General features: G+C 37.9%; 40 protein-coding genes and 2 tRNA genes (1 of these 42 running past the window's edge). 22 read left to right on the top strand and 20 right to left on the bottom strand.

Translation table 11 applies throughout. The annotated features are described in order from the left end of the window. Both QM538_04430 and QM538_04435 read left to right on the top strand, forming a co-directional pair. Positions 1-747, top strand: the 3' portion of a protein-coding gene (locus QM538_04430) for a branched-chain amino acid transaminase (GenBank protein MDI9347732.1). The gene continues 174 nt to the left of window position 1, outside the view; only the last 747 of its 921 coding nucleotides appear in the window; the start codon falls outside the window, past its left edge; it ends in the stop codon at positions 745-747. After that, on the top strand, positions 740-934 hold the full coding sequence (locus tag QM538_04435) for a zinc-finger domain-containing protein (GenBank protein ID MDI9347733.1): 195 nt from the start codon (positions 740-742) through the stop codon (positions 932-934). Before QM538_04430 ends, QM538_04435 begins: the two co-directional genes overlap by 8 nt. A gap of 1 nt (position 935) precedes the next feature. Here the strand turns inward: QM538_04435 and QM538_04440 are convergent, their stop codons facing one another. Continuing rightward, positions 936-1,595: a sulfotransferase family 2 domain-containing protein gene (locus QM538_04440; GenBank protein MDI9347734.1), complete on the bottom strand. Its 660-nt coding sequence runs from the start codon at positions 1,593-1,595 to the stop codon at positions 936-938. Between the two features lies 1 nt (position 1,596). After that, positions 1,597-2,697 carry a glycosyltransferase gene (locus tag QM538_04445; protein ID MDI9347735.1) on the bottom strand — a complete coding sequence of 367 codons (1,101 nt, stop codon included), beginning with the start codon at positions 2,695-2,697 and terminating at the stop codon, positions 1,597-1,599. 13 nt (positions 2,698-2,710) lie between these two features. Between QM538_04445 and QM538_04450 the strand changes: the two genes are divergently transcribed. From QM538_04450 to QM538_04470, 5 genes are read left to right on the top strand one after another with little or no spacing between them, the layout of a single operon-like run. Next, positions 2,711-3,709 (top strand): glycosyltransferase family 9 protein, encoded by a 999-nt coding sequence (locus QM538_04450; protein ID MDI9347736.1) that lies wholly within the window; start codon positions 2,711-2,713, stop codon positions 3,707-3,709. Next, complete coding sequence (locus QM538_04455) at positions 3,706-4,827, top strand: glycosyltransferase family 4 protein (GenBank protein MDI9347737.1); 1,122 nt, start codon at positions 3,706-3,708, stop codon at positions 4,825-4,827. The genes QM538_04450 and QM538_04455 overlap by 4 nt, the downstream gene beginning before the upstream one ends. Before the next feature lies 1 nt (position 4,828). Beyond that, positions 4,829-6,136 carry a glycosyltransferase N-terminal domain-containing protein gene (locus QM538_04460; protein MDI9347738.1) on the top strand — a complete coding sequence of 436 codons (1,308 nt, stop codon included), beginning with the start codon at positions 4,829-4,831 and terminating at the stop codon, positions 6,134-6,136. Next, entirely contained in the window at positions 6,100-7,545 is a 1,446-nt protein-coding gene (locus QM538_04465) for a bifunctional heptose 7-phosphate kinase/heptose 1-phosphate adenyltransferase (protein ID MDI9347739.1), read from the top strand. The genes QM538_04460 and QM538_04465 overlap by 37 nt, the downstream gene beginning before the upstream one ends. Positions 7,546-7,548: 3 nt before the next feature. Beyond that, entirely contained in the window at positions 7,549-9,852 is a 2,304-nt protein-coding gene (locus QM538_04470; protein ID MDI9347740.1) for a hypothetical protein, read from the top strand. Here QM538_04470 and QM538_04475 read toward each other — a convergent pair. Genes QM538_04475 through QM538_04485 form a run of 3 tightly spaced genes read right to left on the bottom strand, consistent with a single transcriptional unit; the run spans position 9,849 to position 12,619 of the window. Next, on the bottom strand, positions 9,849-10,910 hold the full coding sequence (locus QM538_04475; GenBank protein ID MDI9347741.1) for a DUF2817 domain-containing protein: 1,062 nt from the start codon (positions 10,908-10,910) through the stop codon (positions 9,849-9,851). The genes QM538_04470 and QM538_04475 overlap by 4 nt on opposite strands. 3 nt (positions 10,911-10,913) lie before the next feature. Further along, the gene (locus tag QM538_04480; GenBank protein ID MDI9347742.1) at positions 10,914-11,771 is read right to left on the bottom strand and encodes a lysophospholipid acyltransferase family protein; all 858 of its coding nucleotides are present in this window, start codon (positions 11,769-11,771) and stop codon (positions 10,914-10,916) included. Continuing rightward, positions 11,768-12,619: a hypothetical protein gene (locus tag QM538_04485; protein ID MDI9347743.1), complete on the bottom strand. Its 852-nt coding sequence runs from the start codon at positions 12,617-12,619 to the stop codon at positions 11,768-11,770. The genes QM538_04480 and QM538_04485 overlap by 4 nt, the downstream gene beginning before the upstream one ends. Before the next feature lie 23 nt (positions 12,620-12,642). Between QM538_04485 and QM538_04490 the strand changes: the two genes are divergently transcribed. Beyond that, positions 12,643-13,986 carry a UDP-glucose/GDP-mannose dehydrogenase family protein gene (locus QM538_04490; GenBank protein MDI9347744.1) on the top strand — a complete coding sequence of 448 codons (1,344 nt, stop codon included), beginning with the start codon at positions 12,643-12,645 and terminating at the stop codon, positions 13,984-13,986. Here the strand turns inward: QM538_04490 and QM538_04495 are convergent. From QM538_04495 to QM538_04505, 3 genes are read right to left on the bottom strand one after another with little or no spacing between them, the layout of a single operon-like run. Continuing rightward, entirely contained in the window at positions 13,983-15,323 is a 1,341-nt protein-coding gene (locus QM538_04495) for a TolC family protein (protein MDI9347745.1), read from the bottom strand. The genes QM538_04490 and QM538_04495 overlap by 4 nt on opposite strands. A gap of 15 nt (positions 15,324-15,338) precedes the next feature. After that, positions 15,339-15,671 (bottom strand): rhodanese-like domain-containing protein, encoded by a 333-nt coding sequence (locus QM538_04500; protein MDI9347746.1) that lies wholly within the window; start codon positions 15,669-15,671, stop codon positions 15,339-15,341. Beyond that, a complete protein-coding gene (locus QM538_04505; protein MDI9347747.1) occupies positions 15,671-16,336 on the bottom strand; it encodes a methyltransferase domain-containing protein in 666 nt (221 codons plus the stop codon). Before QM538_04505 ends, QM538_04500 begins: the two co-directional genes overlap by 1 nt. Positions 16,337-16,390: 54 nt before the next feature. Between QM538_04505 and thiC the strand changes: the two genes are divergently transcribed. Together thiC and QM538_04515 are read left to right on the top strand one after the other, a co-directional pair. Beyond that, positions 16,391-18,094 (top strand): phosphomethylpyrimidine synthase ThiC, encoded by a 1,704-nt coding sequence (thiC, locus tag QM538_04510; GenBank protein ID MDI9347748.1) that lies wholly within the window; start codon positions 16,391-16,393, stop codon positions 18,092-18,094. Beyond that, positions 18,094-20,085 carry a transglycosylase SLT domain-containing protein gene (locus tag QM538_04515; GenBank protein ID MDI9347749.1) on the top strand — a complete coding sequence of 664 codons (1,992 nt, stop codon included), beginning with the start codon at positions 18,094-18,096 and terminating at the stop codon, positions 20,083-20,085. The genes thiC and QM538_04515 overlap by 1 nt, the downstream gene beginning before the upstream one ends. Before the next feature lie 20 nt (positions 20,086-20,105). Here the strand turns inward: QM538_04515 and QM538_04520 are convergent, their stop codons facing one another. The 4 genes from QM538_04520 to rpe are packed head-to-tail and all read right to left on the bottom strand — an operon-like array spanning position 20,106 to position 23,215. Beyond that, entirely contained in the window at positions 20,106-20,408 is a 303-nt protein-coding gene (locus QM538_04520; protein MDI9347750.1) for a c-type cytochrome, read from the bottom strand. Positions 20,409-20,422: 14 nt separating this feature from the next. Continuing rightward, complete coding sequence (locus QM538_04525) at positions 20,423-21,004, bottom strand: aminodeoxychorismate/anthranilate synthase component II (protein MDI9347751.1); 582 nt, start codon at positions 21,002-21,004, stop codon at positions 20,423-20,425. Between the two features lie 7 nt (positions 21,005-21,011). Beyond that, the gene (locus QM538_04530; GenBank protein ID MDI9347752.1) at positions 21,012-22,502 is read right to left on the bottom strand and encodes an anthranilate synthase component I family protein; all 1,491 of its coding nucleotides are present in this window, start codon (positions 22,500-22,502) and stop codon (positions 21,012-21,014) included. 5 nt (positions 22,503-22,507) lie between these two features. Continuing rightward, positions 22,508-23,215 carry a ribulose-phosphate 3-epimerase gene (gene rpe, locus QM538_04535; protein ID MDI9347753.1) on the bottom strand — a complete coding sequence of 236 codons (708 nt, stop codon included), beginning with the start codon at positions 23,213-23,215 and terminating at the stop codon, positions 22,508-22,510. A gap of 22 nt (positions 23,216-23,237) precedes the next feature. Here rpe and trpD point away from each other — a divergent pair, with 22 nt between their 5' ends. Genes trpD through QM538_04550 form a run of 3 tightly spaced genes read left to right on the top strand, consistent with a single transcriptional unit; the run spans position 23,238 to position 26,098 of the window. Further along, entirely contained in the window at positions 23,238-24,251 is a 1,014-nt protein-coding gene (gene trpD / locus QM538_04540; GenBank protein ID MDI9347754.1) for an anthranilate phosphoribosyltransferase, read from the top strand. Further along, positions 24,248-25,051, top strand: coding sequence for an indole-3-glycerol phosphate synthase TrpC (locus QM538_04545; protein MDI9347755.1), 804 nt, complete (start codon positions 24,248-24,250; stop codon positions 25,049-25,051). Before trpD ends, QM538_04545 begins: the two co-directional genes overlap by 4 nt. 9 nt (positions 25,052-25,060) lie before the next feature. After that, complete coding sequence (locus QM538_04550) at positions 25,061-26,098, top strand: acryloyl-CoA reductase (protein MDI9347756.1); 1,038 nt, start codon at positions 25,061-25,063, stop codon at positions 26,096-26,098. Here QM538_04550 and QM538_04555 read toward each other — a convergent pair. Further along, complete coding sequence (locus QM538_04555) at positions 26,083-27,351, bottom strand: tetratricopeptide repeat protein (GenBank protein ID MDI9347757.1); 1,269 nt, start codon at positions 27,349-27,351, stop codon at positions 26,083-26,085. The two genes, QM538_04550 and QM538_04555, sit on opposite strands and share 16 nt — an antisense overlap. 20 nt (positions 27,352-27,371) lie before the next feature. Further along, positions 27,372-29,660: a 5-methyltetrahydropteroyltriglutamate--homocysteine S-methyltransferase gene (gene metE, locus QM538_04560; protein MDI9347758.1), complete on the bottom strand. Its 2,289-nt coding sequence runs from the start codon at positions 29,658-29,660 to the stop codon at positions 27,372-27,374. A 49-nt stretch (positions 29,661-29,709) separates the two neighbouring features. Here metE and QM538_04565 point away from each other — a divergent pair, with 49 nt between their 5' ends. Both QM538_04565 and QM538_04570 read left to right on the top strand, forming a co-directional pair. Further along, the gene (locus QM538_04565) at positions 29,710-30,129 is read left to right on the top strand and encodes an OsmC family protein (protein ID MDI9347759.1); all 420 of its coding nucleotides are present in this window, start codon (positions 29,710-29,712) and stop codon (positions 30,127-30,129) included. Then, positions 30,129-30,530 carry a VOC family protein gene (locus QM538_04570; GenBank protein MDI9347760.1) on the top strand — a complete coding sequence of 134 codons (402 nt, stop codon included), beginning with the start codon at positions 30,129-30,131 and terminating at the stop codon, positions 30,528-30,530. Before QM538_04565 ends, QM538_04570 begins: the two co-directional genes overlap by 1 nt. On the opposite strand, the gene QM538_04575 is transcribed toward QM538_04570, so the two are convergent. Then, the gene (locus QM538_04575) at positions 30,525-31,148 is read right to left on the bottom strand and encodes a demethoxyubiquinone hydroxylase family protein (GenBank protein MDI9347761.1); all 624 of its coding nucleotides are present in this window, start codon (positions 31,146-31,148) and stop codon (positions 30,525-30,527) included. The two genes, QM538_04570 and QM538_04575, sit on opposite strands and share 6 nt — an antisense overlap. Before the next feature lie 67 nt (positions 31,149-31,215). Between QM538_04575 and rplM the strand changes: the two genes are divergently transcribed. The 4 genes from rplM to QM538_04595 all read left to right on the top strand — a co-directional run bounded on the left by rplM (position 31,216) and on the right by QM538_04595 (position 34,040). After that, on the top strand, positions 31,216-31,659 hold the full coding sequence (gene rplM, locus QM538_04580; GenBank protein MDI9347762.1) for a 50S ribosomal protein L13: 444 nt from the start codon (positions 31,216-31,218) through the stop codon (positions 31,657-31,659). Between the two features lie 18 nt (positions 31,660-31,677). Beyond that, on the top strand, positions 31,678-32,064 hold the full coding sequence (gene rpsI, locus QM538_04585; GenBank protein ID MDI9347763.1) for a 30S ribosomal protein S9: 387 nt from the start codon (positions 31,678-31,680) through the stop codon (positions 32,062-32,064). 7 nt (positions 32,065-32,071) lie between these two features. Further along, a tRNA-Met gene (locus tag QM538_04590) sits at positions 32,072-32,148 on the top strand. Beyond that, positions 32,148-34,040: a KUP/HAK/KT family potassium transporter gene (locus QM538_04595; protein MDI9347764.1), complete on the top strand. Its 1,893-nt coding sequence runs from the start codon at positions 32,148-32,150 to the stop codon at positions 34,038-34,040. Before QM538_04590 ends, QM538_04595 begins: the two co-directional genes overlap by 1 nt. Positions 34,041-34,048: 8 nt before the next feature. Here the strand turns inward: QM538_04595 and QM538_04600 are convergent. Next, a tRNA-Val gene (locus QM538_04600) sits at positions 34,049-34,123 on the bottom strand. A gap of 29 nt (positions 34,124-34,152) precedes the next feature. Between QM538_04600 and QM538_04605 the strand changes: the two genes are divergently transcribed. Then, positions 34,153-35,025 (top strand): cation diffusion facilitator family transporter, encoded by an 873-nt coding sequence (locus QM538_04605; protein ID MDI9347765.1) that lies wholly within the window; start codon positions 34,153-34,155, stop codon positions 35,023-35,025. Positions 35,026-35,041: 16 nt separating this feature from the next. Here the strand turns inward: QM538_04605 and QM538_04610 are convergent, their stop codons facing one another. Genes QM538_04610 through QM538_04625 form a run of 4 tightly spaced genes read right to left on the bottom strand, consistent with a single transcriptional unit; the run spans position 35,042 to position 38,198 of the window. Then, positions 35,042-35,353 carry a hypothetical protein gene (locus QM538_04610; GenBank protein MDI9347766.1) on the bottom strand — a complete coding sequence of 104 codons (312 nt, stop codon included), beginning with the start codon at positions 35,351-35,353 and terminating at the stop codon, positions 35,042-35,044. Between the two features lie 29 nt (positions 35,354-35,382). Next, positions 35,383-35,862, bottom strand: a complete 480-nt coding sequence (locus tag QM538_04615; protein MDI9347767.1) for a methyltransferase — start codon at positions 35,860-35,862, stop codon at positions 35,383-35,385. An 8-nt stretch (positions 35,863-35,870) separates the two neighbouring features. After that, positions 35,871-37,271, bottom strand: coding sequence for a serine/threonine-protein kinase (locus QM538_04620; protein MDI9347768.1), 1,401 nt, complete (start codon positions 37,269-37,271; stop codon positions 35,871-35,873). Positions 37,272-37,292: 21 nt separating this feature from the next. Beyond that, the gene (locus QM538_04625; protein MDI9347769.1) at positions 37,293-38,198 is read right to left on the bottom strand and encodes a DUF3365 domain-containing protein; all 906 of its coding nucleotides are present in this window, start codon (positions 38,196-38,198) and stop codon (positions 37,293-37,295) included. 41 nt (positions 38,199-38,239) lie between these two features. Here QM538_04625 and QM538_04630 point away from each other — a divergent pair, with 41 nt between their 5' ends. Together QM538_04630 and glmS are read left to right on the top strand one after the other, a co-directional pair. Further along, a complete protein-coding gene (locus QM538_04630; GenBank protein MDI9347770.1) occupies positions 38,240-39,250 on the top strand; it encodes an NAD-dependent epimerase/dehydratase family protein in 1,011 nt (336 codons plus the stop codon). A gap of 3 nt (positions 39,251-39,253) precedes the next feature. Continuing rightward, complete coding sequence (gene glmS, locus QM538_04635) at positions 39,254-41,098, top strand: glutamine--fructose-6-phosphate transaminase (isomerizing) (protein MDI9347771.1); 1,845 nt, start codon at positions 39,254-39,256, stop codon at positions 41,096-41,098. The last annotated feature ends 198 nt before the right edge of the window (positions 41,099-41,296 follow it).

The following is a 41,296-nucleotide window of genomic DNA, read 5'->3' on the forward strand; positions in this document are numbered from 1 at the left end:
ACTAATAGACTTTTTGCTTCTATGAAAATTATGGGGATGAGCTGCGATTATTCTAAAGAGCTGATCAATAATGCGCAAAACATAGTGGTTAAGCAAAATAACCTTTCCAGTGCGTACATTAGACCTATATGTTTTTATGGCGCTGAAGGTATGGGGCTTAAAGCCAAAGATTTAAAGACCCATTGTGCTATTGCTGCTTGGGAATGGTCAAGTTATCTTGGCGAAGATAATATGAAACATGGGATTAGATTAAAAACCTCAAGTTACCGTAGATTGAGTGCGAATAGCAGTCTAAGCAAAGCCAAGGTCAGTGGTAATTATGTTAACTCAATTTTAGCTTCTAATGAAGTGGTTGCTGATGGGTATGATGAGGCGCTCTTATTAGATGAAAAAGGCTCGGTTGCTGAAGGGCCAGGGGAAAATATCTTTATGGTTCGTGATGGTACGCTGTATACTCCGACTTTAGAATTTGCATTAGAAGGTATCACTAGAGACACAATAATTGTGATCGCCAAACAACACAGGATACCAATTGTCGAGAGGTCTATTTCTCGAGATGAACTATATTGTGCTGACGAGATTTTTTTAACTGGTACTGCCGCAGAAGTGGTGCCGGTACGATCACTCGATCACCGTGTTATTAAAAATGGAGAGGTTGGGCCCATCACTATCCTCATGCAGGAAACCTATCGTAAAATTGTAACAGGAGTAATCACTGAAAAACCAGAATGGTTATCGTATGTCTGAAAATAAACAAGCCCCAAATTCCAGAAGCTATGTTTCGGTTTCAATACATGATTTACCTTTACATTGCCCCATGGATCACGAATCAAATTGGAATTCTCACCCAAGGGTCTATTTGCCAATTGAAGATGAGCCAAACGGAAAGTTAATTTGTCCGTACTGTGGCACTCTATTTGAATTACAAAAATAAGTTACTGATCAAACGTATACCCAAACCTTCTAATATCTTCTGAAAAATAAGAAGCGACTAAGTCATGAGTGTGGGTGTCGTAATATGTTCTCCAATCTTTGTGGCGGGTAGTAGCTTTTCGCTTTTCAGGTAGTTTTTTAGTTACTATTCCAAGCTTTGAGCAAACATAATGATAATCTTCTTCAAGATGTTCAAATCGTCCTATAAAGTCTAACAATACAGTGCCATTTAAATCTTTTACATAGTTAGATTGCAAATCAATCGAAGTGTCAAGATGGTATTGATATGGTCTTGCTTTGTCAAATTTAAATCGAATAAAATCAGAAAATGTTGAACAGTGGGAGACTAAATGCGGTTGTTCGCGTCTAAGATGATGCCATGAGCTGACTTGGAGATCCCAAGGATTTCTAACAAAGGCAAATTTAAATAGTGAGCTATAAAGTTCATTTGGCAACATTTCTTTTGCGGCGATAGCATGAGCATGTCTAGGGATTTTTGTTCCAAGTCTATGTGCAAACAGCGAGCTAATTTTATGGCACAACCAACGAGGGTAATATTCAACATCTTTCCAGAGTAATGACTTTAATGCTGCCCTCATACTTGTTCCTCCAGTTTTTGCGATATGAACATATAAAAATCGGTATTTTTTTGAGTATAACATGTTAATTACCCTCAAGGAGTGCAAGGTATCGCTTTGCGCTTTGTAATTGTGTGTATTCTTTTACCGCATCTTGCAGTATGTTTTTTGCTTGAGGTTTTTTTAAAACACCTATAATTGCCTCAGCCATGGCAGACGGATTTCCTACTGGGACGAGTGGTGCCACCAACCCACCCTGCAACACTTCTCGTGGCCCAGAAGGGCAGTCGGTACTTACTACTTGAGTGCCAAGTGCCAATGCTTCAGTAAGTGCATTAGGGGAGCCCTCCCATTTTGAACTTAAAACAAATAATGATGCCTGTGCCAGATATGGATAGGGATTTTGAATAAAACCTACACAAGACAGCCAGTCTGGTGATACATCCCAATGCATGGTGCGAAACAATTCTGTTGTGGAACCGCCACCAATTATTATTAATCGTATAGGAAAATGATTTCGCACAAGTGTACATGCTTGCAGTAATGTACCAAAATCTTTTTCCGGACTCATTCTGCCCATAGCAATAAGTATAGGCCCTGATGGGTCTTTAAAAAAATCATGGTTAGTATTTATTTTAGCAAGTTGAAATAATTCTGGAGTAATAACTGGATTAGGAACTGTGTGAATTTTTTTAAGTGGGATGTTATAGCGTTGGTGAATGTCTAAAGCAACCCCCTGTGATACTGCGATAATCCCTGTAGCATCATGGTACGTTGAGGGTAGAGCAAAAGTTCTTACCAGAGTTGAGATTTTATTTTTATATTGTAAAGACGCCCCAAGCGTTGTCCCCACTCGGATCCAATAGTTTAATTTTTTTTGCGTAACTTTAGTTGCTATCCATAATGCTCGAGCGGCCCTGTCTTTTGCAACTAAGATATGTGGGGGGGTTTTAGTGGTAAGAAATTTGGCTATTGCCGGAATGGCTACATAGGCGTGGGTGGTGGGAAGTTTAATAATTTCAACTCTAGAATCAATTGCTGAGAGATGCGGAGAACTATTTTTTATACATAATAATCTAACACTGCGATGCAGTGCGACAAGTCCATTGCAAAGTTGGACGAGCATTTTTTCTACTCCACCTTGACCAGAAAAGGAGGCGAGGATTGTTATTACTTGTTGATTCATTTAAGATAGTAACATGAAAATTTTAATAATTAGATTATCAGCGATAGGAGATCTAGTTTTTACTTCAACTATTTTACCTTACCTTACCGTGCACTATCCCAATGTTCATATTACTTGGCTAGTAAAAAAACAATTCGCAACAATGGTTTCTGGGTTTGAGGGAGTTAATAAGGTCATATCTTTTGATTCAAATAATCTGTTTTCATCAATTACATTAATCCGCAATGAACAATATGATCTCGCATTAGACTTACAGGGGCTATTAAAAACTAGTTTATTATTACTTATTACGCGAGCATATCGTAAAATTGGTTTAGGAAGTAGTGAGGGAGGGCAGTGGCTAATTCGAGAAGTGATTACCAAAAAATCCCAATGCTATAACAAAGACTCAGATCTGTTTGGGCATGAATATCGAAATCTTGGTTGGTATTTAACTGGACAAGAAAAAAGACAAGATCAAGTTAATTATACTTTTTCAAAAGAAATAATAAATAAACGTAAAGAGTTTATCGAAAAGTTACCCCATCGCGAATACATTGTTATATGTCCATTTACTACAAGAATGCAAAAAACCTGGCCTTGGGAAAACTGGAAACGGCTGGTTTTATTGCTTGCTTCTCGCACAGAATATACGATTGTGGTCTTGGGTTCTGAGTTTGATAAGTTCCCAATACCTCATGAATTGAAAGATAGCTCAAAATTGATTGTTGCGTGTGGTTTTGGCTCAATTGAATGGTCGTTTGCTGTTATTCAAGGCGCAAAAGCAGTAGTATCGGTTGATACAGGATTGGGTCACTTCGCTTCACTGATGAATAAACCGACCGTCTTGCTCTTTGGTTCAACAAGACCTTACCTTAAAACAAGTAATGACAGCTCACGAATACTTTTTAAAAATTTACCATGTTCGCCTTGCCACCGAAGGCCAATCTGTGATGGTGTTTATCATTGCATGCGCATGAACTCCCCACAAGAAGTTGTAGAGAATTTGATTTCATTAAAGATAATCAAATGAAAAATAAAAAAATAAAAATCGCTCATATTGAAACTGGCAAGCACTTATATGGTGGTGCCTTGCAAGTATTGTACTTACTCAGTGAGTTAAAAAATAATACTGATTCAGTGTTACTTGCGCCACGCACGAGTGCAATTGCTGATGTGGCAATAAAATTAGGGCTAAACTTCTTTCCACTTTCACATTCAGGTGATTTTTCATGGAAAATGTTTCAAGAAATAAAATCAATACTTACCTCAGTTAGACCTGATCTCGTCCATGTGCATTCCAGACGAGGTGCTGATTTTTTTGGAGGATTAGCTGCGTGGCATTTAAATATTCCTGCTCTGTTAACAAGGAGAGTTGATAATATTCCTAGTATAATTTGGACGGTTTATCAGCATCATTTTTATGATGCAGTTATCTGTATATCACCTGCGATAGCTAAAGTGCTTTCATTAGAGGGTATTGACCAGGATCGATTAACACTAATCTTTGATGGCGTCAATATTAAAAATTGGATTCCATGCCAAGATCAAAGTACACGTGCCCAGCTAAGGTCTGCATTGGGAGTTGCGCCAAATCAAAAGCTTTTTTTAGTAGTAGCACAATTAATTAAGAGAAAAGGGCATCTGGTCTTGCTCGAGGCCTTAAAAAAACTTCCAGAATCGTTTTCATATAAAGTGCTTTGCTACGGAAAAGGACCAATGCAGGATGAGATTCAAAATACTATCAATTCCTATGGGTTGTCTGAAAAATGTATCTTAATGGGTTTCACCAATACCCTCAATCAGATTTTGCCAATTGCAGATGCGATAATTCATCCTGCTTTTCGTGAGGGGTTAGGAGTTAGTCTATTACAAGCTGCTTCTTGCGGGATCCCAATAATCGCATCAAGTGCTGGAGGTATCAAGGATGTGTTCACCCATCAAAAAAATGCATATCTAGTTGAGCCTAACCAACCTGAAGCGCTGAGTCTCGGTATTAATTTATTTTTTAACAACAGTGACCTCTTTGATCAGTACGCTATTCAGGCTCGCGAATTAATCAGCAAATTATATTCTCATGAACAAATGGCTTTAGAAAATTTTAAACTCTATAGAACAATATTAGAAAAAAGAGCCCGGATAATTATTTAATATGACATGCGCGTTAAAAAAATATTTTATTTTAACGCTGTATGAGGGTGTTCAATTGTTGAGTATCCCGATGCTAGTCTTTAGTTGGCTCTATCGCTCATTTGGAAGAACATACCCCTACTCACATAAAATGCTAGAACGATTCGGTTCTGGCATTTCGTTTTCAGAAAATAAAAAGTTGATTTGGATACATAGCGTTTCTGTGGGAGAATCAAAAATTGCCCATGGGGTACATGAATCCATCCAAAAATATTTTCCCGCCTATGCCATACATTTGTCCTGCACAACCCCCACGGCACGAGCGCTCCATGATCAGTTTTCTAGCAATACCCTTAATACTTCTGTCAGTTATTTACCAATTGATGAGTATTGCATTTCGTATCAAACTTTTAAGAGAGCAAATCCTAAATTATATCTTAGTGTCGAATCTGAGCTCTGGATAAATCATTTTTCTAATTTACGAAATTTAGACATTCCTGTTATTTTAATCAACGCAAGAATGAGTGCTACAAGCTTTAAACGATGGAAAAAATTCTCAAGCCTTTTTAGCATGATCGCTAATCAAATTACATTAATATGCTGTAGAGGTGAACAGGATTATTTGTATTTTTCCATGCTCGGTATGCATGAGTCTAAATTAAAAATTACAGGAAATCTTAAGTATGACACCTATGAAGCCTCAAAAGTTCAAATTTCCAAAGAAATTGCGAAGATACAACAAACAAGAATGCCTTGGCTCGGTGCCAGCACCCATGATGGTGAGGAGTTAATTCTCGCACAAACCCACGTAGAGCTTTTAAAAAAATACCCGAATGCCTTGTTACTTCTTGCCCCACGACACCCTCATAGAAGTGAAGCAATAAAACAATGCCTTGAACGATTGGGACTTTCAGTCTGTGTTCGAAGTCGTGGTGAAAATTTAGATAGCTCACATGCAGTATACCTTTGCGATACTTTGGGAGAGTTAGGGATGTGGTATCGAATCTCAAGATTTGCGTTTATAGGTGGAAGTATGCCTCCTCATGGTGGGGGTGGACATAATCCAATTGAAGCAGTGATTGAGCGTTGCCCTGTCATAACGGGAAATCAGATATGGAATTTTCAAGAAGAGTACGACTTACTTGCGAAAGCCCGAGGATGTCATATCGTGAATTCTCCTAGTCAATTGACATTTGCTGTGCTATCCTACAGTGCTTCGGAAAGTAACTTGGAAAATATTAACCACCATGCTTTCAATATAGTAATGCAACAACGGGGAAGTATTGATAAAATGTGTCATGCGATTGCACCATGGCTTCCTCTAAAGTAATAAACCCATCTGTTGATAAAATTTCCCAGACAAAGATTTTAGTCATTGGGGATGTTATGTTAGATGTGACTCATGTGGGGCATGTGCAGCGAATTTCTCCTGAAGCACCTGTTCCGGTATTAGAACTTCATCAGGTTAAAAAATATCTTGGTGGAGCGGGAAATGTTGCAAAAAATTTGGCTTCACTTGGTGCCTCCGTTACTCTGATTGGAAGTGTTGGACGCGATCAACCGGGTAAAAATATAATTTCATTGTGCGCGCAAAGTTCAATACAATTCATTCCAATCTTTCACCATGGACCAACAACTGTTAAAGAACGATTTACCACAACTCAACAATTACTTCGTGTAGATAGAGAGGAGAAAATTTCAGTTCAAGAACACCAGTTGGTTTCTGCGATACAATCTACTATTGCAAAAGTTGACGCTGTTATTATTTCTGATTACGGAAAAGGCGTTTGTGATAATCTTAAGGCTGTTATTGCCTTGGCCAGAAAAAAAAGCATCCCCATTTTTGCTGATCCTAAAGGCAATTCATTTAAGAAATACTATGGAGCTAGTTATTTAACTCCTAATCTTAAAGAATTTGAAACTGTTTATGGTCCAAGTAGCAACGAACAAGGCTTGCTTACAAAAGCAAAAAAAACAGTGCTTCAATTATCAATACAAGGCGTAGTAATTACGCGAAGTGAAAAAGGTGTTACCGTATGTACAAAAAATAACAATTTTTCTATCCCAGCAAACGCAAAAGAAGTGTTTGATGTTTCTGGCGCAGGGGATACTTTTATTGCGTTTTTTGCACTCTGCCTTACCATAGGCTATCCACTTTCTGACTCCATCGCTATAGCAAACTCGGCTGCAGGTATGGTGGTAGGTAAGCGGGGGGTAGTTTCTCTCAGCATGGCAGAGGCACTTCCTTTGTTTTTTACCGGTCAATCAAACAAAACCATTACCCTTGAACAGGCCCGAATGCTTGCAAAATGCTTTAAGCAGCTAGGTAAAAAAATTGGATTTACCAATGGTTGTTTTGATTTATTACATAGTGGGCATGTCTTCTCATTGCAATATGCTAAAAAACATTCAGATGTGTTATTTGTTGGTATTAATGACGATGGTTCTATTCGCATGAATAAAGGCCCCACAAGACCGATTTTGACATTGCAAGATAGAATCCCAGTCATTGCTTCGCTTTCAGTTGTTGATTTTGTTATTCCATTTTCTGATCGAACCCCACTGAAGATAATAAATGCAATTAAACCAGATATATTGTTTAAGGGATCGGATTACACCGAAGCAAATGTGGTTGGTGCATCACAAGTTCGTCGTTGGGGCGGCCAAGTTTCTATAGTTCCTTTGCAAAAAGGTAAATCTACTAGTGAGATAGTGAAAAAAATTATTTCAATTCATTAATACATGAATAATGCTTTTCCAGTCGTTCCTTTTCGTGATAAAAACTACCTGATATCTTTTGCACTACTCTGTCTAAGTGCTTTTATTATCTCAGCTTCTGCGTTGTATCTATATAAGGTATATCTTCTTAACACTACCCTGGCACAGGAGCTACTCCAGAGTGAGATCAAAATTACAACCAGCTACCCGAATACCCAAACCATTCAAATTAAAAATAAGGCTACTTCCCTTGGTCTTTTTGCCTGCGATCAGGTAACGCTTCCTGGTAATATATTTTTAGGTACAACCTCTAGTGTGGCAGAGATCCAAGCAATTGATGATTGCGCTTTGCTGGCTGGCTGGTTTTTAATACTTGACCAACATGGTAAGCGTAGAGTAACGGCATCTCAGAAATTACAACTTAATCGACATGAAATTTTTGTTGGGCGTGATAGTAATGTATCGTTAGGAAGCAGTGTAACGATCGCTAATGCCAGTTTCACGGTTGCTGGAATTATTCTCGAGCGAAGTGATAGTGCGGTTAACACCTTGTCTATTGTGCCTCAAGTGGTTATGAGATTAGATGACGCAACTGAATTAAATATGTTACGTGCGCAAAACCGAGCTAGTTACGCTACGTTATACAGTGGAAGTGTACTTTCCATGCAGTCGTTTCGATCCTATCTCAGTGAAGCCCTGCAAAAAGGTGGTTTTAGGGTGCTGGATTCCACTAAACCCGACACGCTTCCTTTGCGCGCAACTAAAGCGGTATATCAGGTCGTAGCAATTTACGCCATATTTTTTGCCATTTTGTCAATACTATTATTTGTTCAATCCAGTCAGTCTCTTATTCAACATGAAAATAATTTGCGCACACTACTATTTCACCATGGTGTCTCAGCTCGTAAGTACTGGAAGTATGTCGTAACCTTGTTGCTATTGCAATGGTGTGCAATTTTTATTTGTGTTGTCCCTTGTATTGCTATTCTTTATCTGATCATTCCTTACTATCTGCCGTCGGTGGCACAAGCGTTGTTGATTATTGGGGTAGTGCTTAGCGTTCAAATGTTAATTAGTGTATTGATTAGAGTACATTTCACAAACGCGATAGATCGTATTATATTTCTTGGTGCGGTGATTTTACTTGGTTTTCCAAGTTACAGTGTTTTTATTTTTTCAAAGACTGTCTTCACATCTTCATCAATAATAAAAATGGTTGGAATAGGTGGGCTATCAATTCTTGCAATATTCGCAGTATTTTCGTTTAGTTTATTTTTAATTCGCAAAATTACTAGGTTACCCGCTTGGGGATATATTGCGATTACCATGAATAAACACTCACTACAACCGTTTGTAACTTTTCTAGGAATTTCTATCGTACTTGTTCTTGTTTCTTACACGCAATTACTTTCAAAAGCAGTTACCAATAAGTCCAATCAATTATCACAGAGCAGTATTCCAAATATGTTTGCGCTAGGTCTTTCGCAGCCAGTGATTCAATCATTAACCGAAAACAGTGAGAGGTTGGGAATTAAATCGCTAATCGCTAAACCTTTATATCGGGCAAATAGAACGAACATAAATAATCAAGAAGAAGATGATAATCGTGAGATAAATATAACTACCGATGCCACGGTTGCCAGTATTTCGCTTGAGAAAAACTATGCTAAAAGACAAGCAATAACATTGGGAGATGAGTTTACGTTTTCTTTATATGGTATAGAGATTTCTGGAGTGGTGAGTGAATTAAGAGAAGTGAGATGGGAATCATTTGAGCCAAATTTTTTTATTTCTGTTAACCCATCTTTAGTTGTTGATTTTCCACATAGCTATATCGCATCTTGGTATTTACCTCAATCTACTTTTCAAAACACTATTTCACTGCTAAAACAATACCCATTCGTAACGGTATTTGATTTGCGATCAATCATTGCCCAAGCTGTTTTTCGTTTAGAATTTATCAAACATATGATCTGGTTGTTAACTGGTGCGGTCTATGTGTTGGTATTGCTATCATTGCTTTCGCAAGTATTCCAAACTCAATTTATAAGATTACAAGTCGTACAAAATTGCTATGATCATGGGGTGTCAATTGCGTATCAAAAAAAACAGTACCTCTATGAGCAAATATTTTATTTTGTGATTCTATGCCTCCCATCACTAACAGGAAGTCTCTATTTATTTAGAAACACTGAAGATCTCTTGGAGCTCTATCCGCGAATGAATTTAATCTCAAGTATCAGTACTGGTATTTCAAGTTCTCTGTTGATACTTTTGTTAATAATTGTGATTAGTTTTATTGCCCTGTATCCAAAAATAAAGCGTTAAAGAGTTTTAACAATCTTACAAAATAATTCAAATCGTTCTTTGCTCAATGTCAAAGCTTGCTTTTTCCAAATTGAAGTATTAGGGTAAAAAGCGTTTTTTAGTTTATTTTTAGCATGGAGAAATTGTTTTTTTGAGCAAGACCCAAACCAAGCCGCATGTTCAATGCGTAAAGCTTCTAACATCTCTTCAACTGAAACCGTACCACATTCTAATGCTAGGGTAATGCATGACATTGATCGTTTTAAGGCACAGTATGAATCAACCGCGCTATTAGTTTCATTGGTGACTCGTTGTCCAGTAGCAAGATTTTTATCATCTAAATTAGCAATTGGGCCAAAAAGTTTAATCATGAGTTTTTGTTTTTTACTTCCCGGCTCATAGGTAGACAATATATCAGGGTATCCAGATGGGCCAAGTCCAGTATGTAAATCACAATACAGTAAAGATGTTACACCTTCTAATGTGCTAGTAAGTATATTTTCAAAACATAATCTCGACCAACTATGCCCATATCCAGCAAATTGCAATCCTTCGGGATGGGTAGTTTGACCTCCAAATAAAGCTACTTTGAGCTGGTCAATGGAGTAGCGTTTTTCTAATTTATTTTTTACTTTAGCTGCACGATCTAACTCTGCTCGGGTAAGATTTTTGAGACACATCCATGGGTGTACTTTTGCATAAGGCTTATTAAATGTCAGTGGAGGTGTATCCCAAAAATTTCTATTAATATCTATGTTATTTTCATTGTACCTTCGTATATGCGAAAAACCCCAAGGATTGATGGCATGAACATGAATGAATCTTATTGTTTGATTTTTGAAATGTGGATCTTGCATGAGCATAGATTGCACCGCGCTGCCATAAAATCCTTCCACTCCGTGCGTGGCACTTACCGTCATGATTGCACAAGGTCCTTTTCCCAATATTGCAACATCAGTTGCAAGCGTTTCGTTTTCTGCGCCACGCAAAGGATGAGGATAGGTTGTGATTTCTGCGTTATGTTTTTTGGCAAGTGATAAAAATTTATTCCTCGCTTGTAAATAGGTATGAGAAAACATAAACTATTTTACAATCCGATATGACCAAAGATACTGATCGGGGTAAGCATTAACTTGCATCTCTAAAAATGTATTTAATCTATTTGCTTCGTCAAGTAGATTATGTGAGATAGTATCTCCAGTCCCATACCAATGAAAAGAAACTTCGTGTTTTCGCATACATTGATTGTTTCTACCGCATAGCATAATTAGTACCGTGGATTTGGTAAAAGTAGCTAATCGCGAGACGATGGTTAAAGTAGGTATCGAAATATTAAAAAAAGAAGCGGAAACTATTCCATGTTTGGTGTGTTTACCTTGATCTGGTGCTATCCAGCAGATTTGATTTTGTTTTAATAGTGAAATTATCGTTTTAAGTTGGTGAGACTGAATTGCACCTAGTGCATATCCTTTTCTATAGGAATATTGAGCGTCTGCGATAGTTCGGTTGTTGTTAATTTGATATGTGCAGTAGCTTGGATACAGTGAGTTCAGTATATAAAAACCAATCTCTAAATTTGCGGTATGAAACGCAACTACGATTGTACCTTTACCTCTTTCCACACTTTTCTTAAGCAACTCAGTTCCGGTCAGCGAAGCGTTGTTTGCGGTTTCCTTTCTTTTTTTCCAAGCATCCATACATTCTGGTATGGTGTACAGCGAATGTAGTACATTATTACAAAGTAATTCTCTTTGTTGTATTGATGACTTATTTGAGAAAAATATAGATATATTCTTTTGAATCTGCGAAATAAATTTGATTGGTCTAATGGTATGTAGGCTAATCAATAAAGTTCTAATAATTCTAAGTATGGGTAATAAAAAAAAGTCTGGTAATGTTCTTACTAGACTTGCAAAGATTATTAGAAAAGATATATTCATGGATTGTAGTAGCGTGCGCTGTTTTTAAATCTGCGATGGATCCATAAATATTGATTTGGGGCGTAGGCGATATTTTTTTCAACATACTGAATTGATTGATGGATCTGATCATCAATGGTTGCAGACGAAAAGTCTATGGTAATTGGAGGCTGAACCATAATATGTATACGATCGCTTAAACCTAACCTGACACCTAGTACAGGTAGCATGACAGCCCCAGTAAGCTTTTGTAATCGTAAGTGGGTATCCCATTGAGCAATTGGAATGTTCATAAAAGGGTAATTATTGGCAGATTTTCTTTCTCGAATACCATGATCAGGGTTAAAAATTAAAATTTTATTTTTGCGAAGTAGTGAAACGCATCTGTGCATATTTTGAACTGCAATTATTTCTTTATAGTATTTTTTTCTAAAATACACGATAATTGAATTCATCAACTTGCTATGCGCAGGTTTATAGGTGACATAAAGAGGGTAGGGTACGAAGTGTGATAACCCTGCTCCAATATGCTCTATGTGCGCCATATGTGGGATGAGAATGAGTATTGGTTTATTCATTGCAACCGTACTGTGTAAGTGATCTAATCCAGTAATGGTAAAATTATTCTTAAAATGATTTTCTGAAGCGCTCCATATTGTAAAAATAGATAGGGTGCTAAATATATTGGAACGCAAAGTCTGCCGGATGAGTCTCTTTTTCTGTTTAATGGTAATCTCAGGAAAAGCCAATGAGATATTTATGAGAAGGATTTGGTATCGGCTAATAAAAACGATGGGAAAGATAAATATAAAAATGTTGGTAATCCACTTTCTTACCATGCATGAAATTATATCAATTATATTGTTCATATGTGTTGTATTATATTCTAGTTATGAAATTGGCAATATTTGGTAGTGGATATGTTGGATTGGTCTCCGCAGTGTGTTTTAGCGAAGTAGGTCATAGTGTCTTTTTGATAGATATTGACAGTAAAAAGATCGCTTCAATTACTAAGGGCACGGTACCTTTTTATGAGCCACGATTAGATGAATTGCTATTAAAAAATATTAAAAAACAAAGTTTGCAAGCCACTACAGATCCTTCATGTATCACGCAGTGTGATATTATTTTCATTGCAGTAGGCACGCCAAAAAAATCAATTGATGGATCTACCGATCTCAGTGAGGTGCTGTCCGTGTATAATTCAATCGCACCACACATACATTCTGAAACTATTATCGTGCATAAATCTACGGTGCCAGTAGGCACTGCGCATGCTATGAAGAAGCACCTTTTGAAGTTACTTGCAGAGCAGAAGCGAAGCATTAATTTTACAATAGTCTCAAACCCTGAGTTTTTAAAAGAAGGTAATGCGGTGAGTGATTTTATGAGTCCTGACAGGATTATAATTGGAACGGATGATGAGCAGTCTGCAAAACGATTATCGGAAGTATATGAGCATTTTAATCATAGAACTCCTCGGGTACTCTATATGGATGTGGTATCGGCAGAATGTACTAAATACGCATCAAATGCATTTTTAGCTACCAAAATAAGTTTTATGAACGAACTAGCCAGTCTTGCTGAGCAATGTGGAGCAAATATTGACTCTATTAGAAAAGGTCTCGGTTCTGATTCAAGAATAGGTCCGCATGCTCTGTATGCTGGTTGTGGTTATGGTGGCTCATGTTTTCCTAAGGATATAGATTCTTTGATTCAATATGCCGAACAGCTACATATCTCCTTAAGTATTCTTAAAGCAGTAAAAGCTGTAAACACAAAACAACAGCAAATACTTCTAAAGAAAATAAAGAAAATATTTGGAGAGTCGTTGCAGAACCGGCATTTTTTAATATGGGGGCTTGCCTTCAAGCCAGAAACTGATGATGTTCGAGAAGCTTCAGCGGTTTATTTTATTCAAGGGGTAATTCAACATGGGGCAACTGTTACCGTGTATGATCCTGTGGCAACTGAAACTGCTAGAGAAAAACTTATTGAATTAGATGTCCCTATCAATTCAATACATTTTTCTAACCACGCCTATCCATCAGGTCCTTTTGATGCATTGGTCATTGCTACTGAGTGGAAAGAGTTTTTAGTACCCAAGTGGGATCTGCTCCGAACCATGATTCCTAGTCGGACATTACTTGACGGTAGAAATATGTATAAACCAGAACTTGTTAATCAAGAATTATTTAAATACTACAGTATTGGTAGGCCTCAGCCTCAGCCCTAGTTAAAATAAATTGAATAGTTGCGCAAGGTTTGATAATTGAGCTTACCCGCAATTGCGTGCAATGATAAAAGATTATAAATATATGTATATCGAACAAGCGCCAGATCTCTTTTAGCATTTTCGCTGTTTGCAATAGCTTGGACTAAGTCGCTCGTAGACTGAATACCGACTGAAAAACCAGCTCGTATCGCCTCTTCGGCAACTTTAAATGATTTGTAGGATTGTTCCAGTGCCTTTACTTGTCTGATAGTGCTTATGAGGCCTTGGTAAATGTTTTTAGTTTGAAGTTCAATCTGTATGGTGGTTGATCGCGCTTGCTCTGAAGCAATCTCTCTTTGGAGAACTGATTCTTGTATTTGACCTAACAGTGGGGCATTGTAGAGCGGTATGGTGAGTGTTAAATCTACAGAATAGTTAGTATTTTTTTTATTTGGATTAACAAAACTTGCAAATGGTGAGGTGTATTCATTGAATTTTGTAGTGTTTACTCCATAACGAACACTCAAATCTAACGCTGGGACATATTCGGCCTCAGTTCTACGCACAGCATATGCGGTAGAAACTTGGTAATTTATAGCACTCAAGAGATTGGGATTTTGGGCAAGCGCCAAATCAATCCACTCTTGTTGAGATATTGGCGGAGGGATTTCTAACGGAATGCTGGGTGAGATGGATTTTAGCTTGGCGAATTTTTTCCCTGTAACACTCTCTAACGAGTCATACTGTTGTTGTAATTGTTGCCCTGCAGTAAGTAAGCCAACTTCGGCGTTATCGTATGCTGCTTTGATTTGCTGTAATACGGTGTTAGAAACAGCACCTACTTCAAATTGTTTCTCAGCAAGTGCGAGTTGGGTTTGTAATGATTGTTTTTGAGAAAGAGCAGATTCGTAGACATCTTGAGAGTAAGCGGTATCAAAGTATAGTTTGGAAATCCTTAATAGAAATTCTTGATACTGCGTAGTTTTTTTATGTTCAATAGTTTTTCGAAGGTACTCTGATTCTTCGCTGAATGCAACGATAGCTTGGTTATAGATTGGTTGTTTGATGGTAAGTTCATAACTATTTTGAATATTTGATTCTTTAGTGTTTTGTGAAAATCCACCAATAGAATTTGAAAGATTGGTGGATTGTTTTCTGGTTCCAGTGATGTTAATTGATGGATGGCTAAAACTCCACGAAGTGTCTATTTTTGCACTTTCTAAATTTGTTTGAAGGTTGCTAATTTTAAAGCTTGGATCGTTTAAGGTTGCGGAATCTATGATTTCAATAAAATTTTCTGCGTGGATGTTGCATAGTAGTAGTGAGCTCATTAAAAAGACTGATAATGTTTGTTTCATATTGTAAGACCTGTTTTAATACTGCCCAATCGACGGATCAATTTTATTAGACCATTCATGAATTCCACCATCTAAACTAGAAACTTGCTGGAAACCGAGATCAAGGAGTACTGCGACTGCTTGTTTACTTCTCATGCCATGGTGGCAATAGACGATAATTGGAATATCTTTGAGCATTGACGCTGATTTAGATTCTAATTCAGCCAGCGGTATATGAGTATCATTGGGAATACAACACTCTTCGCGCTCCCAAGCATGCCTCACATCAAGTAGCACTATCTGTTTGTTAGTTTGTAGTAATTTTTGTAATTCAGTAACTGAAATAGTGTATGTGTTTTGTTTAGTCATTAATTTGCCTTTCTCATTTTTAAAAAATCAACTCTGGTATTACATAAAAAAGTTTCAATCACATTAATTCCTGCTTCGGTCACAGTTAATTTTTTCAACGACTGAATTGGTTGTTCGGGATCGCCTTCAATGAGCACAATAGTTCCACCTAGCCTGATTAAGGGCAAGAAGTGTTTTATCGATTTTTTATTTATGGCACCACAAATCACCGCGCCATCAAAAATAGTGTTGGGAATTGTTTCATAGATATCACTTGCATCTGCGTGTAGTAATGTTACATTGGTAATAGCTAATTTTTCTAATGCCAAACTTGCGCGTTCCTTCATTATATGGTGTAAATCAATTGCCACTACCTTCGCGCAAAGTTTAGATAAACATGCTGTGAGGTAACCACTACCAAAACCAATCACTAAAACAGAATCATTTAATTGACAACCTAATGCTTGAAGCATTCTACCTACTAATGAAGGGGGGAGGCTTTTTTCGTTGAGCGGTAGCGGTAAAAATGCATCCGCATAAACTACTGACGATAACTGGTTATCGAAAAAAAGTTCTCGAGGAATATCTCCAATTGCAGCAAGGATTTTCTTATCAAGTACGCTTACAGCTCGAATCTGTTGTTGCACCATAATTTGCCTAGCTTCTAAATTACCGCTAATGCCCATGATAATATTATATAGTAATTTAATTACCAGCATTTCACAGTGTAAAATACAATAATGAAATCTCAAAACGATACACTACATACATCTACAATTGCTATCCAAAAATACCCTCAGTCAAAAAAAAGTTATTTGGAAGGTTCGCTCTTTCCCATTACCGTTGGCACTCGTACTGTTTCACAAACAGAAAATAATCCTGAAATTCCACTCTACGATACCTCAGGGCCTTATACAGATTTAAATTACTCCGTTTCGCTTGAGCGAGGCCTCCCACCGCTTAGAAAGCCTTGGATTGATAGGAGGCGTTCACAATACCCTAATCATCCCATTACGCAGATTGCCTATGCAAAAAAAGGGATAATTACAGAAGAGATGGAGTATGTTTCTATTAGAGAAACCATGAAGCTAGAGTCTCTTAAGGAAAAAAAAGAATACCAAGCTTTGCTTAGGAGTCACCCAGGCTTTCAGTATCATTCCAAATTGAAACAGATAACTCCTGAAATGGTAAGAGATGAAATTGCCATAGGCCGAGCAATTATTCCTGCTAATTATAAACACCCTGAAATTGAACCGATGATTATTGGCACCAACTTTAAGGTAAAGATAAATTGTAATATTGGTAATTCAGCACTTGGTTCAACGATCAATGAAGAAGTAGAAAAAATGCTCTGGTCGATTTATTGGGGCGCCGATACACTAATGGATTTATCTACAGGAAAAGATATTCACTTAACCAGAGAATGGATTCTGCGTAACTCACCTGTGCCAGTTGGTACGGTGCCTATCTATCAAGCGTTAGAGAAAGTGGGCGGTCATCCTAAAGATCTTTCTTGGGATATATTTAAAGAAGTCCTTATTGAACAAGCTGAGCAAGGCGTTGACTATTTCACACTGCATGCTGGCGTACTACTTAGGTATATCCCATTGACTGTAGAAAGAATGACTGGAATAGTTTCGCGAGGAGGCTCAATAATGGCACAATGGTGTTTATCACATCACGAAGAAAATTTTATTTATACCCACTTTAATGAAATATGTGAAATAATGCGTGCCTATGATGTTACTTTTAGTTTGGGAGATGGATTACGCCCCGGTTCAATTGCTGACGCTAATGACGAAGCGCAATTTGCTGAATTGCGTACACTTGGCGAGCTCACAAAAATTGCTTGGGAGAATGATTGTCAGGTTATGGTTGAAGGACCCGGTCATGTACCATTGCAAAAAATAGAAGAGAATGTAACAAAACAAGTTCTCCAATGTCATGGAGCACCTTTTTATACACTAGGTCCACTAGTGACTGACATAGCACCAGCCTACGATCATATAACTTCTGCGATAGGTGCTGCTAATATTGGTTGGTATGGTACTGCTATGCTTTGTTACGTAACACCAAAAGAGCACTTAGGATTACCAAATAAACAGGATGTTCGAGATGGAATTATCGCTTATAAAATCGCAGCCCATGCTTCTGATCTAGCAAAAGGCTTTCCTTTTGCTCAATTAAGAGATAACGCACTTTCAAAAGCTCGTTTTGAGTTTAGATGGGAAGATCAATACAATCTTTCGCTTGACCCATTGCGTGCCAAAGAATTTCATGATCAAACATTGCCAAAAAAGGCACATGCAACAGCTCATTTTTGTTCAATGTGCGGACCTAAGTTTTGCTCAATGAAACTTAGCCAAGACGTTCAAGCTGAATTTAAGAAAAAAGCCGATGAATTTAAAAAATTAAAAACCAACTCTGTTTATATTGTGTCCTAGTGCGTCGTTGTGTCACCATAGCTCTTGTAGTAGTCTCAAATGTATTGTTCATGGGCAACCTCTATGCGGTTCAATCGCTACCAGTTACAAATTCAATACAACCTGCGGTAAATTTTTGGACTAGAGTATTTTCAGAAATCACCACACAGCAAGGATTTCTGCATGATAAAAATAACCATTCAATTGTTTATTCAACTCTTTCGTTGCCACCAGGAAGTTCCCGTGAGAAAAAAAAATATATCACGGCAAAGATAAAAGAATTATCTGAGAAAATTGAACGTCTTGCTCAGAATGGAAAACCTAAAGACGAATTAGATAAAAAAATACTTGAAATGGTAGGAAGTGATTCTCAATCATTAGAGCAAGCCACTAATGCCATAAGATTTCAATTAGGACAAGCCGATCGTTTTCGCACTGGCTTGCGAAGATCTGGCGCATGGATTAATGAAATTGAAAAAATATTTATTCAGAAAAATTTACCCCAAGAACTAATTGCATTGCCTTTTCTGGAATCGGGGTATAACCCTGTTGCCAAATCACATGTACATGCGTTGGGACTTTGGCAATTTATGAGGAGTACCGCTACTCGGTACCTTGTCGTAAATCGGTATATCGATGAACGCCTAGATCCAATTCTTGCCAGTGAGGCGGCGGCAAATTTACTCTCATATAATTATTCAATTCTTAAATCTTGGCCATTGGCCATAACCGCATACAATCATGGTCTACAAGGAATAGTACGAGCAGTTAAAGCTACTGGTAGTGAAGATTTGGATGAAATAATAGGTAGCTATCAGGGAAAACGCTTTGGTTTTGCGTCAAAAAATTTCTATGCTGAGTTATTAGCAGTGGCATATTTATACCGCAATCACACAAAGTATTTTCCTCAAGTTGAATTAGAACAACCTGTAAAAAGAAATAAACTTAGTGTTTCATATTATATCTCCGCGTCCGATGTGATACGAGCATGGGGAATTAGTACTCAAGCATTTGCAATACTTAATCCCGCATTAAGTAAAACATTGATTTCTGGCTCAAAACGAATACCACCTTCAACGACACTATTTGTTCCTGACCATTATCCTGTTTCTACTTATTTAGCGAAACTTGATAGTATTCCAGCAGATAAAAAATATTCTGCACAGGTAATTAGTAGCGAGCATGTAGTAGAGTCCGGTGATACTATTATTGGCATTGCAACGCTTTACCATGTTTCAGTGGAAGAGGTGTTGTTAGCGAACAATCTAGAGTATCGTTCGAGAATTAGAATTGGTCAAAGAATCGCATTACCAACTAATGCTAATATTAAACTTGCTTTAACCGCAAGTAAGGCTATCAAAACACCCACTAAAGAGCCATCGGTAGTTATACCTTCGGTGAAAAATAAAGTAGAGCCTCAAGATACAGTAGGAAGTAAACTTGCACTTATAGATCAGTATGCCCAACGCACGCAAATTCCATATGCCAGAATTTCAAGATTGAGATCGATAGTTGTTCCGATACTCTACCCCCAAGATGAGGAGTTAGCTGAGTTATTGCAGAATAATAGTGGGAGTCTTATTGGTGATTTTAATGATTATCGTGTAAAAAATGGTACGGTTTTTATTGCAGTTGGAGAGACATTAGGTCATTATGCGGAATGGTTGGTTGAGGATATTCAGGAATTAAGAAAAATAAACAATCTTACTAAGAAATCTGTGCTTAGAGTAGGAAAGAAAATTAATTTACGCTTTAACCAAGTTTCTCTTGAAGAATTTGAGCAAAAAAGAATTGAGTTTCATAGAGTTATCCAGCAAAGCTATTTTGATAAGTACTTAGTTCGTTCGGTCATTCAATATACTGTTAAACGAAACGAAACAATATTAGGCATTGCTAACCGGCATAATGATTTGCCACTCTGGTTATTAAAACAATACAACCCCAATTTACCTAGTGCGATTAATAGTGGAATGATTATCTCTATTCCGATTATTGAAGCTAAAAAAATCTAAAAGGCAATGCCTATGAGGATTTATTTTAGTGTTTCAATATAACTAAATAGGTCAGCTATCTCATTGTCTAAAACTGATTTAGACATAGAATTCATAAATGGGTTAACAATTTTCCCAGAACGATAGTCTTTAAATTTTTCTAAAAGTTGTTTTTTAGGTTTGCCAGCAAGTGCAGGATACACAGCAGGGTTGAGTGATTTTCCTGTAGGACCATGGCATGACCCACAACCTCTAGTGGTATAGATAGCTTTCCCTTTAGTTATATCCGCAACTGCATTGGTAAAAGCGAAACAAAATAAAAGAGTAAAAATAGTTTTTAACATTTAATTATTATACCTTATTTAGATGTTACGGTTAAGAAATTATTTAAAATTTGTTTTCCATGTTCACTTAAAAATGATTCTGGATGAAATTGCACACCAAAGAGAGGGTACTCCTTATGTGCAATTGCCATGCAAACTTTATTGTCACCATCAAAAGTCCAAGCAGTTTGCTTGATGCATTCTGGAATTGTGTTTTGTGCAATTACTAGTGAATGGTATCGGGTTACGATGAACGAAGAGGGGGTGTCAAGAAAAAGAGATGAGCTGTCATGGGCAATCGTGGATGTTTTTCCATGCATAATGGTTGGGGCATGGCAAATAGTAGAGCCAAAAAAATAGCCAAGACATTGATGTCCAAGGCAAACTCCAAGTATTGGAATGGTGGTATGGTATAGTTTGATTGCCTCTAGGCTAATTCCAGCATCAAGTGGTCCACCTGGACCTGGCGATATAATTATCCTGGTTGGATTGATGGTGTCAATGTGAGAGGCGGGATGTTCATCATGTTTCCAAACCAAAACTTCCTCTCCAAGTTCTTCAAAATATTGCACCAAAATATAAGTGAAGGAGTCATAATTATCAATCATTAAAATCATAGTATGTTCATTTTGTTTTTATTTGTTGCGCCCCATAAATTGCTCGTAGCGTTGCGTTGGCTTTTTTTTCACACTCCAAAAATTCGTTTTGTGGTACTGAATCATACACGATACCAGCACCAGTTTGAAGAAAAAGTTGGTTACCTTTTTTTACTATGCTTCTAATCGTGATTGCCATATCTAGAACCCCGTTGTAGCTTAAGTATCCGGTTGCACCACCATAGGCACCTCGACGAGTAGGTTCAATGTCTTCTATAATTTGCATGGCCTTAATTTTTGGCGCACCAGATAACGTGCCTGCTGGGAAAATTGCCTTAAAAAGATCAAGAGGACCAATGGAAGGTTTTAATTTCCCGGTTATTGTGGAAGTCATATGCATAACCGATGCGAATCGTTCAACACTCATTACATCGTCTAGTCGTAAGCTACCCAAAAGACATACTTTCCCTAAATCGTTTCTGCCCAAGTCTATAAGCATGGTGTGCTCAGCTCGCTCTTTGGCATCAGAGATTAGTTCTTGTCCTTGTGATTCATCTTCTTGAGGTGTTGCGCCTCTTGCGCGAGTTCCGGCAACAGGTTTGATTGTTGCTTGTTTGTCTTGATCTAAACTAACGAGCAACTCGGGAGATGAACCAATCAAATCAAATTCAGAAAATCGGATGATATATAAGTAAGGAGAGGGGTTTTGTAACCGTAACATTCTATAGAGTAAAAATGAGCTGGCCTTAGTTTTTACATTAATCAAGCGAGACAATACGATTTGCATCGCAACCCCATTTGTTATTTCGGTAATTAAAGATTTAACTTGTCGCTTGAACTGACTACTTGGAAAATAATCTTTGCTCGAAATAGCTTTAGAAAATATTGATGGGTTTATTCGAATAGCCTGCTTGGTTTTTTTTTGATTTATAATTTTTAATAAGGTGTCAATCTCTTTCCTTGCTTGAGCAAAACCAATAGAAGTGATTGGGACAATAATGCAAATGGTACTAGTATGTCTCCAAGTATCAAAAACTATAAAATGATTGCATACAATAAACTGCAATTCTGGTATTGCAGTCGGATCTTTCTTCTTTATTTTCTTAAGATGTTTTTCAAAGCTAAAAACCACATCATACCCAAAGTAACCTACCAATCCACCACAAAATCTTTGTTCTTGTAAAGAATGTGGTATCGCCAATCGCGCTTTTTTTTCCTGCCAAAAGTTCTGTATCCACAAAATAGGATTATTGGTATCGTAAGTATTTTTTTTTAATCCTACGGTATGGGTTACACAACCACCCTCAAAACTAATTCTCTCATTTGCTTTAAAACCTATAATAGAATATCTTCCACCTGCGCTTGCAATATCAGCAGACTCTAATAAAAAGGTGAATGGAGAAGGGTGAAGTAATCCATATAGCTCAAGTGGGGTGTACTGATCCATAAGTATTTGCTCATGGTAAACAATGTGGGTCATTTGTTTAGTGCGGTAAGAAAGAAATTCAGCTAGTTTCATTGTTTTTAATTACTAAGTAACTCACGCAAGGTATTGGTTACAGCACTGTACGGATTTTTATCCTGTAGATTTTTTTGAGTAAAAATACCATTTCCCATAACAAATATGTCAACTCCCGCTTGGTGAGCTTGGGCAATGGTGTTTTGTGTGATTCCTCCGTCCATTTCTATAAGGATGTTTTTTTGGCTACGTTTAATTATTGCGCGCAACGCTTTAGATTTTTCCAAAACCGAAGAAATAAATTTCTGACCGCTGCGACCTGGAAACACAGACATGAGAAGGATAAAATCGCAGTACGGTAGGTATTGCTCAAAGACAGATATTGGCTGATCGGGGTTTATTGCAAGCCCAGCAAGACAACCTGAAGTTTTGATTATTGAAAGTTGATTAACTGGATTGATAGAGCAATGGGGATGAAAACTTATCATGGTAGCGCCGGCGTCAATAAAATCAGACAGCAGCCTGTCTACATCTGCAACCATTAGATGCACATCAATTGGGGCAGTTACCCCAGCTTCTCTTAATTTTTGTAAAACCACTGGGCCAAAAGTGAGATTAGGAACAAATTGGTTGTCCATAACATCAAAATGGATTATATCACTGCCTGCCTCAAGCACTTGGCTTACTTCTGAGGCTATCGCGCTTAGATCACATGATAAAATTGAAGGAGCTAGAGCTGGAGTACGAAATGGTAAAGTATGAGATAATGACACAGTACTTTTAGATTATACCACAATGACCTCATTCCCTCACTTGGATAAATTAATTTATAAATTATCGCTTTCAGAAACCCAGTATCATGAAATTATGGAAGGTTTGCTCAGCGAAAAATATTCCGATTTGCAAAAAGCAAGCGCTATTACAGCGTTATCAATGACTCCTATCGATCAATATTTACTTACCGCTCTCAGCGAAGTAGTTCTCGCTAAAACTTCTCTATTACCATGCCCCGACGCTTGTATTGACACATGTGGAACTGGTGGAGATGGCAAGGGTTACTTTAATATTTCAACGGTTAGTTCGTTTATCACAGTCGCTGCCGGAATCAAAGTTTTAAAACATGGGAATCGATCTGCGTCTGGTGTCAGTGGCTCTGCAGATTTTTTAGAAATAGCTGGGGTAAAACTCGAGCATAGCTATCATTCATTACAAAAGCTCCTTTCGGAGACTGGCTTTGCTTTTGTTTTTGCCCCTCACGTGCATCCTTGCCTACACGCGATTGCTCAGATCAGAAAAAAAATGCAAGTGAAAACCATTTTTAATTTTCTTGGACCATTAGTACACCCGGCAATTTTGACCTATCAGATTGTGGGAGTGGCCGATGAACAAGCACAGGAGCCCATGTTTCAAACTTTATCTAAGAAAAGAAAGCGCGTCATGGTTTTACGCGGTCTTGACGGATGCGATGAGTGTTCAGTGTTTGCACCTACACTTGTTTATGACAACCTACATGGAACCTTTATCGTGAACCCTAAAGAATTTGGCTTAAGTTATCCTGACCATGTTAGTAAAGAGCTGGTAGTTACAAATAAAGATGAAAGTTTCTCACTTGGACTAGCAATCTTATCTGGAGAAATTACAGGCCCTGCTAGAGCTATATGTATACTTAACGCAGCACTAGCGATTTTCTGTGCTGAAAAAACCCAAACACTTGCTGAGGCAATTACCGAGGCAACAGTGTTATTAGATTCCAGGCAAGCGTATGCAAGTTTTCAAAAACATAGAAACCATTCTGAGCATTGTCTATGAACCAGCTCCATACAATAGTAGATGATACGAAAAAACACTTAGAATCTAAAATTAATCAGGTTTCATTAGCTGAAATGAAAGCGCGAGCATTGGATTGCGATCCGCAGAGAAATATGATTTCACAGGCGATTAAGGACGCTAATCGTATGGGGCACTTAGGAGTGATTGCTGAATTTAAGCGTGCTTCTCCTAGTGCTGGAGTTTTTAATCCAATCCCACAGTTAAAAAATCAAGTTCAAGTTTATCAGGATGCTGGAGCACATGCCCTATCAATTCTAACCAACCAAACCTATTTTGGTGGGTCTATACATGATATTTATCAGGCGAAACAATTCTCTAGTTTACCAATCTTGAGAAAAGATTTTATAGTAAGCCAATGGCAGGTATATGAAAGCAGGCTGATCGGAGTAAGCAGTATATTATTAATCGCGGAAATTTTATCTACTGCTGAATTAATTGAGTACCATGAATTAGCAGAATCGATTGGTCTGGAAGCTTTAGTGGAAGTACATTCTTTAGAGGATACTAACTATATTACTCGTGCGATGAAATTTATTGGTATTAATAATAGAAATTTAAAAACTATGAAGACTGACCTAGGGCAAACTATGTTGATTAAAAAACAGATACACCATGATTGTGTAGTTATTAGTGAAAGTGGTATTCGCGAGCGAGGTGATGCAGAGTTTGTTTCTAAGCAGGGGGTGCATGGAATGTTGATTGGGGAATCGTTATTGCGTGAATCCAATCCCGCAGGTAAGCTTGCCTTGTTTGCTACTACACCTTTTGCTTTAGAATAATGATACGGTATGGTAAATAATAAATCATGTACAGCTTTAATTTCTCGTACAACGCAACATGGAATTACCTCTCAAGTTGAGAGATTTGATCTTGCATCAATCCCAGTTTCTGCGTATCCGACAAATGCTAATATCGTACTAGCGCCAAAATACTCTTCAGTGAATTATAAAGACGCCATGGTACTATGTAATAATCAAGGAAATTTAGTTAAACAATTTCCTCATGTTGCTGGTGTAGATTTAGCTGGTGACATTTTAGAAAGTGATGATAGTGAATTACCTATTGGTATGGAAGTGATACTTACTGGGTTTAGATATGGCGAAATCTATTGGGGCGGTTACTCAACCTATGCCAAAGCTTGCAGCCAACATGTGTTACCGTTACCTCAAGGTATCTCACTAACTCAATCAATGAATATTGGAACTGCTGGACTAACCGCTATGTTAGCGATACAAGCATTAGAGCGTAATGGTGTATCGCCAAAAGATAATTCCCCAATAGTTGTCACCGGCGCGACAGGCGGAGTAGGAAACTGGGCGGTGAGATTATTAGCTGCTAGGAAATACCATGTAATTGCGATAACCAGAAGAACAGAAAAATACTCAGATGCCTTACATGCACTTGGTGCAAGTGAAGTTATCAATATTAGTGATTTTATTCCAGCAAAGAAGTCTTTTTTAGATAAAGCATCTTTTCAGGGTGCGATAGATACCTTGGGTGGGGAGATCATTTCGGTTTTAGCAAGTCGGATGAAATATGCAGGTACGGTAGCGTGTACTGGTCTAGTGCAAAGTGCCCAAAGCACCATTTCGCTTTATCCTTTACTTTTGCGAGGGGTGAGGATCATAGGGATAGATTCGGTGATGATTTCAAAAGCAGAACGGATACTAGCTTGGCATGCGATACAGGAAATAAGACATGATATTCAACTCTCATGGAGTTCAATTGTTTCATTAGATAAGGTAAAAACTGTTTGTGAAGATATGTTACAGGGGACTACTGCTGGGAGAACAATTGTTGAGATAGGTAGTTATGGTGAAGGATGAGCAAAAGCGGTAGCTAGATTTCGACCTTCGCTTTTTTGGGCGGGAGTTAATTTTTTCTCCAATTGCTCTAACACTTTCTCTGAATTTTTATCGCCATTAGTTGACGCTACTAATAACCATCCGTAAGCCTGCATGGCATCAATTTGAGTTCCAATTCCTTGCGCGTACATAACCCCAAGTTTTGTTTGTGCTGCGATATTTCCAGCTTTTGCGGATTTTTCATACCACATCAATGCTGATGCTAGGTTTTTACTAGTACCATATTCATTCTCTAGATAATTGGCAAGTTTATAAAAAGCTGGGACATACCCTGCGTTTGCAGCAGTGGTGAAGTGCCCAAAAGCAACTTCAAGATTCTTAGCGTTAAATATCCCATTTTCAGAGTATATTCCCTGTAAATAAGTAAGCACAGGTTCTTGTAATTCTGAGGTCTGGAATGTAAAATTTTCTGGGATGAGTTTTTTTACTGAAAGTTCCGAAAGTTGTTTGTTAGCATCAAGATCGCCGTGAGCAGTCGCAAGTAGTAAGTACCTAAGTGCATTATCTTGGCTTTGCTCAACACCAATCCCATCCTGATAACATAAGGATAGAGGAAAGTATGCTTTAGTTTGTTTGTTATTTGCAGCGAGTGATAAATATTGAAAAGCTTTAGTAGATCTAATATTAGTTCCTAAACCGTTAAGGTACTGGTAACCAATATAATAATACGCTCTTTCTTCACCTAAATTTGCAGCCTGCTCAAAGAGATTGAGTGACTTTAGTGGATCGCTTGGCACCCCAATTCCATATAAATAAAATCGAGCCAAGTTGAATAACGCACTTGGGAGGTTGTTAACCGCAGCATCTTGGTATAATTTAATTGCGTTTTTAACGCTACGCTCAGTACCTCTTCCGGTTTCAAAAAATTGACCTAGGTTGTTCTGGGAGACAGAGTTATTAAGTTCTGCACCTTTAGTAAACCAATTCAATGCCTCACGATCGTTTTTATTCGTACCAATGCCGTTTGCGTACATTATCCCTACATTGGTAGTTGCGATTGGATTATTTTGAACTGCGGCTTTTAACATATATAAAAAACCTAACGATTCGTTTTTATCAACTCCTTTGCCTGACAGGTACGCGTTAGCGACATAGATTTGAGATTCTGCATTTCCTTCATCAGCCTCTGTGAGAGCATCATCAAAATCGATAGCGTGAACAGTAGTCAGTGCTACACACAGAGTGTAAAACAGTGTGTTAACGATAATATTCATCTGGAATATTATACCATTTATTAAACTTTTCTCTTATACTCGCTTCGTAGCTCGTGAGATGCCTTTACCATCTCAGACAATGCTGGGGTTACTTCATCCCACGTCCTGGTTTTTAACCCACAATCAGGATTTATCCATAGTAATTCTTGTGAAAGATGAGTTAATGCGCTCTTTAATAGTAGTTTTATTGAATCGCGAGTAGGTGTATTTGGAGAGTGTATGTCATAAACACCAGGTCCAATTTGGTTTGGATAGTTAAGATGTTTAAATACTTCCAACAACTCCATTTTTGAACGTGAAGTCTCAATCGTAATGACATCCGCATCAAGTTTAATTATTGATTCCATAATGTCATTAAACTCTGAGTAGCACATATGAGTATGTATTTGAGTTTCTGGTCCCACCCCACAGGTAGCGATTTTAAATGATTTTACTGCCCAGTCGAGATAAGCTTTCCGTTCTTTTTTATGGAGTGGTAGCCCTTCACGCAAGGCAGGCTCGTCAATTTGTATAATTGATATTCCAGCTTTTTCGAGATCGTTAACTTCTTTTCTTAAGGCAAGTGCTAGCTGCAAACAGATATCCTTTTTGGGTAAATCATCTCTAGTGAATGACCAGCAGAGCATAGTTACTGGACCAGTAAGCATCCCCTTCATAGGTTTTTTTGTTAAACCAGCGGCAAATGAAGTTAAATCTACAGTCATTGGTTTAGACCGCGAGATATCACCGTAAATTATGGGCGGTTTAACACATCGGGAACCATAAGATTGTACCCAACCATTGCTGGTAATCACAAAGCCCTTAAGTAATTCTCCAAAAAATTCAGTCATATCATTTCGCTCTGCTTCACCATGAACAAGTACATCTAACCCAATTGCTTCTTGTGTTGAAACGGCATGCGCAATTTGTTTTTTTATAAAATCGTTGTATTGTTCTTTAGTTACACGCCCTTGCTTGCTATCAGCTCTCATTTTTCTAATCTCAGGAGTTTGTGGAAAAGAACCAATAGTTGTGGTTGGGAATAATGGTAGCTGTAGTTTTTCCTGTTGCAAGATAAAGCGTTTTTTTGCTTTAACCGACCTTGATGACCATTGTGTCGTGATCTTTTTCATTTCTTTTCTCACAACAGATGAAGTGACAAGCGATGATTTGTTTCGAGTCTGCATAATTTTTTGGTTTTCTTTATACATTTTCGAAATCACGCCTATGCCTTCCTGTAACCCAACTCTAAGTAAATCTACTTCCGTGAGTTTTTGTTTTGCAAAACTTAACCAGCTAACTACGGGTTTTTTGATACTTCGCTCATTATCTAAATCAATTGGACAATGCAATAGCGAGCAGCTTGGTGCCACCCAAAGTTTTCTTCCTGTTTTGAGCCAAGGTTTTGCGATTTCAAAGCTGTTCTTAAAATTATTTTTCCAAATATTTCTACCATCAACTAGCCCTAAAGATATTTCAGTATGTTTGGGCAGAATTTTGTGGACAGTCTTGGGGTTGTATTTACCACGAACTAAGTCAATATGCACTGCATGTACCTGAGTTTCTGCAATGGTTTTTAGGTTTTCACCAATAGAGCCAAAATAAGTGGCAAGCATGATATTTGGACCAGCGCTTAGCAAAGATTGGTATTGTAAGAATGCTTCTCTCCACTTCTTGTCAAGCTCCAGTACAGCAACTGGTTCGTCAAACTGAACCCACGTAATGCCATGTTGGTAGAATTCAATCAGGAGTTCTCTATATAGCAGTAATAAATCTTTGAGCAGTGAGAGTTTATCGAAATTAGGATCAGTGGATTTTGCTAACCATAGCAATGTGACCGGCCCAATTAATACGGGCTTTATCTCAAATCTTAGATAATGAGCCTCTTTGATTTGCTGAATTATTGGCTCAGATTTAAGCGCCAGTTTTGTGAAGCGACCAACTTCAGGGGTAATGTAATGGTAGTTAGTATCGAACCATTTTGTCATTTCACCTGCTTCAGTTTGTAATTTGCTGGTTGGCGATTTGCCTCTTGCCATAAGAAAACAGCTAGTTAAAGGATCAATCTGCCCTAATTTTTGAATTCGTTCTGGAATTAGATTAAAAAGCAGACTATGATCTAGCACTGCGTCATAAAGACTAAAATCAAGCGCGGGAATTAAGTCGATTCTACGCTCTGTTTGGAGTTGCCAGTGCCTTTCTCGCAGTTCTTTAGCTATAGTTAATAACTGTTCAGTTGAATCTTTTCCATTCCAAAAACTTTCTAAGGCAATTTTTAGCTCTCTTTTTTTGCCTATTCGTGGAAACCCTAGTGAGTGAGTTTTAATCATGGTGTATCTTTCCTGTTATTGTTTAAGAAATAGTAAGATATTATATAGTATGGAAGTGGCTGCTAACATTGTTTGGAAAGGGGGCATGAGACTCTTAGCTGAGGGGCAAAGTGGCCACCAAGTGCTCTTGGACTCTGCGCAGGAATTTGGAGGAACTGGGTTTGGTGCTAGACCTACCGAATTGCTTTTATTCGCTTTGGCTGGTTGCATGACTATTGATCTATTGTTGGTCCTAAAAAAGTCCCATCAAGACCCTGACTCACTCTCAGTGTCCATTCAGGCGACCAGAAGCGACCAAGACCCAAAGATTTTTAATCAAATTACTTTAGAGTTTCATATTCAAGGACCTCTTGTCACCCAACAAAAGGTAGATATGTCATTAAAACTTAGTAAAGATAAGTATTGCTCGGTGTATCACATGCTACTTCCAGCTATCCAAGTTTCCACAAAAGTTTTTTTAAACCAATAATGCTACCAAAGCACGCAGGAATACATCATGTCGCATTGCGCGTTACCGATATTACATCCATGGTTCAATTTTATTGCCAGATTTTAGGGTACACAGTTGAATGGCAACCTGACGAAGATAATTATTATTTAACCAGTGGGCATGATTCCTTGGCAATACATAAAGCTGACCTACCATTAGGAAACAAAAAAAATGATTCTTTAGATCATATTGGTATTGTTGTTAGTGAAATTGAGCAGGTAGATCTATGGTACTCACACTTGGTGGCAAACCATGTGCCAATCTACAAAGAAATTAAAAATCATCGCGATGGATCTAGAAGTTTCTATTTTTATGATCCCGAACAGAACATTGTACAAGTGTTGTACCACCCTCCGCTTTCGCCACAATGGAGATTATAGTACTCGCACAATTTTTTTCCAAATGTTAGAACTCGCCTTCATAGCGAAAATAACTAAACTGGGAAGTGTAGTACCCCCTTCATTTTTTGCCCAGCTTGCATGAGATTCTTCATCAGCAAGCATAACGGATAGAATTTTTTTACCTTCTTGATCGCGTGGATCTAGTATGGTTACATGCTCCCGTAAATGATTTGCAACTTGGCGTTCAGTTTCAGCAACAAAACCTAATGCATATGATTCTCCACAAATACTTGAGAATGCGCCAAGGGCGAATGCCACGCCATAGGAAAGGGGAGTGAGCTTACTGGTGGTGCCTTGCAGTGATTCCAGATGCTTTACACAAAGTTGTAAGTGTAAGAATTCTTCTTCTCCTGCTTGGGCAAATTGGCTACGAAGTTTTTCACGCAATAAAAACATTCTGGCACCTCGATATAAGCCTTGTGCCATAATTTCTCCTGCATGATTAATTCTGAAAAGCGGAATACTCTCCCTACCAACTTCAGTAGTATTTTGTGGTATTTGAGGCATGGTGGAGTCAATCGTGGTGTCAGTAATTGTTTGTAAGGCTAATGCAACTTCTTCAGTGATTATTTCTAAGATTGATTGTGAAAAATTCATGTAGACAATCATATTACCACTGAAATTTATATTTATAGAGTATAATAATTCTTCTCAGAGGTAAATTATGAAATCATTTATGTACTCCAAAGATTACGACAAGCCGCAATGGTGGTTAATTGACGCGAGTGGCATGGTACTTGGACGGCTGGCATCTGAAGTAGTAAAAATTCTTAAGGGTAAAAATAAGCCAATCTACACACCCCATGCAGATATGGGCGATTTTGTAGTTGTAACTAATCTTTCCAAAATCATCGTGACCGGCAATAAAGAATCTGAAAAAACATACCATATTCACAGTGGGTACATTGGCAATATGCGACACTGGTCATATAAAGAGTTAGTTAAACGTGATCCGAGAAAAGTCTTTGAAATAGCCATTAAAGGTATGCTATCAAAAAACCCATTGGGCAGGGCGCATTTTAGAAAATTAAAATGTTATGCAGGGCCTCAGCATGAGCATAAGGCACAAAACCCAACCCCATTAACTATAAATAGTTTACTGAAATAAAAGAAAGGAAAGCACAACATGAGTCAATTATACGCAACCGGGAGGAGGAAAACCTCATCAGCTAGAGTGTTTATGACATTGAAAGGATCTGGAGAAATGAAAATCAATGGCAGATCTCTTGAGGATTATTTTCCTCGCAAAAGTGCCCAACTTCAGGTAAGAGAACCATTATTACTCACCAATATGGAATCAGCTGATTTTCTGATTACTGTCAAGGGTGGTGGTATCACAGGTCAAGCTGATGCGGTGAGACATGGTATTTCAAGAGTATTAGCATTACATGATAAATCATTCACCAGTGTATTACGAGGGGCTGGAATGATTACTCGCGACTCTAGAAAGGTCGAGCGTAAAAAAGTTGGATTAAGAAAAGCAAGACGTGCTACTCAATTCTCCAAACGATGATCTGACTGGCTACGTAGCTCAGATGGTTAGAGCGCGGCACTCATAATGCTGAGGTCGGCGGTTCAATTCCACCCGTAGCCACCATGCGACATTCTTCTGCAATACAACATAACTCTTCTACTTCTGCACTTGCGTTAGCTAGTATTGGCGTTGTGTTTGGTGATATTGGCACCAGCCCCTTATATGCGCTGGCAGCAATATTTAAATTCGATAAAAATTTGATTAATCAAGTCGCTGTATTTGGTGCGGTATCTTGTATTTTTTGGACGCTTATGTCTGTAGTTTCCTTTAAATATGTATCACTAATATTACGAGCTGATAATCAGGGTGAGGGTGGAATTTTTTCCATGATGTCGCTAGCTACCTCGGTAAAAAATCTAAAGGCAACAACTAAAGGCGTGATTATTTTTTTAGGTGTGCTTGGCGCCTCATTATTTTATGGTGATAGTGTCATCACCCCCGCAATCACCATACTTAGTTCCATGGAAGGCTTGAAATTATTTGGACAAGAACTTTCCCTTCTGGTAATTCCCGCATCGCTTACCATTGTGATCGTACTCTTTTTGCTACAACGACTCGGCACTGCTATAGTCGGCTCTTCTTTTGGCCCCATAATGATTATCTGGTTTTTATTGATCGGCATTAATGGATTAAACAATGCTTTGGATTACCCTGCTATATTCAATGCCCTCAATCCATTTTTTGCGTATAGATTTATCATCAGCCACTTCGGTATGTTTTTTGTAATATTAGGTGCAATAGTATTGGCAGTTACTGGTGCCGAGGCGTTATATGCTGACATGGGTCATTTTGGTCGGAAACCAATTCGTTTAGCATGGTTTTTTTTAGTGTTACCATCGCTAACATTTTGTTATTTAGGTCAGGGTGCAATATTAATTCAGAATCCTGACTCGCTCAGTAATTTGTTTTTCTTATCATTTCCCGCTCCTTTGTTTGTTATAGTATTTGTTATAACTACTTTAGCCGCTATTATTGCTTCTCAGGCAGTGATTACCGGCACTTTTTCGCTCACGCAACAAGCAATCCAAACTGGATTATTACCTCGCATGAAAATTGTTCATACATCATTAAAAGAACGAGGGCAGATTTATATTCCTACGGTTAACACAATTTTAGGAACGGCAGTTGTTGCGACAATTTTATTTTTTGGAAGCTCAGATGCTTTGGCTCATGCATATGGACTTTCGGTTACTGCAGCAATGGCGATAGACACCATTCTTGCCTATGTAGTTGCCCGATATTTATGGAATTTTTCTCGTCTAATTGTTGTGTCTGTCACCATATTTTTATTGTTCTTTGATCTTTCTTTTCTCATCGCTTGTTCACTTAAGTTATTTGAAGGTGGTTGGTTTACTTTGTTGTTAGCAACGAGCATGGCGTTTATAATTCTTACTTGGAAAAAGGGTAGAGGGTTAGTAAGCGACCAGTTAATTAAAGACACCCCAACCTTACAAGAAATTATTTTGTCTATTGACGCTCACCAATCTCAATATGCAATAGTTGACAATGTTGCGGTTTTTATGACCCACGACGAGCAGGTTGCACCACAGGCACTAGTGTATAATTTGCGACATAATAAAATTATTCACAGGTTGAACATAATTCTGTCAGTAGTGACTACTACTCGCCCATTTGAAGTAGGCGATGATAAGATCCAATTCCATAAGCTCTCTGATAATTTTTACACAGTGAGAGTGCTTGCCGGCTTTATGGAACGAATAAAGATCCCTAAAATTCTAACCCGCATTTCTACCACCTATCAACTACCAATTAAAATCTCTTCAGTGTCGTACTTCCTTGGAAAAATTACCGTAGTGAAAATTCGCACGAAAGAAATGAACTTTATTCGGGCAACCATATTTAGAGTAATGTACTTTAATTCTAGTAGCGCGGTTTCTTACTTCAGTATTCCTAGCGAACAAGTGATTGAGCTTGGAGTAAGAATAAGTCTTTAAACTTGAAATGGTGGGTGCGACAGGGCTTGAACCTGTGACCCCTGCGATGTGAACGCAGTGCTCTACCGCTGAGCTACGCACCCGAATTGAACATGGTACAATTATTATACAAGTGGCAATCTTAAAAAATTCTATGGTGAGTATATGGGTTAGTATAATCACTAATCTTGTGCTAGCTACCGCCCAAATTTGTATGGGGTATATTTATCATTCACAAGGGCTTCTTGCCGACGGCATTCATTCATTATCAGATTTGCTTGGAGATGGATTAGTCATAGTAGCAAAAAAAGTAAGTGCCCAATCCCCAAATCATAGATATCAATATGGTTATTTTAAAATTGAAGATCTTGCTAATCTTTTTATGAGCTTACTTATGCTTTTCACAGGAATCGCACTTATCATTCACTCGCTAGCCAAACTTAGACCAGATGCTAATCAAGTTTTAGTGGAGTGGCAAATGTTACTGGTCTTTGCTATTGCTACGGTGGCATGTAAAGAAGGATTGTTTAGGTATATGAGATATGAAGCAAACCGAACTCGTTCAATGTTATTATTATCAAATGCATACCATGCTCGTTCTGACGCAGTTTCTTCACTCGTTGTTATAGTTGGTATTGCAGGGGTTGCTTTTGATCAGCCATTATTAGATCCTGTAGCAGGAATCGTGATGGGGGTGTTAATTACTCGAGTTGCGCAAAAATTTATTAAAGAAGCGTACAGTAGCCTAATGGATCGATCCATTACTGAAGAACAGCGAGATAGCATTTTAAACCAACTCCTAGAAATATCTGCAATTAAATCAGTGGCATCGCTTAAAACTAGACGCTCTGGTGATAATTTATTTATTGATGTGGAAATCTCCATTGATGAAACTAAGACGCTAAAAGAAGCCTATGCAATTGCATTGCAAGCTAAACTAAAGTTACTGTCACAAAATAATATTTATGAGGTTACCGTGCAATTAGTACCGAGCAGAAATAGCTGAGCAAGCATTATTTCTGTTACTTATGAGGAATGTACGTGTGACTCCTCATTACCATGGTTTCTTTATCTATTGTAATTTTTAGAAAATCGCAAACAGATTGAGGGTCAGTGTTTTGCAATGTTTGTTTAGAAACCCCATCACTATGAAGTTCACAATAACGATATGTCATTAATTTTTCATATTTGGTTTCTTTCTCATCATCGGGCCTACCAAAATAATAGAGTATTTTATCTTCTGAAGTCACCCCATTTTGCAAGTGCTCAAGTGATAAAGGATCAATCCATCTTCCGATAATTGTTGTGCCGACGGTGCAGGCACTTAACACCAAACAATATAACAAGTAATAAGCACTCTGCCTCAAAGCCATCGTCGTACTTGGGATTGATAGTTTTTATAAATTATATCAAACCTCTGAAACAGTTGTTTTTCTTCAAATGGTACATAATATAAATGTGCGAGCAGAATAAATAACAATGGAATAAGTATCGTAATGATAGAATCACTATATAGTGAGCAGACGAGAAGTAACTCTGCCATTCCTAAATAGATTGGATTCCTAGTATACTTATAAACACCCTTGGTAACTAAATTTACTGGTTCGTTAAAAGTCGGGACAGGTGTATTTGCTTTACGAAGTACTCTCACACCTAGGAGTATTAATAAAATACCATCAATAATAAGAAGAACCTTAACGGTCATTAACAACCAGGAAGGCAAAAAGTCACTATAGGCAATATGTATTGCAGTGTTTCGGAATACATTTGATAAAAGTATAATTAATACAATTCCTACCATTACCGCTATAGGGGGGAGTTGCCATTTTCTCTTGATAGGCATGATTTATTTTATAGTAATCCTCTCGCATTTGCCTCATCGATTAAGGCCTTGCTCTCATGCTCGGGCAGCTCACTGGTAAGCTCTGAAATGAATTCTTCTCTGGTTTTAGAAAAACTTAGTTTTTCGTCCAAGATACACTCTGCAAGAGGACCCATATACTGCGCATAGAGCCTAATTAATTCTTCTCTACTTTTTTCGTTTAGAGAAAATGCCTCAGTTAATTTTTTATTTATTTTTTGATTCGATGATCCCCCCGTTTTAGTGTCTTTTTTATCATCAAGAGAAGTGATTATTTTATTTTTATCTGAAGATATTTTATTGGTAATAACCGTAATAAAATATTTTCGCTCTTTTTCATTGGGAATTTCCTGAGCAATACTTTCAATTAATTTATGTGGATCGGTTTCTTGCGCGACAAGAGAATGCACCAAAGCACTTGCCGCTGGTCCAATAATTGGTTGAAGTGTATTTATCATATCAAGAATTAAATATTCTTGACGAACCTGCAGATCTCGTGGTTCATTAATTGATCGTTGTTTTATTTCTGTTATTTCTTTGTTAAGTTGTTCAACACATGCACGATACTCGATTTTGAATTCTTGGATAGTGGAAAATCTATTCGCCGCTTTTAAAGATAATCCTTTTTCAAAGATGGATCTAAAGCAAGTTGGTACAATATGGTTTTGGGTTATCGTGAATGATAAATAAATCGAAGCAATCTCACTTAATAAAAATGTTTTTATATAGTTACTGTAACGCGCGTTGAGAATTAAATCTAAAAACACTACAGTTACCGAGTAAATATCAGCTCTAAAATCAGTTACATCACCGACATGTTGTTCGTAGGGCATGTAGCGGTATGAACCTACTATGGTATGATCCCCTTTGTCTTCATGCGAAGTGCGTTTAGAAATATCAAGAGAAACTCCAAAATCTGTAACTTTTACTGCCAAACTATCCGTGATAATAAGGTTTGCAGGCTTAAGATCGCGATGCACTATTCCGGCTTTGTGAATTGCTTCTAAAGCACATAACACTTGCCAAAAGATTTTATTTATTTGAGTGAAATTTATTCTATTAAGTTGAAGTAGTGTTTTTAGACTCACTCCTTCTATATATTCCATGACAATATAAGGCATCAAATTTTCATAACCAAAATCTAGAATATGCACAAGGTTTGGATGGTTGACTCGTGCGGCAACTTTTACTTCTGTCTTAAATCGTTCAAGAAAATTTACCTTTGCGTTTGTGCTACCATCGTTTGCGCCTTCAGCGAGTAACGTTTTGATCGCGACTCTTCTATCAATATCTTTGTCGTAGCCAAGGTAGACAATTCCCATACCACCTTTGCCGATAATCTTCTCTATTTTGAATTTACCAATGAATGCGGGTATTGAATGGTCGCTCATAAAATAGCTAACAAAAAATCGTTAGTTTTTTCTGACGGTGTTGCCTTGAATAATTTTCAATGAGGTAAGCATGCTTCTTTGCATACGGTTGAATGCCTTAGTTAGTTCACCAATTTCATCTTTGCTTTTAACTGGAATTTCTTGTAAATCTTGTTTTCCGGTGCTGATCAGATTTGCTTGTTCGGCGATTTTCTGGATGGGATTGATGATAATAGTGTATAACATGAAATTAAGCAATATCCATAACGCAAAAGCAACCGCAAGAATTGATATGGTTATAGTTTGTAAAACTACAGAGACTCGTTCAAGTGAGTAGGAAAGTGGAACGCTGACAATCTGCACCGCAATTAAATCATGTAATTTATAGCCGAATCCATTAAGCCCATAACGCTCCTTCATTGCGACAGGTGCAATAGATGGATCGGAATGGCAAATCAAACATGCTGGATCCTTAAGGTGCATTGGCTTAGCGATATATAAATAATCTCCCTCATCTGTAATTCTTTTGCCTTCAATATAATGATCTTTTTTGTTCTCCTGCTCCGACCTGATAAAATATTCAATCAGATTATCTTCCCACTCCAGTGCTTTGTCTTTAATATTAGTCGGATTTCTTGAGGCTTCTTTATATCCGTATTCTGGTAATTCTTTTTTTAAATTTGTAAAAACAGTCTGTGAAGAAAATGCTGGAACGGAAATTGGAATGAATTCACTTCCAAGCCCAATTTTTTGCTCAATAACTGGACGGACTTCATTTTGCGTATATGCTCGAACTGTATTAGCAATTTCAAGCACTAATTTAGCTCGAGATAGCGTTTCTTTGTTTGCTTGTTCAATTAATAATTTATTGGCAAAATGAATAGTGACCGGCACACCGATAGCGAGAATGATTATAAATGCTAGGTTAAATTTAATCAATAACTTCATGTATTTATTATATACTCAAAATCTAGGTTAAAATAATATCAATGAAGACAACCGTTTGTATTACAGGAATTGCAGGATTTATAGGCTCAAGATTAGCTCTCAAGTTAGCCTCTAGTGGAAAATATCTTGTCGTTGGTATAGATTCACTTAATGACTACTACGATCTAGCCCTAAAACAAAAACGATTAGCTGAGGTACAAGCGCAAGGTATTGTGTTCCACCAAGTCAATATCGCCAATCTCGTCAAAGTCAAAGAAGTCTTTGCTAAACATAATCCCTCCATTGTCGTTAACCTAGCCGCCGAAGCAGGCGTCAGGTACTCATTAGAACAACCACAAGCTTTTGTGGATAGCAATCTGCAAGGGTTTGTTAATATTATTGAGTGTGCAAGGCATGGTAAGGTTAAACATTTTGTCTACGCTTCAAGCAGTTCAGTTTATGGGTTAAATGGTTTGTTGCCAATCAACGAAAGCGCATCTAGCGATCATCCTACGAGTTTGTATGCTGCCAGCAAAAAAGCTAATGAGTCCATTGCGCATGCCTATGCACATAGCTTAGGGCTGCCTTGCACTGGCATGAGATTTTTTTCTGTTTATGGGCCATCAGGTAGGCCAGATATGGCAGTGTGGTTATTCACTAAAAAAATTCTAGAAGGCACCCCTGTGCAACTGTTCAATAAAGGAAATCATACTCGTGATTTGATTTACATTGATGATTTGGTTGAGATTATTTCTCGCATCATCCCTAAACCACCTAAGCCAAATAAAGCATTTAATCCTAAAAAACCTGACTCTAGTATTAGTAGTGCTCCCTACCGAGTTGTCAATCTAGGAACGGGAACCGCAACTAGTTTAAAGGACATGGTTCACGCCATTGAAAAAGCACTAGGTAAAAAAGCCATCATTCAACTACTTCCAAGACAGAAAGCAGATAGTTTAGACACTAAGTGCAACACGAAGCTAATGATAGCGCTTACTAAGTACAAGCCAAAAGTGTCTGCACAAAAGGGAATTGAGCAATTTGTCAAATGGTATCTCAAATGGCAGCACTAAGTAATGTGTGGAATTTTTGCTATTGCATCGCAAATTCCAATCACTGCAATTCTTCTGCAGGGATTAAAACGACTCGAATATCGTGGCTATGATTCAAGTGGTATCGCGGTTCTAACTCCACAAGGTGAACTAACCTGTATTAAATCTAAGGGAAGGGTACATCAACTTGAGAGCCTAATCTCAGTACCAGAATTCCAACAACAAGTCGGCATCGCTCACACAAGATGGGCAACTCATGGAGAGCCAAGTGACAGCAATGCACACCCTCACATTAGCGAAGAGCAAATTGCCATTGTCCATAATGGCGTAATTGAAAATTACTCTGATTTAAAAATTCTTCTTACCCAAAAAGGGTATGTCTTTAAATCGCACACTGACTCCGAAGTTGTCGCTCACTTGATCCACATGTACAGAAAACAAGGCGCTGATACCAAACAAGCCATTATGCAAACTGTAGAACAATTGAAAGGTAGTTTTTCACTTGCAATTTTAGATAGCTCTCAGCCCGAAGCTGTGTTTGGCTATTCCATGCATAGTCCTATTGTCCTGGGTAAAACTTCGCATGGATATGCTTTCTCATCAGATGCCCTGGCATTGTCTGGTATCTGTGAAGAAGTTCTTCCCTTATCGCAAAATCAATTAGCAGTAATAACAAAAAACTCACTTGAACATTACCAATGCAATAAACTTGCCATGCATAGAATTTCAATACCCTTTAAGAAAAATAACCTCAATCCTGAATCTCTAGCCTTAGGAAACTTTACTACTTATACTGAAAAAGAAATATGCGAACAACCTCAATGTGTTAGCGAGTGTTTGGAGGGTAGATTGCTATCGGACGGTATTGCTAGCAATTTTGCTGGTATTGGTAGCGACGCAATGTTCCAACAGGTGCGAGCCATTCAAATTGTAGCTTGTGGTACCAGCTACCATGCTGGTCTGGTGGCTTCGCATTGGTTTGAGTCCCATTGCGCACTTCCAACTAATGTTGATATTGCCAGTGAATTTATTTACCGGGAGCGCCCAGTTCCTGACAACTGTCTTCTCATTGCCATAAGTCAATCTGGAGAAACTTCAGACACGATAAACGCACTGCGTTCCAACAAGCATAAGTTTTTTTCAACAGTATCAATTACTAACAGAATGGAGTCCACCTTAAGTGCTGAGACTGATTTCACCCTTTGCACTCATGCAGGACCTGAAATAGGAGTTGCCTCCACCAAAGCTTTCACCACCCAACTAACCATACTGTTACTTATTTCTTTACGCATAAGGCAATTAAACTCTTCTGAGGACCAACTCTTTCATAATATTTTTAGCGCACTTACTTTACTGCCAAATGCTCTTTATGAAACTATCAATGTAACTACCACTCACAGTGCAGTAATGCAACAATTTTTCCAAGACAAGAGAAGTGCGCTTTTCCTCGGAAGAGGAATTCACTACCCCATAGCTTTAGAAGGTGCACTAAAACTTAAAGAACTTTCTTACATTCATGCAGAAGCATATCCAGCGGGAGAATTAAAACATGGCCCACTTGCCATGATTGACGCCAGCACACCGGTTGTTGCAGTTGCCCCAAGCGACTCCCTACTAGAAAAAATCATCACCAATATCCATGAGGTGCATGCACGAGGTGGAAAACTACTAGTATTTTCAGATCACCTAGTTTCAAAGCAACAATTTCACGAAGACATTATCACCATCCCATTCCCAATTTATAATGTTTATACTTCACCAATTCTCTTTACCATACCATTGCAATGGCTTGCATTTCAAGTTGCACTTGCACGAGGTACCGATATTGATAAACCAAGAAATCTGGCAAAGTCAGTAACGGTGGAGTAATGAGTTTGAGTACAGTTTCACCATAAAATCTAGTATAATTATTTATAACCATAACTTAGGAACTAAATAACTGAACAACTAAACATCATACAGGAGACACCATTATGCAAATTGTAATCAACAATTCATCATCTTCAGAAGCACTCTCTCTCTCTTTCGTAAATTAATCATCACCTCAACCTTGTTTTTCCCCACCCT

This window comes from Candidatus Methylacidiphilales bacterium, assembly GCA_030054035.1.
Lineage (GTDB): Bacteria > Pseudomonadota > Gammaproteobacteria > JASGCS01 > JASGCS01 > JASGCS01.

Coding starts and splice junctions, on each gene's coding strand:
- QM538_04460 (MDI9347738.1), top strand. CDS start 4,829: ATGACATGCGCGTTAAAAAAATATTTTATTTTAACGCTGTATGAGGGT.
- QM538_04525 (MDI9347751.1), bottom strand. CDS start 21,004: ATGATTTTAATGATTGATAATTATGACTCCTTCACTTATATTTTGGTG.
- QM538_04545 (MDI9347755.1), top strand. CDS start 24,248: ATGAACCAGCTCCATACAATAGTAGATGATACGAAAAAACACTTAGAA.
- QM538_04500 (MDI9347746.1), bottom strand. CDS start 15,671: ATGACTAAACAAAACACATACACTATTTCAGTTACTGAATTACAAAAA.
- QM538_04550 (MDI9347756.1), top strand. CDS start 25,061: ATGGTAAATAATAAATCATGTACAGCTTTAATTTCTCGTACAACGCAA.
- QM538_04630 (MDI9347770.1), top strand. CDS start 38,240: ATGAAGACAACCGTTTGTATTACAGGAATTGCAGGATTTATAGGCTCA.
- QM538_04495 (MDI9347745.1), bottom strand. CDS start 15,323: ATGAAACAAACATTATCAGTCTTTTTAATGAGCTCACTACTACTATGC.
- QM538_04530 (MDI9347752.1), bottom strand. CDS start 22,502: ATGAAACTAGCTGAATTTCTTTCTTACCGCACTAAACAAATGACCCAC.
- QM538_04490 (MDI9347744.1), top strand. CDS start 12,643: ATGAAATTGGCAATATTTGGTAGTGGATATGTTGGATTGGTCTCCGCA.
- QM538_04450 (MDI9347736.1), top strand. CDS start 2,711: ATGAAAATTTTAATAATTAGATTATCAGCGATAGGAGATCTAGTTTTT.
- thiC (MDI9347748.1), top strand. CDS start 16,391: ATGAAATCTCAAAACGATACACTACATACATCTACAATTGCTATCCAA.
- rpsI (MDI9347763.1), top strand. CDS start 31,678: ATGAGTCAATTATACGCAACCGGGAGGAGGAAAACCTCATCAGCTAGA.
- metE (MDI9347758.1), bottom strand. CDS start 29,660: ATGATTAAAACTCACTCACTAGGGTTTCCACGAATAGGCAAAAAAAGA.
- rplM (MDI9347762.1), top strand. CDS start 31,216: ATGAAATCATTTATGTACTCCAAAGATTACGACAAGCCGCAATGGTGG.
- glmS (MDI9347771.1), top strand. CDS start 39,254: ATGTGTGGAATTTTTGCTATTGCATCGCAAATTCCAATCACTGCAATT.
- QM538_04470 (MDI9347740.1), top strand. CDS start 7,549: ATGAATAATGCTTTTCCAGTCGTTCCTTTTCGTGATAAAAACTACCTG.
- QM538_04575 (MDI9347761.1), bottom strand. CDS start 31,148: ATGAATTTTTCACAATCAATCTTAGAAATAATCACTGAAGAAGTTGCA.
- trpD (MDI9347754.1), top strand. CDS start 23,238: ATGACCTCATTCCCTCACTTGGATAAATTAATTTATAAATTATCGCTT.
- QM538_04440 (MDI9347734.1), bottom strand. CDS start 1,595: ATGTTATACTCAAAAAAATACCGATTTTTATATGTTCATATCGCAAAA.
- QM538_04615 (MDI9347767.1), bottom strand. CDS start 35,862: ATGCCTATCAAGAGAAAATGGCAACTCCCCCCTATAGCGGTAATGGTA.
- QM538_04570 (MDI9347760.1), top strand. CDS start 30,129: ATGCTACCAAAGCACGCAGGAATACATCATGTCGCATTGCGCGTTACC.
- QM538_04445 (MDI9347735.1), bottom strand. CDS start 2,697: ATGAATCAACAAGTAATAACAATCCTCGCCTCCTTTTCTGGTCAAGGT.
- QM538_04485 (MDI9347743.1), bottom strand. CDS start 12,619: ATGAACAATATAATTGATATAATTTCATGCATGGTAAGAAAGTGGATT.
- QM538_04435 (MDI9347733.1), top strand. CDS start 740: ATGTCTGAAAATAAACAAGCCCCAAATTCCAGAAGCTATGTTTCGGTT.
- QM538_04480 (MDI9347742.1), bottom strand. CDS start 11,771: ATGAATATATCTTTTCTAATAATCTTTGCAAGTCTAGTAAGAACATTA.
- QM538_04455 (MDI9347737.1), top strand. CDS start 3,706: ATGAAAAATAAAAAAATAAAAATCGCTCATATTGAAACTGGCAAGCAC.
- QM538_04595 (MDI9347764.1), top strand. CDS start 32,148: ATGCGACATTCTTCTGCAATACAACATAACTCTTCTACTTCTGCACTT.
- QM538_04625 (MDI9347769.1), bottom strand. CDS start 38,198: ATGAAGTTATTGATTAAATTTAACCTAGCATTTATAATCATTCTCGCT.
- QM538_04555 (MDI9347757.1), bottom strand. CDS start 27,351: ATGAATATTATCGTTAACACACTGTTTTACACTCTGTGTGTAGCACTG.
- QM538_04565 (MDI9347759.1), top strand. CDS start 29,710: ATGGAAGTGGCTGCTAACATTGTTTGGAAAGGGGGCATGAGACTCTTA.
- QM538_04620 (MDI9347768.1), bottom strand. CDS start 37,271: ATGAGCGACCATTCAATACCCGCATTCATTGGTAAATTCAAAATAGAG.
- QM538_04475 (MDI9347741.1), bottom strand. CDS start 10,910: ATGTTTTCTCATACCTATTTACAAGCGAGGAATAAATTTTTATCACTT.
- QM538_04520 (MDI9347750.1), bottom strand. CDS start 20,408: ATGTTAAAAACTATTTTTACTCTTTTATTTTGTTTCGCTTTTACCAAT.
- QM538_04505 (MDI9347747.1), bottom strand. CDS start 16,336: ATGGGCATTAGCGGTAATTTAGAAGCTAGGCAAATTATGGTGCAACAA.